Raw genomic sequence first — 49,894 nt, 5'->3', positions numbered from 1 at the left:
TCCAAGAGCGGACAGGATGTCCGCGCTCCAGCATAAACCTCGTTTGCCCTTTCCAGTCGCACCTCGTCGCCTGCCCTGCTAGAAGACCCCCGACATTCACCATGGACCGCCGGCATGCCCCATCCCGCCTATGAAGCCTTCGACGCGCTCGCCTCGCGCTCGGGCTATCAGCTGGTCGACCCGCCGATCCTGCAGCCGGCGGGCCTGTTCCTCGATCTGCTCGGCGAGGACATGCGCCGCCGCGCCTTCCTGACCACCGATGCCGAGGGGCAGGAATTTTGCCTGAGGCCTGACTTCACCATTCCGGTGTCGCTGCATCATCTCAAAGCCGTGAAGGCCGGTGGGGTGGGTGCCTATGCCTATCGCGGCCCGGTCTTCCGCTTCCGCACCGACGGCCCGAGCGAGTTCCTGCAGGCCGGCTTCGAGAATTTCGGCCGCGGCGACAAGCCGGCCGCCGATGCCGAAATGCTGGCCATCGCCCTGGAAGCCGCCCGCGATCTCGGCCTCGTGAAGCCCGTCATCCGCATGGGCGATGCCGGCATCGTCACCGCCATGCTCGACGCGCTCGACCTGCCGCCGGTCTGGCGGCGGCGCCTGGCCAGCGACCTCAGGCGTTCCAAGGATCTCGACGAGGATCTGGCTCGCCTCGGCAGCGCCGCCCCCAAGAACGGTGCCGCAGCCTATGCCGGCTTCCTGGCGGCCCTGGAAGGCTCGGACCCGGGCGCAGCCCGTGCCGCCGTCGCCGATCTGCTGTCGATCGCCGGCATCCAACCGATCGGCGGGCGCAGCGTCGACGAGATCGCCGACCGCTTCCTGGAGCAGGCGGCGCTCTCTTCCGGCCTCGGCGTCGATGCCGACAAGGTGGCGATCACCCGGCGGATCTTTGCGGTCAGCGGCGATCCCGACAGTGCCAGCGCCGAACTGCGCGCCATTGCCGGCGAAGCCAGGCTCGACCTCAACGCGGCCCTCGATGCCTTCGACGAACGCACCGGCTTCTTCGCCGCCCGCGACATCGAAGTGACCGCCATCAAATTCGCCACCGGCTTCGGCCGCCGCCTCGATTATTACACCGGCTTCGTCTTCGAGCTCACCGATCCGGCCGAACCGGAAGCCGCCGCCCGCGTCGGCGGCGGACGCTACGACCAGCTGATGGCGCAGCTCGGCGCTGCCGAGGCCGTACCGGCGGTTGGCTGCTCGATCTGGCTCGACCGGTTTGGCGGAGACGCATGATGAACAACCCTGCCCTTTCCCCGCTGCTTCTGGGCATTCCGTCCAAGGGCCGGCTGCAGGAAAACTGCACGTCCTTCTTCGAACGCGCCGGCATCCGCTTCGTGCAGGAGCGCGGTGCGCGCGACTATCGCGGCTCCGTGCCCGGCATGAACGATGTCGAGGTGCTGTTCCTCTCCGCCTCCGAGATCGCCGGCCAGCTCGCCTCGGGCGCCATCCATTTCGGCGTCACCGGCGAGGATTTGGTGCGCGAGAACATTGCGCGCGCCGACGAACGCGTCACCCTGCTGCAGCCGCTCGGCTTCGGCCAGGCCAATGTCGTGGTCGCGGTGCCGCAGGCCTGGATCGACGTGCGCTCCATGGCCGACATCGAGGACGTCGCCGCAAGCTTTCGCCAGCGCCATGGCCGTCGCCTCAAGGTCGCGACCAAATATATCAACCTCACCCGCGCCTTCTTCTCGGCGCATGGCGTGGCCGACTATCTGATCGTCGAGAGCCTGGGCGCCACCGAAGGTGCACCGGCCTCCGGAGCGGCTGATCTCATCGTCGACATCACCACCACCGGCTCCACCCTCACCGCCAATGCGCTGAAGGTGATCGAGGACGGCATCATGCTGAAAAGCCAGGCCAATCTGGTGGCTTCGCTCGGAGCCGACTGGAACGAGCGGGCCCGCGCCGGCGCGGCCGCCATGCTCGGTCGCCTTGCCGCCAAGGCCAAGGGCAGCGCCCAGCGTGAGATCCGCTGCATCCTGCGCGGCGTCAACCAGCAGCATCTGCGGGATGCCGGCGAGCTCTTCGGTGCCGGCGCCCCCTTCGGTCTGCCGGCCCCGGGCCAGCCCCTCACCTTCCTGGTGCCGGCCGGCCAGCTGTTCGACTTTGCGGCCTGGCTTACGGCGCAAGGCGCCGCCTCGATCGCGGTGACCAATCTCGATTTCGTTTTCGAGCCGCAGAGCGCGCTTTACGCGGAGCTGGAGAAGAAACTGGGTTGATCCCTGGGACCGCCGGCTTCCAGCCGGCTCTTGGAACCAGGAGAGGAAGATGCCGGCTAGAAGCCGGCGATCCCAGGATGCTACGCCTCGAACAGCTCCGGCAGGAGCGCTCTGGCGATAGGGCGCAATCGCTCCGCCTCGCTCTCGGCAATCCAGCGATAGGGCCGCCTCAGGCGTGGGCCGACGGGGCCCCAGTTCCCGATGGCGGCCAGGAGCTTGTCCAATGCAGCGTTGGAATAGCCGTGATCGCGCCGGAACGGCACGATGTGCTCGTCCATGAAGCGGCAGAGCCGACACTCCAGATCGAGGGCGGCCTCGATGTCAGCGGCCATGCTGTCGGTCCAGGCCTGCGCGCCGCGGGGGCTGAGGCAGGCCACGTTGGAGAAGGCGCCAGCCGCCACGCCCGCCTTGATGCCGGTGGCGAGATGATGGCCGGGGACGAAGAGCGCGACGCCGGCCAGATGCCGGCGTGCGGCCGCATACCAGGCGTCATCCCCATCGGCGAGCTTGATCGCCTTGACGACCGGTACCGCTGCGATGAACCGGCCGAGTATCTCTGGCGACAGGACGCGCTTGGCATGCGGTGGATTGTAGAGCACCAGCGGCAGGCCCCGCGCCGCCTCCGCCATCATCGCCAGGAAATCGATGGCCTCCTCGTCCGTCACCGGCCACCAGTCCGGCAGGATGATTTGGATCGCCGCCGGCTGCAGCCCAGTTGCCCGCCGCACCCGCTCCAGCGACTGGCGGGGATCGCCCTGGCAGGCACCGATCACGAAGGGCATGCTGGCCGTCCGGCATTTTTTCGCCAGCAGCGCCTGGACCGCCTCATATTCAGCTTCGGTCTGGTTGTGGAACTCGCCGGCCGTGCCGTTGGAGTAGATGCCATCGACACCCGCAGCGATCAGGAGGTCGATCTCCTCGCCGAGATGGCCGAAATCGATCGCGTCGTCGGTGGCGATCGGCAGCAGCAGCGTGGCCCAATTGCCGCGAAGGGTCATAGGCTGATGTCCTGCCGGATGCAGGCCTTGAAGTGGCCTGGCTCGACTTCCTCGAGCTTGGGGATTTCGCGGGCGCAGGCCTCGATAGCGTGCGGGCAGCGTGTACGGAAGACGCAGCCCGAGGGGGGATTGGCAACGGAGGGAATGTCACCCTTCAGGATCTGGCGCTGGCGCGGCCGATCCGGGTCCGGCTCGGGGATCGCCGACAGCAGCGCCCTTGTATAGGGGTGCCTGGGTGCCTCGTAGAGCCGGTCGCAGGGGGCGATCTCCATGATGCGGCCGAGATAGAGCACGATGACGCGGTCGGCGATGAACTCCACCACGGCCAGGTCGTGCGAGATGAACAGCATGGTCAGGCCGAGACGGGCCTGCAGATCGCGCAGGAGATTGACGATCTGGGCCTGGATCGAGACGTCGAGCGCGGAGACCGGCTCGTCGGCGACGATCAGGTCCGGCTTGAGGATCAGCGCCCTGGCAATGCCGATGCGCTGGCGCTGGCCGCCGGAGAATTCGTGGGCATAGCGATCGAGGGCATCGGGCGGCAGCTCGACGGCTTCGAGGGCGGCGCGGGCCCTGTCGAGGCGTTCGCGGCGCGTGCCGATCGCCTGGATGTTCAGCCCTTCCGTCAGGATCTCGCCGATAGTCATGCGCGGTGACAGGCTGGCGAAGGGGTCCTGGAAGATATATTGCATGCGCCGGCGCTGGCGGCGCAGGTCCCCGGCCGACAGGCGCGCGATGTCGCTGCCCTCGAACAGGATCTCGCCGGCGCTCGGCTCGATCAGCCGCAGGATCGAGCGCCCTATCGTGGTCTTGCCGGAGCCGGATTCGCCGACCAACCCGACGACCTCGCCGCGTTTCACCTCGAAGGAAATGTCGTCGAGCACCCGGACGGGCGCGGCACGGCCGAAACCGCTGCCATACTGCTTGGCAAGCCCGCGTACCTGAAGCAGCGGCGAGCCGGAAAGGGACGTTTCCATCTCACAACTCCTGCGAACGGATGCAGCGGCTGGCATGATCCGGTCCGACTTCCGCCAGTGCGGGCATGGCCTCGCGGCAGGCCGGCAGGGCCAGGGAGCAACGGGGAGCGAAGGCACAGCCCTGCGGCATGGCGGCAAGGCTGGGGACGGCGCCCGGAATGGCGGCCAGCCGTCCGCCGGCCTTCTTCAGCCGGGTCGCCTCGCCCAGTCGCGGCACCGAAGCGAGCAGGCCCTTGGTGTAGGGATGCCGCGGGCGCCGGAAGACCTCGCGGACGGGCCCCTGCTCGACGATGCGGCCGGCATACATCACCGCGACACGATGGGCGATCTCGGCGACGACACCGAGATTATGGGTGACGAACAACACCCCCATGCCGTTCTCCGCCTGCAGGCGCTGCAGGAGGTCGAGGATCTGGGCCTGGATGGTGACGTCGAGCGCCGTGGTCGGCTCGTCGGCGAACAGCAGCACGGGATCGCAGGCGAGCGCCATGGCGATGGTGGCCCGCTGGCGCATGCCGCCGGAGAGCTCGTGCGGATATTGGCGGGCCCGGCCGGCGGGATCGGGAATGCCCACCTTGTCGAGCAGCCCGACGGCCGCGGCCATGGCCGCCTTGCGCGGCTGGCCCTTGTGCACGCGGATGGGCTCGGCGATCTGGTCGCCGATGCTATAGACTGGATTGAGGCTGGTCATCGGCTCCTGGAAGATCATGCTGATCTCGTTGCCGCGGATGTGCCGGCGCTCCTCGGCATCGAGCGTCGTGAGATCGCGCACGGCGCCGCTCCGGCCGCGAAACCGCATCCTGCCCCCCGACACCCGCGCGATCCTGCCCGGCAGCAATCCCATGATCGACTGGCCGGTCACCGACTTGCCGGAGCCGGACTCGCCCACCAGCGCCAGTGTTTCGCCGACACTGATGGCGAGGTCGAGATCCGACACGGCCGGCACCTCGCGCCCGCTGACGCGGAACACCGTGTTCAGGCCTTCGATGGCGAGGATGGGCTGCGCGGCCATCGTCATGCTCAGCCCAGCAGCCCGGTCTGGCGCAGGATCGTCTCGATCGTGGCCGCCTCGGCTTCGTTCAGAGCCCGCTGCGGACGTGCCATCTCATTGGTTTCGATGATGCCGAGCCGGCGCATCGCCGTCTTGAAGGCGCCGACGCCAGCCGAGCCGGCGCTGACGCGGGGGGCCGCGACCCAGACCATCTCGAACAGGCGGCAGAGGCGTTCCTGCTCGTGGCGCGCGCCCGCCCAGTCCCCCTTGCGGCAGAGGTCGTAGAGCCGGACATAGCCGGCGGGATCGACATTGGCGAGGCCGGGCACGATGCCGTGGGCCCCCATCAGCAGGGCACTGTCGCAGACGATTTCCGAGCCCGTCATCATCATGATCTCGGGCCGGTCGGCGAGATCCATCAGGGCATAGCGGAAATTGCCGTCGTCGCCGCTGGAATCCTTCAGGCCGACGATGCTACCCTCGCGGGCCAGCGTCACCACAGTGTGGCGGTCGAGCTTGAAATGCACGCAGACCGGGATGTCATAGGCGACCACAGGCACGTCGATGGCCTGGCGCAGGTAACGGAAATGGTCGATCACCTCCGGCGCGCTGGTGCGGGCATAGAAGGGCGCGGTGGCGACCACCGCACTCACCCCGATCGACTGCGCGGTGCGGGCATGGGCGATGACGCGATCGGTGGTGGGATCGACGACGCCGGCCAGCACCGGCACCCGGCCATTGACCCTGTCGACGGCGAATTCCAGCGCCTTCCGGCGCGTGGCCTCGTCGTGGAAGACGACCTCGCTGGTCGATCCCAGCACGAAGAGGGCATGCACGCCGCCGGCGATCAGATGTTCGATCACCCGGGCGAAGGAAGGATAATCCACTTGGAGATCGGCGGTCAGGGGTGTGACGACCGGCGGCACGACGCCATGAAACAAAGGGGATGGGAACAAGGGGGATGCGGAGGACATGGCGGACCTTTTCTAGCAATCAGTTGAGTTCGGAACGGGGATCGAAGGCATCGCGCAGGCCGTCGCCGACGAAATTGATGGCGAGCACGGTGAGAACGAGGGCGCCACCGGCAAACAGCCATTGCCAGGGATATTGCTCGAGCACGACGGTGCTGCGGGCGGCGTTCAGCATGTTGCCCCAGCTCGCTTCCGGCGGTGGGATGCCGAGGCCGAGGAAGGACAGGCCCGCTTCGAGCAGGATGGCGGCGGCAAATTGCAGCGCGGCATAGACGACGAGGATGTCGATGGTGTTCGGCAGGCCATGACGCCAGAGCAGATGGCCGAGCGAGGCCCCCATGCCGCGTGCGGCGATGACGAAATCGCGCTCGCGCAGTTCCATCAACCGCGCCCGCACCATACGCGCCAGCACCGGCCAGGACAGCAGCGAGATCACGGCGATGGTGGAGAGGATGCCCGCGCCGGTGATCGAGGCGATCACCAGGAGCAGGATCACCGGCGGAAGCGTCATGGCGAGATCGACCAGCCGCATGATCACCGCATCGGCGAGGCGCCCCGCCATGGCGGCGAGCGCCCCGACGACATAGCCGATGACCAGCGAGATCACCACCGAGCTGCCTGCCACCAGCAGGGAGATACGCCCGCCGCGCAGGACGCGCGCGAGAATATCGCGCCCGACACCATCCGTGCCGAACCAGTGGGCGGCGTTCGGGCCCTTGTTGATGGCCAGGAGATCGATGTCGTTGGGCTTGTAGCGCAGCAGCCAGGGATGGAAGACCACCAAAGCCAGCATGACCACCAGGATCGCCAAGCCCACAAGCGTGACATTGTTGGCGGCAAAGCGCCTCATCGCCCGTGCGAGCGGGCCGTTGCCGCGGGACTGGAGCTGTGTCGAAACCGCCATCTCAGGCAACCTTGATGCGCGGATCGACGGCCGCATAGGCGACGTCGGTGAGGATGTTGACGAGGATGACGCAGGCGCCCACCACCAGGGTCGCCCCCATGATCACCGGATAGTCGCGGGTCGACACCGCATTGACCAGCAGCAGCCCCATGCCGGGCCAGTTGAACACGCTTTCCAGGAAGATCGCGCCGCCGACGGCGATGCCGATGGTCGAGCCGATCAGCGTGACCACCGGCAAGAGGGCGTTGCGCAGCGCATGCTTGACGATGACCCAGAATTCCTTGACCCCCTTGGCGCGGGCGGTGCGCACATAGTCCTGGTTGAGCACCTCCAGCAGCGAAGCGCGCATATAGCGCATGATCAGCGCGGCATGGCCGATCGAGAGCAGCAAAGCCGGCAGGATGAGATGGCGCAGCAGGTCCCCCATCGAGAAGGGCGCGCCCGGGGTGAGCATGCCGCCCGATGGTGCCCAGCGCAGCAGCACCGAGAAGACGTAGAGACCGACCAGGGCCGTCAGGAAGGCGGGACTGGAGATGCCGAAGAAGGCGGCGATCGACAGGCCCACATCCGTCGGCGAGTTACGCCTGACGGCCCCGAGAATGCCCGTGGCGATGCCGATGACGATGGCGATCGCCAGCCCCGCCCCCATCAGCAAGAGCGTCGGCCCGATACGCTCGCCGATCAGGCCGAGCACGGTGTCACCATTGCGCTGCAGCGAGAAGCCGAGGTCCCCCCTGGCCGCGCTGGCGAGCCAGGCGGCATATTGCACGGGCAAGGGCTGGTCGAGGCCGAGCCGGCTGCGCACCGCCGCCATGTCCTCCTGCGACATCGCGACATTCGGATTGATATAGGCATCGATCGGGTCGCCAGGCGCCAGGCGCAGCAGTATGAAGACCAGCAGGCTCAAGGCGACAAGCATGGCCGCCCCGACCAGCAGGCGATTGAGGTAGTAGCGCAGCATGGCGTTCCTCGTGGTGGGCGCGATCAGACAGGCGCGGCTAACCTTCTCCCCTCGCGGGAGAAGGTGGCATTGCGAAGCAATGACGGATGAGGGGTGCAAGCAGATGCCTTGCTAAGTCGCGTTTCTCCCCCCCATCCGCCCCTTCGGGGCACCTTCTCCCGCAAGGGGAGAAGGTTTGTCGCGCCTCCCTATTCCACCGCCCATTTCTCCGGATGCGCCGCATAGGGCCCACCACCAGGCGCCGGCAGCCAGACGAAGTTCTTCAGCTTGCTGGACGCCACGCCATAGCGATTGGCGACCCAGAGCGTCGCCCAGGGCAAATCGGCATTCATCGCCTTGCACACCGCCTGGTAGCGCTCGGCCTGCTTGGCATCATCGGCTTCGTTCAAGGCCGCATCGAAGGCCCCGCTCACCGAAGGCATCCTGATGCGCAGGAAATTGGCGCCCTGCGGCGGGATCTGCTTCTCGTTGAGGCCCATGTTGAGGCCGCCGGGATCCGGGCCGTTGCGCAGGCCGGCATAGACGAGCGGGAACTGGTTCCAGTCCGGCTTCTGAGCGTAGATGGTGCCGTTATAGGTCGGCGTATCGACGGCGCGCGGCACCACGTTGATGCCGACCTGGGACAGCATGGCCTGCATGGCGGCGAGCACATTGGTGGCCTGCGGCGTGTTGTAATAGGTCAGCAGGGTGATCGGCTTGTCGCCGTTGATCTTGTCCCAGCCGGCCTCGGCCAGCAATTGCTTGGCCTTTTCGGGATCATAGGCATAGGGATCGAGGCCGGCGGGCTGCAGCCGGTCGGCGACATAGCCGCAATTGGCGACCTTGGCAGCCCCACCATAGAGACTCTGAACGATCGCGTCGCGATTGATGGCGTGCATCACGGCTTGGCGCACCTTGAGGTCCTTCCACAAAGGCGCTTCCTGGTTGAAGCCGAGATAATTGACCACGAAGGAATTGCCGTCGATGACGCGATAGGCCTCGTTGCCCTTGAAGGAGGCAGCGTCATCGGCCTCCACATAGCTGAAGCTGATCTCCCCAGCGCGCAGGGCTGCCACGGCCGCGGCCGTATTGGCGAAGTAGCGGTTGATGATGCGGCCCGTCACCGGCTTGCCGCCGCGATACTCGTCATTGGCGGCGAGCTCGACATATTGGTCGGTGACATAGCGCGAGAACTTGTAGGGGCCGGTGCCGATTGGCGTCTTCGACCACCAGGGGTTCTTGGCAAGCGTCTCGGCCGCAATATCCTTCAGCGCGTGCTGAGGCAGCATCATCAACTGGGTCAGCGTGTCGAGCAGGCCGGCATTCGGGGCCGACAGCTTCAGGACCACCGTATGGGCGTCGGGGGTCTCGATCGCCTGGATCGCGCTGAGGCGGGCGGCGAAGACCGAACCTGTCGCGCCGTTCTTGGCCGTCTCGATGGTGAATTTCACGTCGGCCGAGGTGAAGGGCTGGCCGTCATGCCATTTGGTATCGGCCAGGGTGAAGCTGTAGGAGAGCCGGTCGGCGCCAACCTCGAACTTGGCGGCAAGCGCCCCTTCGATCTTCTCCAGTCTGCCGTCATAAATGACCAGAGGCTCGAAATAGAGATTGAGCCAGGTGAAGCCGCCGGTAGCCGCCAGCGGGTTGAAATTGCCCTGGAACCCGCCCGGGCCGACATCAAAAGCCCCCGTTATCGCCGTGCCATCCGCGGCCCGGGCTGGCTTGGCAGCGGGCATTGCCATGATCGTCGCGGCCAAAAGCGCGAGCGCGATCTTCCTCAGTGCCATGATTTCTCCCCTCGTCTCTTCTTGTCTGGTCGTGCCGCAGGCCTCTCAGTCGGGCGTCGGCGCTGTCTTCCTGGTCGCAAGCAGGCGGGCGATGCCGTCATAATGCTGGTCGAGCCGGCTGCGAGCGGCCTCGACGTCCCGCGCCGCCACGGCGGCATAGATGTCGTAATGGTCCTGCCAGGTGGCCAGCGGATCGATATTGGCCAGGTTGACGAAATCCGATGCCTTGTAGAAGGCGAGCCAGAACACATCGATCAGGCTGGTCAGCATGCGATTGTCCTGGCAGCGGAACAGCAGATTGTGGAAACGCTGGTCCTCGGCGGCAAAGCTCTGGTTGCGCTCGGCGGCCTGCCGCATCTGCTCGACCGTCTGGCGCAATTCCTCGATGTCGTCCTCGCCGATCAGCGCGACCGTCTTGGCGATCAAGCCGACCTCGAGCACGCGGCGGATCTCCAGCACCTCCTCGACCTCGCGCAGGGCCCCGCCCAGGCCATAAGCGAGATTGTCGAGCAATGGCGCGAAGGAGAAGGCCTTGACGAAGACGCCGATGCCACGGCGCGTCTCCAGGATACCGACCGACTCCAGCGCCTTGATCGCCTCGCGCACCGAATTGCGGCTGACACCCAATTGCTGGGCGAGGAACCCTTCCGGCGGCAGCGCCGAGCCGGGCCCGAGCTGGTTGTCGGCAATGTAGCTCTTCAGGCTCTCCTGCACGGAAACATGCAGGAGCGGCGGCCGGTCGAGCGGCTTGATCGACTTCACCTTGCCTGCCCCTGCCGCATCCACAGCCACCAGCCCTCGTTGTCCGTGGCTTGATAGTGATTGACTTGTAGGATATCTGTCAAGTCAATCTTTGGAGGACGGAGGAAATGGCCATGCGCGTCGCCCTGGCCGGTGTTGGACATTGGCATGCGGCCATGCATCGGGAGGCCGCCCAGGAAGCCGGCGCGACCATTGCCGGGGTATGGGACGAGGACGCCGACGTCGCGGCGCGCTTTGCCCGGGCGAACGGTCTCGAATCCCACACCTCTTTCGATGGTCTTGCCGCAACTCGGCCGGACCTGGTGGTGCTGATGGGCAGGCCGGCGGGCCTGGTCGAGCGCGCAATCTCACTTGTCGACGCGGGACTTGCCGTGATGCTGGAAAAGCCGGCCGCGCTGAAGGCATCCGAACTCGAACCGCTCAGGGAGCGTGGCCGGCGGGGCGCCTTCATCGCCGTGCCGCTTCCCAATCGTTGCAGCCCGATCTGGCCGCGCATCGCCGAACTGACCGCTACCGGCCGGCTCGGCGAGCTCTCTCACGCCCAGTTCCGCATCGTGAACGGGCCGCCGGAGCGCTACCGGATCGACGGCGTGCCCTGGCTGCTGGCACCGCAGACCAGCGGCGGCGGCGCCCTGCGCAATCTCGGCATCCATGGCGTCGACGCCGCGCTCGCCCTGGCAGGCGATGACGGCCTGGAACTGGTCTCCAGCTCCCTCGGCCATCTCCATGGCGAGGCCGTCGAAGACTACGCCGTCCTCACCCTGCGCAGCGACCGGGGACTGATCGTCACGGTGGAGGCCGGCTATACCTATGCCTCGATGGCACCGGGCGGCGACTTCGAATGGCGCGTCTCCAGCGCGAACGCCTATCTCGTCGACCACGGGGACCATTGCCGCATCACGACGCTCGACGATGCGGCCACGCGCGAGGAACCGCCCTTGCTGCCCGGTGAGCGCTACAAGGCCTTCATGGCGGATACGCTGGCCCGGCTGGCACGCGGCGACGCTCCTCTCGTCGGGATCGAAGACTATTGGCGGGCCATGACGCTGATCGACGAAGCCTATGAGAGGGCAGCGGCATGATCGGTATCGGCATCATCGGGGCCGGCCATTTCGGCGCGGTTCACGCCAGGGCGATTGCCGCGACGCAGGGCTTGCGTGTCGCGGCCATATGCCGGGAAGACGCCGCAGCCGCCCGGGTGTTCGCCCACGAACATGGCGGCCATGCCCACACCGATTGGCGCGCCGTGCTCGACGACTCCGCGGTCGACGCCGTCGTCATCGCCACCCCCCATCATCTCCATGCTGAAATGGCAGTGGCGGCGGCCCAGGCCGGCAAGCATGTCCTGCTGGAAAAACCGATGGCGCCGACGCTGGCCGAATGCGATGCGATCAACGCCGCTGTGGCCAAGGCCAGCGTCAAGCTGATGGTCGGCCATGTCATGCATTTCGCCCGCCCCTGCCTCGTCGCCCGGGAGATCCTCGACGGCGGCACGCTCGGCGGGCCAGTGCTCGGCTCGAGCTGGATGATCAAATTGTGGATGGAAGCCAATCGGCGCCCCTGGCATCTTTCCCACGCTTCCGGCGGCGGCATGCTGATGACGGCCGGCATCCACGCCCTCGACCGCCTCGTCTGGCTGATGGGCAGCGAGGTCGCCGCGGTGAGCGCTCTCTCCGGCACCTGGTTCCACCAGCAGGAAGCCGATGACAGTGCCTTGATGCTGCTGCGCTTTGCGGATGGGCGCATCGGCCAGGTTGCCAGCGTCGGCTATCGCGACGGCGCCGTGAGCTTTGCCATGGACCTCGTCTGCGAGGACGGCACCCTGCGCATCGATTTCGAAAACGGCGTTTCGATCGGGCGCGGCGGCAGCTGGACGCCGATCGCCCATTCCGCCGATCCGGATTGGATGCAGCGCGCGGTCGAGGCCGAATGGCGGGCCATGGCAGCCGCCATCGAGGCAAGCGCGCCGGTTCCCGTCGGTGGAGCCTATGCACGTCACCTGATCGCCTGCCTCGACGCCGCCGGCCGAGCCAATGCCGAAAGGCGGGAGATCACGCTGGCCCGACCAGGCTGAAAAATGCGATAAAGAGCCGACTATTCATCAGACAGGCTATACGGCCTGTATGTTTTTACCCCGGTTATTGAGCAAGAGTGTTGGTTCTATGTAAGATGCCTTACCTTTGCTTTCCAAAGAGATTGTCATGTCAGAAATTGCAAAGCCCGTCTGGTTCATCACCGGCTGCTCCACCGGCTTTGGCCGCGAGCTGGCGCGCCATACGCTTTCGCTGGGCTATCCGACCGTCGTCACCGCCCGCAATCCCGCCCAGCTCGAAGACTTCGTCATGGAGTTCGGCGATACGGCGCTGGTGCTCAAGCTCGACGTGACGAAGCAGGCCGATATCGACGCCGCCATCGCCGTCGCGCTGGACCGGTTCGGCCGCATCGATGTCCTCGTGAACAATGCCGGCATCGGCTATTTCGGCTCGCTCGAAGAGAGCGACCTGGCCGAAGTCCACAAGATGTTCGACATCAATGTCTGGGGCCTGACGGCGATGACGCGCGCGGTGCTGCCAGCGATGCGCCAGCAGCGTTCGGGCACCATCGTCAACATCTCCTCGATCGGCGGCCTGCGCGCCCCGCCCTCCGTCAGCTTCTACACCGCCACCAAATTCGCGGTCGAAGCCCTGTCGGAATCGCTGTCCCAGGAAGTCGCGCCCCTGGGCCTCAAGGTGCTGATCGTCGAGCCAGGCCCGTTCCGGACCGATTGGGCGGGCCGCTCGGCCAATGAGGCACCGCAGACCATTGCGGCCTATCGCGAAACGGCGGGCGTCCGGCAGGGCCAGATCCGGGGCAATAGCGGCAAGCAACCCGGCGATCCGGTCCGAGCCGCCCAGGCGATCGTCAAGGCCGTCGAAGCCGAGAATCCGCCCCTGCGGCTGTTGCTCGGCAAGGCGGCGCTCGAAGGCGCCCGCATCAAGCTCGCCCAGCTCGCACAGGACTTCGACGCCTGGGCGGCAGTGACCGAGGGTGCCGACTATCCTGAAGGGCAATAGGCGAAACGGTAGCGCAACGTTTCGCCGCCAGCCTTGAATGGCGAAGACGCGTCGAAGCCGGACGCCGGACGCGTCTTCTCGACGATCTAGCGGTAGCGCGCCACGCATTGCATCAGCGCACTCAGGGCCGACGACGTACCATTCAGGGTAACCGAGAAGGACTTGTTGCCGCGGGGCTGGAAATAGAGAACCCGCCCGGCCCGGATCTCCTGGAAGAGCTGTGTCGAATCGGCCAGCGGAATCAGCAGCCGGGTCGGCGCCGTTGCCTTGGCGCCGCTGGCACGCGAACGGTAATTATCGACCCAATAGGTCACATCGCCTCGCGAATCCCTGACCCAGTTCCAGTTGAGATTCTCGATGACCATGCCCCAGGCCGCTTCCCGCGTCAGCAGGAAATGCACCGCCGCTCCCCTCGAATATTTGCCGCTGGAAGCACAATATTCAAAGCGGCCATTGCTGGCATTGGCTTCGATCACCCATTGCCCCATGTCGTAGCGGCCGATGACCTCGCTTCTCGCGCTTCCAGCCGCGAGCAGAGCAATACTCGCCGCCGCCAAAGCGATACAACCTCTATGCTGCATGCCAGCCCCTTCCCCATTCACGATTCAATCGAAATCATTGGAGGTCATTCGGGCATGCTGACATGCCGCGCAAATTGTCCTCGGCCCCTCGCAATGAAATACATAACACGGCATTTATAACTGCCGGATGGCTTAATATAGATGCGACATCAACTTGTGTTCCCTACGGAACTTTTTGCAAGCCGGCGGCGCTTTTCAAAGGATGCCCTCCTCCCGGAGGCAGGCCGCGATCCAACGGGGCCGGTTCTATTTCTCAGCCGACTCTGGTCCAAACACGACGAATCCTGCTATTGCGCCTGTCATGACTGAACGTCCCAAGCTCGTGCTCGCTTCCGCCAGCCCGCGCCGCCATGCCCTGCTCGAGCAGGCAGGCTGCGAACCGGATGCGTTGCTGCCCACCGATATCGATGAAACGCCCAGGCGCGGCGAGGCGGCGCGCATGCTGGTGCAGCGCCTCGCCAGGGGTAAGCTCGAGACGGCCCTAACCACCCTTGCAAGCCGGCCCGATCTCGCCGGCGCCTACACGGTGTCGGCCGATACGGTGGTGGCCTGCACCGGGCGCATCCTGCCCAAGGCCGACACGCGCGAGGATGCCGAAGCCTGCCTCAGCCTGCTGTCGGGCCGCAGCCATATCGTGATGACGGGCGTCGCCGTCGCCGACCCGCAGGGCACCATCCGGACCCGGCTGGTGGAAACGCGGGTGCGCTTCAAGCATCTGTCGCGTGACGAACTCAATGCCTATCTCGACTCCAATGAATGGCACGGCAAGGCGGGCGGCTATGCCATCCAGGGCCTGGCCGGCGTGTTCGTGCTGCGCCTCGTCGGGTCCTATACCAATGTCGTCGGCCTGCCGCTCTATGAGACGGTGAGCCTTCTCGAAGGTGCGGGCTTTCCGGTCCGCGGCACCTGGAGGGACGAATTGTGAGCAAACCGACCCCGACCCCTCTCGTCAAACGCAAATGCCCGATCTGCGGCAAGCCCAGCGTCGAGGCCAGCAAGCCCTTCTGCTCCAAGCGCTGCGCCGACATCGATCTGTCGCGCTGGCTCAAGGGCGTCTACGCCATTCCCGGCGAGGAAGCCGACCAGATCGATCCTGATAACCGGGATGATTATCCGAAGACAGAGCGTGACTGATGAGCGAACCGCAGCGTTATACGAGTAGCAGCCTCGAAGCCTTTCTCGAATCCGCCCTCCTGGCCGGCGGAGCCGATGTCCCCTCGGCACAAGCCGCCACCCGCGCCATGATGCATGCCTCGCGCCTGGGCGTGGACAGCCATGGCGTGAGGCTGCTGCCCTACTATCTCTCGGTGCTGGCCAGCGGCGAGATCAACGGGCATCCCCAGCTCGAAGTATCGCGCGGCGAAGGCGCCACGGCTGTTCTGGATGCGGATGGCGCCATCGGACACCTGGCCTGCTACCGGGCCATGGAAGTGGCCGTCGACATCGCCAGGACGCAGGGCATCGGCGCCGTCACCATCCGGCGCTCCTCCCATATGGGCGCCGCCGGCGCCTATCCGATGTGGGCCGCCGAGCAGGGCTTCATCGGCCTGCTTACCGCCAATTCGGATGCGGCCGTCCGGCTGTTTGACGGGCGCGACGCCTTCCACGGCACCAGCCCGATCGCCATCGGCGCCCCGGTCCCCGGCCAGCGCCCCTGGCTGATGGACATGGCGACCAGCGCCATTCCGCAAAACCGCGTGCTGCTCTACCGTTCGCTCGGCCTCACCCTGCCGCAGGGCGTGGCCGTGGACGAGAAGGGCGTCAACACCACCGATCCGGAGGCCGCCCGCGTGCTCTCGCCGGTGGGCGGCGAGCAGGGCTTCAAGGGTGCGGCGCTCGCCGGGCTGGTGGAGATCCTGTCCGCCCCCCTCACCGGCATGGCGCTTTCGACCGAGTTGGTGCCGATGTATGGCCAGCCCTCGACCGGCGCCCCGCGCGACATGGGCGGCTTTGCCCTGGCTATCAACCCCTCGGCCTTCATCGCCCCCGAGATCTACGGGGCGATCATGACCCGCTATCTCGCCAATATCCGCGCCGCCGTGCCGGCCGAAGGCGCTGGCAGCAAGCCGATGGCGCCGGGCGATCGCGAATGGGCGGTGGAGGAAGAGCGGGCGCGCAAGGGCGTGCCGGTCGATCCCGTCAGCGAAGAGGCTTTCGTCGAACTCGGCAGCAAATATGGGCTGACTTTGCCGCAGAAGGCGTGAGGCGGAGCGCGGACATCCTGTCCGCTCTTGGAAATGCCCCGTTCTCAGGAAAGCAAGAGCGGACAGTATGTCCGCGCTCCAAGGAAACTCTTGACTCTTGTACCGATCGGTCCATGATGGAGCGATCGGTACAAAGAGGATGTCGCCATGCCCGAACAACGCCCACCGCTGCCTCCCTTCACCCGCGAGGCCGCGATCCAGAAGATCCGCGCCGCCGAGGATGGCTGGAACAGCTGCAATCCCGAGCGCGTCTCGCTCGCCTATACGCCGGACAGCCGCTGGCGCAACCGCTCCGAGTTCCTCAAGGGACGCCCCGAGATCGTCGCCTTCCTCACGCGCAAATGGCAGCGCGAGCAGGATTATCGCCTGATCAAGGAATTGTGGGCCTATGGCGACAACCGCATCGGCGTGCGCTTTGCCTATGAATGGCACGACGCCGACGGCAACTGGTTCCGCTCCTATGGCAACGAGAACTGGGAGTTCGACGAAAACGGCCTGATGGCGGTGCGCCATGCCTCGATCAACGACGTGCCGATCGCCGAGAGCGAGCGCAAGTTCCACTGGGATCGCAGCGCTCCGCGCCCCGCCGATCATCCCGGCTTGAGCGATCTCGGCCTCTAAAGCAAAATGCGGTCGGTTGGACCAATTCTTCGGTTGAGCTTACTGAAGAGCGAGCATTTTGCGATTTGTGGCAATTCGGTCTGAAAGTGAAACGCCCCGAATGAAGACAATTCGCGAGCGTGCCGACATCATACCGGCCCTCACCGAGGTCTTCCGCAGCCACGGCTATGAGGGCGCCAGTCTCGCCCTCATCGGCCAGCGGACGGGCCTGGGCAAGGGCAGCCTCTACAACTTCTTTCCGGGCGGGAAGGAGGAGATGGCGGCTGCCGTGCTCGAGCATATCGACGGCTGGTTCCGCAGCCATGTCTTCGAACCGCTACGCGCCGCGACGGATCCGGCTGCCGCGATCTCTGCGATGTTCGAGGCGACGGATCGCTATTTTCACTCGGGAGGACGGGTCTGCATCGTCGGCATATTCGCCCTGTCGGATGTGCGCGACCGTTTTGCCGACGCCATCAACGCCTATTTCGCCGAATGGCGCAACGCCCTGGCGGAGGCACTCCGGCGCCTCGGCAAGGAGCCTGATCTCGCGGACGCACTTGCCGAAGACATCGTCGCCGGCATCCAGGGAGCGCTGGTCACCGCGCGCGCCCTCGGCGATCCCGCCCTGTTCGGCCGCCGGCTGGCGCGGCTGAAAACCCTCATCCCGCTGGACTGAGTTCATCAGGCGTTGGACAGCGGCAGTACCGTGGTGTCCTTGAACATCTCCATCGAGATGTAGGAGGAGATGTCGTTGAACTGCAGCTTGGCCACCAGCTTCTTGTAGACCAAGTCCAGGCTTTCGACATCCGGCAGCACGATCTTGAGCAGATAGTCGATATCGCCGGTGAGCCGATGCATCTCGACGATCTCGGGCGTGTCGGCGACCAGCGCGCGGAAGCGCTCCAGCCACTCCAGCGAGTGGTTGGCCGTACGGACCATGACATAGACCGTGGTGGGCAGGCCGACCTTCTTGCGGTCGAGGAGTGCGGCGCGCCTGGCGATATAGCCCTCCTCCTCCAGGCGCTTGATGCGCCGCCAGCAGGCCGAGGGCGACAGATGGGTCTTCTCGGCGAGATCGGCGAGCGGATGATCCGCCTGCAGTTGCAGCAGTGCCAGGATCTGCTTGTCGCGCTGATCTAGCTTCATATCTCCTCGCGCATTCAGATTGTGCATCCAAATTCATATACGCAAAATTTTTGCGCATGCAGTCAATAATCGCAATCTATTTGTTCAAAAACAACTAAAACCGCCCAAAGAATGCAATCCATTTTCGCGGAATTCAAGGCATCATCCCGTCATGACAATCAAGCCCTGGATGGGAGACGGACATGCGGAAAATCGGCCTGATCGGCGGCATGAGCTTCGAGAGCTCGGCGATCTATTACAAGCTGATCAACGAAGCAGTGCGCGCTCGGCGCGGCGATCTTCATTCGGCCGAGGTCATGCTGCATTCGCTGAACTTCCAGGATATCGTCGACATGCAGAAGGCTGGCCGTTGGGATGCGGCGGCCGAAAGGCTGGCCGGCGTGGCCCGTGACCTCGAAGCCGCCGGAGCCGGCTGCGTGCTGATCTGCACCAACACCATGCATCTGGTCGCCCAGCCGGTGCAGACAGCGATCGCCTGTCCGCTGATCGACATCATCGACGAAACCGCCAAGGCCCTGGCTGCAGCCGGCCGCAGCCGCCCGCTCCTGCTCGCCACCCGCTACACCATGGAACAGGGCTTCTACGCCGAGCGCATGCGCGGGCATGGCATCGAGGTGATGGTGCCCGATGCCGAAGGCCGGGCCGTCGTGCATGACGTCATCTTCTCCGAACTCTGCGCCGGGCTGGTGAAGGACAGCTCGCGCCAAAAGCTCGAGGCGTTGATCGAGCAGGCCAAGGCCGAAGGTGCCGACAGCGTCATCCTCGGCTGCACCGAGATCTGCCTGATCCTCTCCCCCGGCAGCCTCAGCCTGCCCGGCTTCGACTCCACCACGATCCATGCGGCCGCCGCCGTCGATTTTTCGCTTGCCTCCGGGCCGGACGCTGCCCAACTGGCAGCATGATCGATCAGCGAGCAGGAGACAGGTCATGAGCCAGGCGGCAGATCCCGGCCGGGAGGAGAGCGCGAAGGCGGTGATGGAGGGCGAGATCGGCATTCTCGCGCGCCGGCGGATCGAGGCCGGCATCATCGCGCCGATCTATGAGGAAATGCGTGAGCGCCTCGGCGAGGAGCTGGCGCAGTCGATCCTCGATTCCGCCATCCGCAAGGCCGCCATCGAGGCAGGACGCAGCTTTGCCGCCAAGACGCCGGGTGGCACCGATTTGCGCAGTTTCCAGGACCTGCAGGCGCTGTGGACCCAGGACGACGCGCTGGTGATCGAAGTGGTCAAGGCCACCGACACCGAGTTCGACTACAACGTCCATCGCTGCCGCTACGCCGAGACCTACAAGGAGATGGGGCTCGGCAAGATCGGGCACTTGCTGTCCTGCAACCGCGACGGGGTGTTCTGCACCGGCTACGATCCGCGTATCACGCTCGAGCGCACGCAGACGATCATGGACGGCTCCAGCCACTGCAATTTCCGCTACAAGCTGCAAGAAGCCGCCAAGGCGGAATGATGGACCAGCCTCTCGCCAGCCGGACGAACCCGACGCCCCTCATCGATGCGGTGCAGCTCAATGCCGATATCGAGGCCACCGCCCGCTTCGGCGGCACCGGCAATGGCGGCGTCTCCCGCCTCACGCTCACGCCGGAAGACAAGGCCGTCCGGGACTGGTTTGTTGCCCGCTGCATCGAGCTCGGCTGCCGCGTGGACGTCGACCCGATCGGCAACCTGTTCGCGTCCTATCCAGGGCGCAATGCCGCCCTGCCCGTCATCATGACCGGCAGCCACCTCGACACCCAGCCGGGCGGCGGGCGCTATGACGGCGTCCTCGGCGTGCTGGCAGGCCTCGCCGCCCTTCGCGCCCTGAGGAGTTCGGGCATCGTCACCGAACACCCACTGACCGTGGTGAACTGGACCAATGAGGAAGGCTCGCGCTTTTCCCCGGCCATGTTCGGCTCGGGCGTGCATGCCGGTGCCATCGCGCTCGACGAAGCGCTCGCAGTCCGCGACCGGGCCGGGATCAGCGTCGGCGAGGCGCTCGACGCCATCGGCTATCGCGGCAGCCAAGCCTGCAGGCAAACGCCGGCTGCCTATGTCGAGCTCCACATCGAACAGGGACCCGTACTGGAAGCGGAGGGCACCGCGATAGGGGCTGTCACCGGCGTACAAGGCCTGCGCTGGTTCGACGTGGTGATCGAAGGCACCGAATCCCATGCCGGCTCGACGCCGATGGCGAACCGGCGCGATGCGTTGACCGCCGCCGCCCGGCTCATCCTCGCTGTCGAGGCAATCGGCCGTGCCCATGCCCCCGGCGTGCTGACGGTCGGCCATGCCGGCATCTTCCCGAATTCCCGCAATGTCGTTCCGGGCCGGGTCAACCTGCAGATCGACATGCGCCATCCCAGCCAAACCGGGCTGGACGCCATGGAAACGGCGCTGCGGCAGGCCGTCGCCGGCCAGGCCGACAGCCGCATCGAGCGGATCTGGGCCAAGCAGCCGGTGGCCTTCGATCCTGCCTGCATCGAGGCTGTCCGCCAGGCGGCCGCCGATTGCAGGCTGTCCTGTCGCGACATTGCGTCCGGCGCCGGTCATGACGCCGCCCATCTGGCGGCCCTCGCCCCGACGGCGATGATCTTCATCCCGTCCCGCGACGGGCTCTCCCACAATGAACGGGAATATTCCTCGCCCCGGCAATGCGCCGATGGCGCCGAGGTGCTGCTGCGAACCCTTCTCGAGCTCGACCGACGACTGGCCTGAAGACCACCCTTTCAGGGTGTTTCGAACAAACCCGGAAAGGTTTGTATATTAGTCCATAAATACACAGGATAATGCCGCCCCTCACCTTACCTCTCCCCCGTAAGAACGGGGCGAGGAGGCGCAAGCGTTGCGACTCGTTCTCGTCGCATTCGTCTCGCCCAATCATCGTGCGAGACCAAAGGTTCACCGAACATGACTGGACATCTAAGTCCCCTCGCCCCGTTCTTACGGGGGAGAGGTAAGGTGAGGGGCAGCGCGACCTCGACGATCAGACCTGACTCGACTGTGTCAAACACCTTGAAAGGGGTGCGCCTGAAGACCAGCCCCCTGGCCGCGGAACCCGGCAAGATTTGCCGGGGGTTTCGCGCCGTCCTGCTATGGTCTGGGCACCAGTACGCCAAGATCGACCGCCTTGGCCATGGCCTGATAGCCGGCATCGTTGGGATGCAGATGGTCGCCGCAATCATAGGCGGGATTGATATTATTGGGTTTGCTCGGATCCTCGAGCACCTTGTCGAAATCGATCAGCCCGTCCGCCAGCTTGTTGGTGCGGATCCAGGCATTGACCTCCTGGCGGATCTTCTCCTTCTCGGGCGTGTAATAGCCGGAGGTCGGCAGCCCCTTGAAGGTGTCGACGAAGGGCGTGAGGGTTACGCCGACAAAACGGATGCCATGGGCGTGGGCCCGGTCGATGATCTGCTTGTAGCCGGCGATCACGTCCTCGGCCGTCGGCTCGGGATCGGCCGGCGTGATGGCGTCCTTGCCCGGCCAGCCGATATCGTTGATCCCCATCATCATCACCACGGTCGAAACCCGGGGATGGCTGAGCACCGACATGTCGAAGCGACTGAGCGCATTGGTGCCCATGCCGTTGGAGAGCACGCGATTGCCCGAATAGGCCTCGTTGACCACGGCCACATCGGCATGACCCTCGGCCTGCAGGCGCTCCGCGATATGATCGGGCCAGCGATTGTTCTTGTCCGGCGTGGAGCAGGCCCCGTCGGTGATGGAATCGCCGAAGAACACGATCGCCTTCGACTCCGGCTTGGCCGTGGTCAGGATGCGGCTGAGCAGCAGGCGCGATTTGTTGGTGCTGGTGGCGGTGAAGTCTGCCTCCTTGGTCTTGTCACCCGGCCCCGACACATAGCCGGTCTGCACGCCGTCCCAATGGACCGAGGTGATGCCGGCACGCTTGGGCAAATAGAAGCTCACAGCTAGGCTCGACAGGGCCTTGACCGACAGGTCCACCGGGTCGCTGACCAGCGGTGCGCCGGGAGGGATCACGGCCGACGGCTTGCCACCGAAGGTCAAGGGCTTCACCGAGCCTTCGTCGATGGCGCTGCCTCCCTTGGACAGGGCCACGCTGGCCGAACCGATCGTCACCGGGCGCGTGCCGAACTCGTTGGAGATGACCACACGCACCTGCTCGCCGCCGACGCTGATGCGGGCGATCTGGCGCACGGTCTGATCGCCCAGGACTTCGGGCACGTCGAAGGGCGCCGGCAATTCCTCCGCCCAGCGTGGGGCGGGCGTGGCTGCCCAGGTGGTGATCCAGGGCTCGGAGCCTTGCGCATGGGCCGGGACCGCAGCCAAGGTCAGCGCCCCCGCGACAAATGAAGTCCTGACTGCCCATCCGATCAATCGCGCAGGCAAAATCCGATGCATACTCGATCGAGTCCCATAATAATCCAAATAGGAAACCATGGCGCTTTCCATCCCGCTTTGACAATATTGTAAAGTGACGTTGTCTCGATTGCGTATAGAGAAGAAGCATCCGACATCGCAGCGCGGAAGACTTCCGAAGCACCGGGAGACTGTGATTTTTTCCTGGATCTTGCAAGCCGGATACCGAGCGGCATGCTCGTGATCGCCCGATCGGCAAAAGCGTCTTTGAGAATTGGCTCGACGGTAACGGCAAAACCGCGTCGGAATCGGGAACCAGTCAAATACGCCCCCCCGCCTGAACGCGCCTTGCAAGGGTTTAGAGCCGGTCTCTCAGCGCATAATAGCTCATGCCGGCGACCAAAGTCGGCCAGCGCAGCAGGCGCCCGCCCGGGAAGGGCGGCGTCGGCAGGGCGGCGAGGCGATCGAACTCGCCCAGGGTCGCGGCGGTGACATCCGCCAGGATCTTGCCGAAATAGGGCGCAAGCATCACGCCCTGCCCGGAATAACCCGAGGCCGTCAGCACGTTGGGCGCCAGCCGCCGCACGAAGGGCAGGCGCGTGGTGGTGATGCCGAGCGTGCCACCCCAGGCATAGTCGATGCGCTTGTTTTCGAGCTGCGGGAAGACCTTGAGCATGCGCTTGCGCACGAAGGCCTTCATGTCCGACGGAAAGCCCGAGCGATAGTTCTCGCCGCCGCCGAAGAGCAGGCGCCGGTCCGCCGACAGGCGATAGTAGTTCACCACGAAGCGGCTGTCGGCGACGGCATAGTCGTTGGCGATCAAGGCCCTGGCTTCATTGTCCGAGAAAGGCTCGGTCGCCAGGATGAAATTGTTGATCGGCATCACCCGCGCCTCGGTATGGGCGTCTAGCCCCGAGAGATAGCCATCGCCGGCGAGGATCAGCCAGTCGGCGGAAACACTGCCTTGCGCCGTGCGGATTACCGCCTTGCTGTCCTCCGCCCGATAGCTGACGGCTCGCGAGCGCTCGAAAATCCGTACCCCGGCATCAAGGGCCGCCGCCCCCAGCCCTAACGCCAGGTTCAGGGGGTGCAGGTGGCCGCCATCATGATCGACGAAGCCGCCATAATAGCCGCTGGCGCCGAGGACGGCATCCAGTTCGGCCTTGCCGATCGCCTCGACCTTGTCGTAGCCATAGACGGTCCTCAGCTTCTCCGCGTAGGCATGCGACATCGCCACATAGTTCGGCTTGTGGTCGGCGATCAGGATGCCCTGCTTGTAGTCGCAGGCGATCCGGTGCCTGGAGATCAGGCCCTTGAGATGGGCCTTGGCGTCCTCGGCCATGCGCCATAACGCCTTGGCGCCGTCCAGGCCGACCAGTTTCTCCAGATAGTCCTGGTCACGGCGCTGGCCCGAATGAACCTGGCCGCCATTGCGCCCCGAGGCCCCCGAGCCGATCTCGGCCGCCTCGAGCATGATGACCGACAGCCCTTTTTCGGCGAAGGCGAGCGCAGCACCGAGCCCGGTATAGCCGGCCCCGACGATGCAGACATCGGCGCGTTCCTCGCCCAGAAGCCGAGGCTGGGCCGGCAGGCGGTTTGCGGTGGCGGTGTAATAGGAATTGGCCGGATGGCCGGTGTTGTCGGTCATGATCTCTCAGGGGGCGGGGTCTTCAGACCCGCCTTTCCAGCAGCCTTTGGCGATTTCCGGCGAAGAGGCGGGTCCGAAGACCCGCCGCCATGCTAGACGTTCAGGAGCAGATGCTCGCGTTCCCAGGGGCTGATCACCTTCATGAAGGTCTCGTATTCTTGGCGCTTGATCGCGGCATAGGCGGTGACGAAGGACGAGCCCATCACCTGCCGGATCTCCTCGCTCTCATCCATCTCCGCAACCGCCTCGAGCAGGCTTTGCGGCAGTTCGAAATCGCGGTTCTTGGCATCCGATTCGATCGGTGACGTCGCCTCCAGTTCCTCGGTCATGCCGAGATAGCCGGCGGCCAGGCTCGCGGCGATGGCGAGATAGGGATTGGCATCCGAGGAAGGCACCCGGTTCTCGACGCGCCGTGCGTCGGGGCCCGAGGGCGGCACGCGCAGGCCCGCCGTGCGGTTGTCATAGCCCCACTGCACGTTGATCGGCGCCATGGAATCGCGCGTCAGCCGGCGATAGGAGTTCACATAGGGTGCCAGCATGCACATGATCGCCGGCAGATATTTCTGCTGGCCGGCCAGGAAGGAGAAGAACAGCGGGGTCGGGCCGCCGGTCTCCGGATCGGAGAAGATGTTCTGGCCGCTCTCGGCATCGACGATCGACTGGTGGATATGCAGCGCCGAGCCGGGCTCCCCCGACATGGGCTTGGCCATGAAGGTGGCGTAGATCTTGTGCTGGAGCGAGGCCTCGCGGATGGTGCGCTTGAACAGGAAGACCTGGTCGGCCAGCTCCAGCGGGTCGCCGTGGCGCAGATTGATCTCCATCTGGGCCACGCCGTCCTCGTGGATCAGCGTGTCGATCTCCAGGCCCTGATGTTCGGAATATTTGTAGATGTCCTCGAACAGGGCGTCGAATTCGTTGACGGCCGAAATCGAATAGCCCTGCCGGCCGAGTTCCGGGCGGCCCGAACGGCCGATCGGCGGTTTGAGCGGATAATCGGGATCGGTGTTGGGCTCGACCAGATAGAACTCGATCTCGGGCGCCACCACCGGCTGCCAGCCCTTCTTGCGATAAAGCTCGCGGACACGGCGCAACACCTGGCGCGGCGCCTGCTCGACGGGACGGCCGTCACGCGTCATCGCGTCGTGGATGACCTGGGCGGTCGGATCCATCGCCCAGGGCACGGCGGTCAGGGTCGACCAATCCGGCTGCATGAACATGTCGGTATCGGCTTCCACGGCATCGACCAGCCCGTCATAGGCCGGATATTCGCCGGTGATGCACTGATAGAAGATCGAAAGCGGCAGGTTCATCACCGGCGAGGCCAGGAATTTCGACACCGGCATGATCTTGCCGCGGGCCACCCCGCCCTGGTCGGGAACCAGGCATTCGATCTCCTCGATGTCCCGGGCGCGGAACCAATCCTTCGCGCTCTCCACACCGGAGATGCCACGCGCGGATTCGATATCCGGCACGCCAGAATGCTCGGGCTTGTCTGACTTCTTCTTTTTGCTCATCGTCGCACACATGCGGCTTCCACCCCGCAGGAAGTGCGGAGCGGCGACCCGAAACACGCGCCGGCGACCTGTTTGACGGCCCACCAGGCAGATTTCTCTCGATCGAGCCAGCGGCCCGATCGAGGGAAATCTGCAAGATATCAAATATTTGCAGAGTTTCCCGGCAAGGCCCATCCGAGGGCCTTACCGGGAAACTCTGCCTAGGAAGCCATCACGCGACTAACCTCCGGTTCGGGCCCTTGGTTTAGGAGGGCGGAGGCGCACGCGCCGCGCATCGGGGAAGACGCGCAAAAGAGGCATCGGTGGACCGACGCTGGCGCCACACTGCCTTTAGCGGCATGTAAAAGTCAATCGGAACGGTCAAAAAATGTGATCACAAAAAATGTGATCACATTTTTGCTCGGAATCGCATTTCCCCTGTAGACCGCCGCCGACTTCCCGGTTTAGGCTGCAATCAATCACCACAAACAGATGGGATACCATGTCTGATACAGGCGGGGGCGGCGCCACGGCGCCCGTGAAGTCGCAGAAGGCGATCGGGGGCGTTCGCCGCAAATTCCAGCCCTGGGCCGATCCAAAGGAAGTCCCCCTTATCCGCTTCGAGAACGTCACCAAACGCTTCGGCGATTTCGTGGCAGTGAACGAGGTTTCGCTCGACATCCACCCCCGCGAATTCTTCTCCCTGCTCGGTCCATCGGGCTGTGGCAAGACCACCTTGATGCGCATGCTGGCCGGCTTCGAGCAGCCGACGAGCGGGCGCATCACGCTGGCGGGAAAGGATCTCGCCGGCGTGCCGCCCTATGAGCGGCCCGTGAACATGATGTTCCAGTCCTATGCCCTGTTCCCGCATATGAGCGTGGCTGACAACATCGCCTTCGGCCTGAAGATGGACAAGATGCCCAAGGCCGAGATCGAGACCCGCGTCGGGCAGATGCTGAAACTGGTCAAGCTGGAGAAATTCGCCACCCGCAAGCCGCACCAGCTCTCGGGCGGCCAGCGGCAGCGCGTCGCCCTCGCCCGTGCCGTCGCCAAGCAGCCCAAAGTGCTGCTGCTCGACGAGCCGCTCGGCGCCCTCGACAAGAAACTGCGCGAGGAAACCCAGTTCGAGCTGATGGACATCCAAGTCGAGCTCGGCATCACCTTCGTCATCGTCACGCACGACCAGGAAGAAGCGATGACGATGTCCGACCGCATCGCCGTGATGGACCATGGCAAGCTGGTACAGGTGGCTCCGCCCGGTGAGATCTACGAGCAGCCCAATTCCCGCTATGTCGCCGACTTCATCGGCAATATCAACATCCTCGAGGGCAAGGTTTCCTCGCAGAACGGCAGTTCCCTCACCATAACCTCCCACGCCAGCCAGAGCTTCAGCGTGGACAGTGCGGAGGCCTGCTCGGTGGGCCAGAACGTCTTCCTCGCCATTCGTCCCGAAAAGATGCGGATCTCGCTCGATCCGCCCGCGACGCCCGGCAATTCGCTGGCAGGCGAGGTCTTCGACATCGGCTATCTCGGCGACTGGACCAACTACCTGGTCGACATTGCCGGCACCGGCCAGCGCATCCGGGTGTCGCAAGCCAATATGAGCCGCTTCGTCGAGCGCCCGATCACCTGGGAAGACAAGGTCCATGTCAGCTTTGCGCCGGATGCCGGCGTCGTCCTGACCAAATAGGAGGGCGACATGGCTGACAAGACCCGCAAGGGCTTCTTCTCCGGGCGCACCGGAGTGATCGCCATCCCCTATCTATGGCTGACGATCTTCTTCGCCCTGCCCTTCCTGATGGTGCTGAAAATCTCGCTCAGCCAGACTGCGCTGGGACAGCCGCCCTATACGCCGACCTTCGATTTCGATTGGACCTGGCAGAGCATTGCCAGCTTCGTTTCCGAGCTGAACCTCGACAATTACTGGACGATGTTCAACATCTGGGGCGAGGATGGCGATACGCTCTATCTGAAGGCTTACCTGTCCAGCGTGGCGATCGCCTTCGTCTCGACGATCCTTCTGCTGATCATCGGCTATCCCATCGCCTATGGCATGGCGCGCGCCCCCAAGAGCATCCGCCCGACCCTGCTGATGCTGGTGATCCTGCCGTTCTGGACCTCGTTCCTGATCCGCGTCTATGCCTGGATCGGCATTCTCAAGCCGGAAGGACTGCTCAACCTGGTGCTGATCAAGCTCGGCATCATCTCCGAGCCCCTGCAGATCCTCAACACCAATTGGGCAATCTTCATCGGCATCGTCTATTCCTATCTGCCCTTCATGATCCTGCCGCTCTATTCGACCCTGGAGAAGATGGATCACACCCTGCTGGAAGCGGCTGCCGATCTCGGCTGCAAGCCGATCAAGGCCTTCTGGCTGGTGACCTTCCCGCTCTCCCTGCCCGGCGTGATCGCCGGCTGTATGCTCTGCTTCATCCCGGCCGTGGGCGAGTTCGTCATCCCGGACCTGCTCGGCGGCTCATCCACGCTGATGATCGGCAAGCAGATGTGGGACCTGTTCTTCTCGAACCGCGACTGGCCGGCGGCCTCTGCCGTTGCCGTGATCCTTCTGATCATCCTGGTCGTGCCGATCACCTATTATCAGCACAGCCAGGCCAAGGCGCTGGAGACCGACCGATGAAACAAGGCTCTTCCTGGTTCAACATGACCTCGGTCGCCCTCGGCCTCGCCTTCCTCTATCTGCCGATCGTGATCCTGGTGATCTACTCCTTCAACGACTCCAAGCTGGTGACGGTCTGGGGCGGCTGGTCGACACGCTGGTATGCCGAACTTTTCCACGACGAAGCCTTCATGAACGCTGCCAAGATCACCCTGATCGTGGCCGCGGTCTCGGCCACCATCGCCACCATACTCGGCACGCTCGCCGCCGTGGTCCTGGTGCGCATGGGGCGCTTCCGTGGCCGCATGACCTTCTCGGCCATGGTCTATGCGCCGCTGGTGATGCCCGAGATCATCATCGGCCTGTCGCTCCTCTTGTTCTTCATCTCGATGGGCGTCGACCGCGGCTTCTGGACCATCACCCTCGCCCATGTCACGCTCACCATGTGCTTCGTCACCGTGGTGGTGCAATCGCGCCTGCTCAGCTTCGACCGTTCCATCGAGGAGGCGGCCCTGGATCTGGGCTGCCATCCCTTCAAGGCCTTCTTCCTGATCACACTGCCGATCATTGCGCCGGCGGTGATCTCGGGCTGGATGCTGGCCTTCACCCTATCGCTGGACGATCTCGTGCTCGCCAGCTTCACCTCGGGTCCGGGCTGGAACACGCTGCCGATGCGCATCTATTCCTCCGTCCGCCTCGGCGTGACGCCGGAAATCAACGCCGCCTGCACGCTGATGCTGGCCGTGGTCGCCCTCGGCGTGGTGGCCGCCGCCATCTATACCAGCCGGGCCGAAAGGGAGCGTGAGCGCGCGGAAAGGCTGGCCGCGGCCGGCTGACCCCGTCCAACCCATTATCCGAGAGGTTCAGGCCCTCGCCCCATCCACGGGGCGGGGGCCTTCTCGTTTGCCCCTTCCGGGCATGTGGCCCATCCCTAGAGCAAAGCGCGTTCAAGCGTGAACGCTTATGTGCTCCAACTCCTTGTTCCCAAGCCAATCCAAAGGATTGGCTAAGGCGTCTTTGCGATTCTTGGTGATTCCACCAAATCGCAAAACGCTCTGGCTCGATCCGCGTCGGCACCTGTCAATTAACGACTCCAATCAAACATTTTCTAACACAATCGCTCTTGCGATGTTATATTTTGTTGAATAGCATGGCACTCAATCAGCGGAATCGACACGCCTTTCCGTAGGCGCATTCGAGTCCGGACCAGAAAAAAGCGATCATATCCGTCATTTTCTCAGTGGTTATTGCCTTTTCTGTCAGAATTGGCGCAGTCCAGCCGAGAGATGACGGGTTTGATCGCCATGGGGAAACTGAACATTGGCGTTGGAAACAGTTATTGATCATGTTTGATTCTGTTCTTTTCCGCATCACGACGCTTGCCCCTCTCGCAACGCGCTAGGAAGCACCATGGCGTCCATCGAACTCGACCACGTCTCCAAGCTCTACGCCAATGGCGCCTATGGCGTACGCGATGTCGACCTGACGATTCCGGACGGCGAGTTCGTCATTTTTCTCGGCCCGTCCGGCTGCGGCAAGTCGACCACCTTGCGCATGATCGCCGGGCTCGAAGGTATTTCCTCCGGCGATTTGCGTATCGGCGGCAAGAGCATGACCCATGTCGCTCCGCGCGACCGCAACATCGCCGTGGTGTTCCAGAGCTACGCCCTCTATCCGCATATGAGCGTGCGCCAGAACATGGCCTTCGGCCTGAAGATGCGCGGCGTCGACGCCACCACCATCGATGCCAAGATCGCCGACGCCGCCCAGTTGCTCGGCCTGCAGAACCTGCTCGGCCGCAAGCCGGCCGCGCTTTCGGGCGGTCAGCGCCAACGCGTCGCCCTGGGACGGGCCATCGTGCGCGAGCCCGCCGCCTTCCTGCTCGACGAACCGCTCTCCAACCTCGATGCCCAGCTACGGGCCGAGATGCGGCTCGAACTGATCAAGCTCCATCGCCGCCTCGGCCGTACCATCGTGCATGTCACCCATGACCAGGTCGAGGCGATGACGATGGGCGACCGCATCTGCATCATGCGCGAGGGCCGGCTGGTCCAGGCCGGACGCCCGCTCGAGGTCTACGCCAATCCAGCCAACACCTTCGTCGCCCGCTTCCTGGCGACCCCGCCCATGAACCTCATTCCGGCCAGGCTGGAGAGCGCGTCGGCGGAAGGCCTTGTGGTGGTGACCGACGTCGGCGCGAGACTGAGCGTGCCGGCGCGCCACAACGGCGCCTATGGCGGCCAGGCCGGCCGCCAGGTGATCCTCGGCATCCGGGCAGAGGACTTCTACGAAACTCGGCAGCATCCCGACTGGCAGAAAATCACGATCCGCGTGGTCGCCATCGAAGCCCTCGGCGCCGAGAACATCCTGATCGGCCAGATCGCCGGAGAAGGTGGGACCGGGGACAAGCCACTGGAGATCGCGGCCCGGCTCGGGCGCAACTTCACCGCCCCGATCGGCTCAACGGTGGAGCTCTATGTCGACGCCCTGCCGATGCATCTGTTCGATCCCGAAACCGAGCAGGTGATCGCCAGGCCGGCGCTGACGGGAGGGGCATGACGACGATGCGCAGCGACAGTGAGACCATTCCCTTCCGCCGGCGCTTCGGCCTGCATTTCGGCCTCTGCCTCGTCTGCGCCCTCATCCTGCTGCCACCGCTCTGGGTACTCAGGACCAGCTTCCTGCCCGAGCAGCTCTCCTACAGCAACGAACTGATGCCGGCCTTCACCACCGAGAATTATGCGGCGCTGATCTCCAGCCGCTTCGGCGGCTCCTATCTCAACAGCCTCGTCGTGGCACTCGGTTCGGTGCTGGTCGCCCTGCCCTTCGCGGCGACCACCGGCTATGCCTTCGCCCGCTTCCGCACTGGCGGGCGCTGGGCGCGCTTCATCGTGCTGGCCACCCAGATGCTACCGCCGGTAGCACTGGTACTGCCGACCTTCACGCTCTTCCGCAGCCTGGAACTCTCCAATTCGCTGACCGGGCTGATCATCGTCTATGCTGCCCTCAACCTGCCCTTCCTGACCTGGATCCTGATGGGCTTCTTCGAGGGCGTGCCTGTTGATCTCGAATGGGCCGCCATGACCGATGGTGCCACCGCCTGGGGCGCGTTCTGGCGCATCGTGCTGCCGGTGTCGCTGCCCGGCATCGCCGCCGCCGGCGTGCTCGGCTTCATCCTGGCCTGGAACGAATTCCTGTTCGCCCTGGTGCTGAGCGGCCCGACCACGGCAACCATACCGGTGGCGCTCGCCGCGCTGCAGACCTCCAACGGCGTGCAGATCGCCAAGGTCTCGGCCGGCGTCATCCTCGCCATCCTGCCTCTGGTGATCGCCTCGCGCTTCATCCAGCGCTTCATCGTCCAGGGCCTGACTTTCGGTAGCGTCAAATAGACCGGCAACACGGAGAGCGGCGGCCAAATCTCAAATAAGGATGGCCGCACATTACAGAGAGAGGGATAGAGCCATGATCTGGAACGAGAACCGCCTGAAGACGACCCTGCTGGCGGCTGCCGGCGCGGCGATGCTGCTGGGGGCATCGCTGTCGTCGGCCGCCGCCGAGACCGTCACCCTGCGCGCCTTGATGGAAGACGTGCCGGAGACCAAGATCATCGAGGCGCTGCTGCCGGAATTCGAGCAGAAGACCGGCATCAAGGTCGAGTTCGAGAAGATCGGCTATCCCGATATGCACGACAAGCTGGTGGCCCAGCTCACCGGGCCGCAAAGCTACTACAACCTGCTCGAAGTCGACTTCCTCTGGGCCGGCGAATTCCCGGCTGCGAACTGGCTGGTGGACCTCAAGCCCCTGGTCGAGAAGAGCAAATACGACCTCGGAGCCTTCATCCCCTCCACCATCGAGTTGCTCGGCGGCAGCCAGGACAAGCTCAACCTGGTACCCATGTACAATTATTCGATGGGCCTGCTCTATCGAAAGGATCTTCTCGCCGACGAGAAGCTGAAGGCGGCCTATAAGAGCGCCACCGGCAAGGAGCTCGCCTTGCCGACCTCGCTGGAAGACTACGTCGCGATCTCCAAATTCATGAAGGCCAACGCCAAGGTCGCCGGCGCGGCGATGCAGGGCCAGCGCGGCGATCCCAACAGCATGGAATTTTCCAACTACCTGTTCTCGGCGGGCGGGGCCTATCGCGATACCGCCGGAAAGGCCAGCCTGAACACGCCGGAAGCCAAGAAGGCGCTCGACCTCTATGTCGACAACATCCAGAACGGCGCGCAGCAAGGCGCGACCTCGGCCACGCTCGACGACACCATGCGGCTGATGTGCTCGGGCGCGGCCTTCTCGATGGTGACCTATTGGTGGATGCTGCCGCAGATGGACGATGCCGCCAAATGCCCGACGGTTGCCGGCAAGGTCGGCCTTGCGGTGATGCCCGGCGGCCATGGCGAGAGCGGGGGCTGGGGCTGGGGCATTCCTAAGAACACCACGCCGGAAGAGCAGGAAGCGGCCTGGACCTTCATCCAGTGGGTGCAGAGCAAGGAGGTCTCGGTGAAGCGGGCCCTGCAGGGCCACGCCCCTGTGCGCTCCGACGTCTACAAGGATGCCGACGTGCTGAAGAAATACCCCTTCTACCAGACGGCCGAGTCCGTGGTGGCAAGCGGCAAGTCCTTCCCGATCTTCACCTATTCGGCCCAGTACGAAGACGTGCTCGGCACGCAGCTCTCGCTTGCGGCCGGCGGCCAGGCGACATCCGAAGCGGCGCTGAAGGCAGCCTCCGACGGCTTGCAACAACTGCTCGACAAGTGACCCTGCCCCGGCGCGGCCTTCGAGCCGCGCCGGTTCTGCCCAATTGACCGAACGGTGCGACAGATGAGCATGATGGGATTGGCTGGACGCAGCCGGGAATGGCGGATCGGATGGGCGTTTGCCCTGCCCGGCCTCTTGCTGCTCGCCATCGTGATGGGTTTTCCGCTGGTCTATGCCTGCATCCTGTCGATCTCGTCGATGACGCTGATCAAGCCCAGCCTGATGCCGCTGGTCGGCTTCAAGAACTTCGCGTCGATGCTGGCCGATCCGCTGTTCTGGAATGCGCTCTGGCTCACGGTTCGCTATTCGGCCATCACCGTGATCGGCGAGTTCGTGATCGGGCTCGGCATCGCCCTGATGCTCAACCGCACCGTGCACATGAAGCCGGTCTATTTCGCCATCCTCACCATTCCGATGGCGATGTCGCCGATCTCGGTCGCCCTGATCTGGCGCATGCTGCTGCAGCCCAATCTCGGCATCGCCAACCATCTGATGGAAAGCTTCGGTCTGCCCCGGCTCGACTGGCTGGGCACACCGGGCATGGCACTGTGGACGATGGCGGCCATCGACATCTGGCAGCAGATGTCCTTCGTAGTGCTGATCCTGGCCGCTGGCCTTGCCGCCCTGCCGCGCGACCCCTACGAGGCCGCCGAGGTCGACGGCGCGAGGGCCTGGCAGCAGTTCTTCTACATCACCCTGCCGATGCTGCGGCCGGTAGCGGCCATCACCGTCATCATCCAGCTGATCAACGAATTCCGCACCTATGACCTGCCCTATGTGCTCACCAAGGGGGGGCCGGGCAACGCCACGGAGGTGCTTAGTTTCTTCGCCTATCGCCGGGCCTTTCTCGGCCTGTCGCTCAACGAGGGAGCGGCAGCGGCCTTCGTGCTCCTGGTGATCGTGCTCGCCCTCACGGTGATCTTCTTTGCCGTGCTGGAGCGCTCGCAGGCCAGCGAGGGCGGGCGCTGACCCTGTTCCTACTGTGCCGCCGAGGCCGGCGGCGTCTTGCCAGTTTCCTGTGTGACGTCACGGCCCGGCCGGATAAAGCTGCGCAGCAGCGGAGCAGCGGCACCCGAACGGCGGATCAGGGCCTCGGTATCGGGCTCGACCACCGGCACCTCCCAGCCCCCATAGACGCGGAAGGGCAGGCGGAAGGGATTGGCGGCATCGGCGTCGCTCCAATTGGCCACCCCCGCCATGTCGAGGCTGCGCAGGGCGATATTGGCATCCCCCGTCAGCGAAACCGAAAGGGAGCCGTTCTCCATGCGGCAATCGGCGGTCTTGGCCATGCCATCTGCGATCTTGAAGCTGGCCTTGGCGAGGTCGAAGGTGGTACGGCCGCCATAGGAGGATTCAAAGCGGGCCGAGAGCGGCCGCCGCTCGATCTTCTGCATCAGGCTGGCAAGGTCGATGCCGACCAGGGAACCGCCGGCGACGCTGATGTCTGCCCTCCCCTGCAACGAGCGCGACAGCTCGGCGATGGAGGCGCCGGTACCGTTCACAGCCATCGTGCCCGTGCCGGTTCCTTCCAGGCGCCGGAAACCGAATAGATCGCCGAGCGCGCTGCCCATATCGACGCCTTCGAAGCTGGCCGCCGCGGCGAGTTCGGTCATCTTGTCGGAAGGCTTGAGCGCGATATTGCCCTTGAGCGTGCCGCCATAGGCGACAGCCTCGCCGAGGGCGAGCTCGAGCTGGCCGTTGCGGGTTGACACCGTTGCCGCGGCACGGCCGAGACGGACCTTGTCGATGGTGGTCTCGCCGGCCGAAATACGCAGATCGAGGTCGCTGACCAGCAGGCTGTTGATGCTGATATGATCGGCACGCCATTTGCGCGGCCGGCCATCGGCGAGCTGAAGTTCATTGGAATAGGCGCTGAGGTCGAGCGTATCGGCGGCAAGCGTGCCGCTGACCTTGGGACGCTCCTTGCCGAATTCGACGGTGAGCGAGCCTTCGGCCTCGTTGCCGTCGAGCGAGAGCTGCACCTCGTTGAGGGAAATGGCACTGTGATCGAGCGTCAGGGGCGACTGCAGGTCATAAGCGGCGAGACTGCGCCCGGCCGGCAGGCCGAATCCGAACCAGCGCAGCGTATCGCGCAGCGAAGTGCCGCTGGCCGAGACCTTGCCGTCCAGCCGCCCCGCCCCATCCAGCGTACCGCTGGTAGCAAGGTTGAGCGTATCCCCCTTGATACGCGCCCGCATATCCGACTTGCCGCCTGCGATCAGGCTGGCGGGATCGGCGAGTGCGACGGCAATCTCGGCCTCGCGGTTGCGCCAATTGATCACGCCGGCCGCCGACATTGCGTCGCTGCGACCAGCCCAGGCGAACGTGACGTCGTCGACCGAAACGGAGGTGGCCCGGCCGAGCGCGCTGTCGTCATAGCGGATGGTGCCATCGACAAGGCGGATGGTCTTGACCGGCATCGGCTTGTCGAAGCGCCCGGCGGCGGCCTCGGCCAGCACGCCCTCCTTGAAGTCCCACGAGCGTATACCGTTCTTGCCCGCGGTGAGGCCGATGCTGGCGCGCTTGAGCATCAGGCCCGATATCTCGATGCGCCCGATCACCAGAGACGCCAGGCGTAGCGTCCCCTGCATCTTGTCGGCCACCAGCAGCGGCGGCAGGCCTTCGGCGGCGGGAATGGTGACCTTCTCGATCATCAGCGTCGGCAACGGTGCCCAGGCCAGATGCACCTGCCCCTCGATGACGGGCGTCCGGCCGGTCAGGGCAACGATCTCGCGGGTAAAGGTATCGCGTAGCACGCTTTCCGGCGTCAGCCATGGCACGGTGAGCACCAGTGCAATGAGCGCAGCAGCGATAGCGGCCAGGGATAGCCCAATACGCTTCATGCCGTTTCCGCGCCTCGCTCGATCAAAAGGTGGTTAGTGACCTCTGCCATGCGCCCGGGCGACGGAGCTGAATCACAAACTCGATCCATTATAAATGGCAGTCCATCATGGTAAAAGCGAGGCTTGGTTGTGGCAAAGCCGCCATGCGGGAAAAGCGGCGGTCGCCGGCCATGACGGGTACGATACAATCGCGTGCCTCCAGTCCCCTATCATGGACCATCATGGTTAAGAAAGCCGGAAGAGGCCGGCGCGCCGACCTTCCGTGAAACCGCTCGGTTCTATCCTGCGGGCACCCCGATCAGATAGACCATATGAAACGGCTCCTGTCCCGGCTCCCCGAGCGACACTCGTTCGCGCCTCCAGGGCAGCGCAGAAGCAGCCAGATTGGCCTCGAAGGCTTCCGACTGGGTGGCCGACCACAGGCCGGCGACACCTCCCGGTGCGAGGGCGCTGATAATGCGGGCAATTCCCTCGCCCGAATAGAGCCAGTGGTTCGGCGCGTGCACGACATAATCGGGGCCATTGTCGGTATCGAGCAGGATGGCGTCGAAGCCGCCGGGCTCGGCGGCGATGATCTCGGCGACGCTGCCGGTGCGGACCTCAACGCGGGGGTCGGCCAGCGGATGACCGGCGAGCGGAGCGAGCACACCCCGGTTCCAGGCGACGATCTCGGGCAGGAGTTCGCTGACCAGGATGCGCGCCTGCGGGCCAGCGGCGTCGAGCGTCGCCCTCAGCGTATAGCCCATGCCGAGGCCGCCGATCAGGATACGCGGGGCTTGCGCATCCAGATGGCGGCAGACGGTTCTCGCCAGCACGATCTCCGAGCGGGGATCATGGTTCGACATCAATTCCCAACCGTTGAAGCGGATGTCGAAGAGACCGCCGCGCCGGCGCAAGGCGATCCGGTCGCCCTCCGCCGTCACCAAGCTGTCGAGTTCCGTCCAGATCTCCATCACCCCCGCTCCCTCACGCACGCGACGGTCTTATAGCAGGACGGCGGCAAAGGCTTCAGCCTTTCCAAGGACCGCGATCGTCCGGATGACCGACCGCTTTCGAACCGAAGCCCGGATCCCGGCTGAGACGGGTTGGTGCATTACCCTCTTCCTTAGAGCGCGAAATCGTCATACTGCAGTTGCGAAGAGCGATGCGGCAATGCCGGAAACTCTGCAAAGGAAAGCGCCGAAGCAAAGGGAAACAGCCGAGGACATGGCCAAGGAAACCACTGCCCAGGAAGCCACTGCCAAGGGAAGCACTGCCAAGGGAAGCACTGCCAAGGGAACCACCGGCAAGACCGCCAAGGACCGCAAGACAGTCACGCCCGTGTCCGACGAGGCGCTGGCGGATGCCACCGAAGCCGCTGCCGAGCCGGCCGACGACAAGCCGTTATGGGTACCCTCGCCCGAGCGTGTCGCGGGAACGCAGGTCGCAGCCTTCATCGCGGCTGCGAACGCCCGCCACGGCCTCGCCCTCAAGACCTATGCCGACCTGCACCGCTGGTCGGTCGAAAGCGCTGCCGACTTCTGGAACCTGATCTGGGACGACAGCGGCATCAAGGGCGAGAAAGGCGAGCGTCTCGCCAGCGATCTCGACAACATGCTCCAGGCCCGTTTCTTTCCGGACGCCAGGCTGAACTTCGCCGAGAACCTGCTGCCGCGCAGCGACGACGAGCCCGCCTTGATCTTCCAGGGCGAGGACAAGGCCAGCCTCACCTTGAGCTGGCGCGAACTCACCGACCTCGTCTCGCGGCTGCAGCAGGCGATGCGCGCCGAAGGCGTGCAGGTGGGCGATCGCGTCGCCGCGATGATGCCCAACCGGCCGGAGACGGTGGCGATCATGCTGGCCGCCGCCTCGATCGGCGCGATCTTCTCGTCCTGCTCGCCCGATTTCGGCGAGCGCGGCGTCCTGGACCGCTTCGGCCAGATCGCGCCCAAGCTGTTCTTCGCCATCGACGGCTACTGGTATGCCGGCAAGCGCATCGACAACGGCCCCAAGGTGATCGCCATCGCCGCCGAGCTCGGCTGCAAGACGGTGATCGTGCCCTATCTCGGCGAGGCCGAGGCGGTGGCCGCCAAGATCCCGGAAGGCACCACGCTGGCGATCCTCACCGCGCCCTACCGGGCCAAGCCGGTGACGTTCGAGGCGCTGCCCTTCAACCAGCCTTTGTTCATCCTCTATTCCTCCGGCACTACCGGCGTTCCCAAATGCATCGTGCACGGGGCCGGCGGCACGCTCCTGCAACTGGTCAAGGAACACCGCCTGCAATGCGACCTGCGGCCGGGCGAGCGCAGCTTCTACTTCACCACCTGCGGCTGGATGATGTGGAACTGGCTGATCGCGGGCCTGGCCAATGGCGAGACGCTGCTGCTCTATGACGGTTCGCCCTTCCATCCCGAAGCCGGCGTGCTGTTCGATTTCGTCACGCGCGAAAAGGGCGTGATGTTCGGCACCTCGGCCAAATATATCGATGCGGCCCACAAGGCCGGGCTGACGCCGCGCGAGAGCCATGACCTGTCCTCGCTGCGGCTGATGACCTCGACCGGCTCGCCCCTGTCGCCGGAAGGCTTCCGCTGGGTCTATGAGGACGTGAAGGCCGATCTCCATCTCGCCTCCATCTCGGGCGGCACCGATATCGTCTCCTGCTTCGTGCTGGGCGATCCCACCTCGCCGGTCTGGTCGGGCGAGATCCAGGCGGCGGGCCTCGGCATGGCAGTCGACGTCTGGAACGACGATGGCCAGAGCGTGCGCGAAGAAAAGGGCGAGCTGGTGTGCACCCGCCCCTTCCCCTCCATGCCGGTGAAGTTCTGGAACGATGAAGGGGGCCACAAATACCGGGCCGCCTATTTCGAACGCTTCGACAATGTCTGGCACCATGGCGATTTTGCCGAATGGACCCGCCATGGCGGGCTGATCATCCATGGCCGCTCCGATGCCACGCTCAATCCGGGCGGGGTACGCATCGGCACCGCCGAACTCTACGCCCAGGTCGAGAAGATTCCGGACGTGCTGGAATCGCTCGCCATCGGCCAGGATTGGGAAGGTGACGTGCGCATCGTGCTGTTCGTACGCCTGCGCGAAGGCGTGACCCTGGACGACGCCCTCGTCGACCGCATCAAGCGCCAGATCCGCACCGGCGCCTCGCCGCGCCACGTGCCGGCCAAGATCATCGCCGTTGCCGACATTCCCCGCACCAAGTCCGGCAAGATCACCGAGCTTGCCGTGCGCGACATCGTCGCCGGCCGCAGCGTCAAGAACCAGGAGGCCCTGGCCAATCCCGAGGCGCTGGCCCTCTACAAGAACCTGCCGGCACTGAAGGATTGAGCAAGAGGCCCGCCGCTTCCCGGGCCGATCGCATCGGCGGCTCCAAAATCGCGACAATGTTGTTTCTTGCCGGGTCCAGCCCGGCAATGACAAGATGATCATCGCGCCGGTAGCCATCCCCGGCGCGCCTTGACAGGACACATCAGGAAACAGCGACGGTGCAGGTTTTGCGCATAGGCAGGGACATCACGAGGGCCGCCATCACGGCCCTTGCCGTCTATGCGCTGCTCGTCAACACCCTGCTGATGGGCGTGCTGATGGCGCCGCAATTGCGTGCCGATACGCTCGACCGCAACCTCGCCGCACTCGAAATCGTCTGTGCCGGCAACGGCATGGGCATCACCGATGCGGGATCGGGCCCACCCGCAGACCATCGTGGTCATGAGGCCGAGTGCTGCATCCTCTGCCCCGGCTTCGGCGGTCCGGCCTCACCCGCCGGCATCGACCTGCCGCGGCGCCTGCCCGTGGTGGCTGCCCTGGCCCCCTGGGCGGCGGACACCCGCATCCCGCCATCCCTCCATCGCGTGGCCGCCCAGCCGCGCGGACCGCCCATGGCATGACCTGAGAACGACTCCCCTTTTGTTTTCCGCCTGACGCCGCCCGCAGCTTCCTGTTGCGAGCAGGCGGACGGCAACTCAGGACACAGCCATGACCATCTCCCACGGCGCGGACGCCCTCGCCGTCGCTCCGCCCACGCGCCTGTCGCTGCAGCGCGCGATCTGGCGCTGGCATTTCTATGCCGGCCTCCTTTGCGTCCCCTTCATGATCCTGCTGGCCGTCACCGGCTCGCTCTATCTGTTCAAGGACGAGATCAACCACACGCTCTTTGCCTATCGAACCGTCGTCGCCAATCCCGGCACGCCGGCCTTCTCGCCGGAAGAGCTGGTCGACAGGGCCCTCGACGGCCGGCCCGAGGCCGCCGCAACCGCCTATGCCGAACCTGCCGACGCCACATCCTCGGCCAAGGTCACCTACAAGGACGACAGCGGCAAACATTACGTCTACCTCGACCCCTATAGCGGCGCGGTGCTCGACACCGTGCGCGCCGATCGCGAGCCGATGTGGCTGATCAAGAAGATCCACAGCCTGGAGCTGTTTGGCACCTTGACCAACCGGTTGATCGAGGCCGTCGGCGGCTTCGCCCTCATCCTGGTGATCACCGGGATCTATTTGTGGTGGCCCCGCGGCCAGAGCGGCGGCGTGGTGACTGTCCGCGGCACGCCGGCACGCCGGGTATGGTGGCGTGACCTCCATGCCGTCACCGGCGCCTTCGCCGGGCTGGTGATCTTCTTCCTGGCGGTGAGCGGCCTGCCCTGGGCCGGCTTCTGGGGCAAGCAGCTCAATGGCTTCGCGACGCAGGCGGGCCTGGGCTATCCCACCCAGCTCTGGGACGAGACGCCGAGTTCCACCGTGCCGCTGCAGGACGTCGTCGGCAAGGCCGGCTGGACGGTGGAGAATTCGCCGGTGCCCCAGTCGGCCCAGCCCTACACCCATGCGATCGGGCTCGACCGCGCGGTTGCCGTCGCCCACGGTCTCGGCATCGCGCCCGGCTTCGAAATGGCGCTGCCGGCCGAGCAAGACGGCGTCTACACCGCGGCAATCTTTCCGGATGAACTCGCCAAGGAACGCACCATCCATATCGACCAATATTCGGGCAAACCGATCGTCGATCTCAAATTCGCGGATTTCGGCGGCGTCGCCAAGGCGATCGAATTCGGCATCAACGTGCATCAGGGCCAGCAATGGGGCCTCGCCAACCAGCTGGTGATGCTGGCGACCTGCCTGGCCATCATCCTCGCCAGCGTCTCCGGCGTGATGATGTGGTGGAAGCGCCGCCCGAGCGGCAGGCTCGGCGTGCCGCCCTATCCCGGCGATCCACGCGTCTATCGCGGCCTGTGGATCGTCGCCATCGCCGTCGGGCTCGCTTTCCCGATCACCGGCCTTGCCATCGTCGCGATGGTGGCACTGGATCTCCTGGTCATCCGCACCGTGCCGCCTCTGCGCCGCGCCTTTGCCTGACGGCGAGCACCCTGGATTCGAGGCGGCCCCCGCCTCGGCCAATCCGCCATTTCCTTTCCTTCCGCCGATCCGGGCGGAGCAATCCATGAAGGTTCCAATCATGTCCATCACCCGCAAGGTCTCGTCCCTCACATTCGCCCTGGCCCTCGGCCTCGGAGCGACCGGCGCGGCCCTCGCCCATGCCCATCTGAAATCCTCGGCCCCGGCCGGCGACAGCGCGGTCGCGGCGCCTGCAACGCTGGAGCTGCATTTCAGCGAAGGCGTCGATCTCAAATTCTCGGGCGTCAGCCTGACAGACCCCGACCAGAAGGCTATCGCGACCGGCGATACCGCCCATGCCGGCAATGACGAGGCCAGCCTCTCCGTGCCGGTCACGGCCAAGCTCGCACCTGGCAAATATACGGTGCAGTGGCATGTCCTCTCCAAGGACGGCCACAAGGTCAAGGGCAGCTATTCCTTCGATGTGAAACCCTGATGGATCTCGAAACCGCCCTCCAGGCCTGTCGCTTCCTGCACTATGCCGCAGCGATGGTCCTGTTCGGCGCCAGCGCCTTTCTCGCCGTGCTGGCGCCGAAGGAGCTGGCTGGCCGGCTCGAGGCGCGGTTGCGACTTTTGCTGATGGTGGCGGCAAGCCTCGCCGCCACGACCACCCTGGCCTGGCTCATGCTGAAGACCGGCGAGATCGGTGATGGCTGGGCCGACACGCTCGATCCGTCCCTGCTGGCCTCGGTGCTGACCGACAGCAGCTTCGGCCGGGCCTGGCAATGGCGACTGGCCTTTGCGGTATGCCTGCCGGCGGCGTTCCTTCTCGGCGAGCACCGCCTGACGGCCATCGCCTGCTGTTCAGGCCTGCTGCTCGCCAGCCTGGCCCTGACCGGCCATGCCGCCATGCTGAGCGGCTGGTCCGGCCTGCTGCAGAGGGGCAATCACATGCTCCATTTGCTGGCCGCAGGCGCCTGGCTCGGCGCCCTCATCCCGCTTCTGCCCTGCCTGGCCATGCTCGGAAATGTGCCCCCTTCTGCCAGCGCCGGCCAGGCCTTGCGTCGCTTTTCGACCGCCGGCCATGTCGCCGTCTCGCTCGTGGTCGTCACCGGCATCGCCAACACGGCCTTCGTGCTCGGGCACCCGCCGGCGGATTGGTCTTCGCCTTACCAGGCCCTGCTCGCAGCCAAGATCGGCCTCGTCGGCGTCATGACCGCCCTCGCCCTGACCAACCGCTACTTCCTCGTCCCCCGCATCCGCCTGGCACGGACGAGGTCGCTGCGGCTGCTGGGCCGTCTCACCGTCACAGAATTGCTGCTCGGAGCCGGCGTGCTCGTCCTCGTCAGCCTGTTCGGCATGATCCAGCCGACTTGACAGGCAGGCCATATCACGGTTTGCCTCGCCGGAGAGGTGCTCTCCGAAGCAGGGGCGATCAAAGGTGGGATGGCATGACGGGCAGAAGCACAGATGGCAGGGTGTTCGGCTTGGCGGGCCGCCTCGTCGGTGCGCTGCTGCTGGTCCTGCTGGCGAATTCCGCCTTCGCCCATCGCCAGGCCTCGGACGGCGACGGTACGGGAGCGGGCATTCCGATCCCCAACCTCACCCATGGCCAGATGGCGGTGATCGCCGCCAACATGCCCGACATCCTTGCCCTCGCCGACCGCCAGACCGGGCTCGACGAGACCGCGCGCCGGCTGCGCGCCTTCGTCGACTGGCAATATTTCTTCTGCTTCCGCGGCCTGGTGCCGGGTAGCCTGAAGGACGAGGAGAGCCCCTTCAACGAGTGCAGCCATGCCTATCTCGCCGGCACGCAGGCCCTGCTGCTCGAGCTCCGGCAGACCCGCGGAGATCGCGCGGAGGTGCGTGCCCTGGTCGACAAGGTCGGGCTCGACATGGTCAGGAACAATGCCTCGCTGGTGCTTTGCCGCTTCAGCGGCGAGGCGTTCAACACCGCCGACGTGGTCTCGCCACGCTGGAGCGAGGTGCCGGGACATCCGCCAAGCCTGGCGACCTTCGGCGGCCTTGCCTTTCTGATCGGCGGTGCCGTCTGGCTTGGCCTGCGGCGACGCACCGCGCCCGTTTCGGGTCCCCTGCCAGCCGGATGAGGGTTTGCGGGCGACAATAGGGCTTGCACGAAGCGGTGATTGCCTGTCGGATGGTCTGACCATTCGATTTTCGACGGCTTTCATCCCGCCATGCGTATTCTCGTCCTCCAGCATCTCGCTTCCGAGCATCCCGGTATTTTCCGTTCCTTCTTCGCCCGCGACGGTGTCGAATGGGACGCGGTCGAACTCGACGAGGGCGGTACCATCCCCGCACTCGACCCCTATGACGCGCTCTGGGTCATGGGCGGCGCCATGGATGTGTGGGACGTCGACCAGTTTCCCTGGCTGGTGGAGGAAAAGCGCATCATCCGCCATTGGGTGCGCCAGCTCGACAAGCCCTATCTCGGCATCTGCCTCGGCCATCAGCTCCTGGCCGATGCGCTCGGTGGCACCTGCGGGCCGCAGATCCCACCGGAAGTCGGCGTCTTCGATGTCGATGTGACGCAAGCCGGCCAGACTGATCCGCTGTTCGAAGGGCTCGCCCCGCGCTTTCGGGCCCTGCAATGGCATTCGGTACGCGTGGCCCAGCCACCGGAGGGCGCCGAAGTGCTGGCCTCTTCACCGCGCTGCCCGGTTCAGGCCATCCGTGTCGCGCCGCGTGCCTGGGGCATGCAATATCATGTCGAGGCCGAGAACGCCGCCGTGCAGCAATGGGGCTGTGTGCCCGAATACAGGACCGCCCTGGAGCGCACCAATGGCGAAGGCGCCATGGAGCGCCTGCAGGCCGACATCGCGGCTCATGCCGAAGGCTTCGAGGCCAACGCCGCCATTGTCTATCGAAATTTCATGCGGCTCGCGCGATAATGGCGGCAAAAATTCAATAGGACATGCATGATTACTACCTTGAGGCCGTAAAAATGGCCCCTATAGCGTTTTGTGATTTGAAGGAGGCACTTCGAATCGCAAAGACGCGTTGGAACAAGGAGTTAGAGCAAATAAGCGTTCACGCTTGAACGCGCTTTGCTCTGGTGAGGCTGAATGCATCGGCGCGGTGCCGGATTCGGCGCTGCAGGAGGAAACCGACCATGCCTGAAGGCACCCCATCGACCACCGGCATTCCGATGCCGCCGCCCGATCCCGCCATCATGGCGCGGCGGCAGGCGATCGTCGACGGGCTGGCCGGGCTGGTGCCTGCGGCGAACCTGATCGTCAGCGAGGACGAGCGCCGCGCCTATGAGACCGATGCGTTCACCGCCTATCGCGCAGTGCCGCTTGCCGTGGTGCTGCCCGAGACCACCGAGGAAGTGGCGGCGATCCTGAAATTCCTCAACCAGGAGGGCGTTCCCGTCATCCCGCGCGGTGCCGGTACCTCGCTCGCCGGCGGCGCCTTGCCCCAGGCAGACGCCGTGGTCGTCGGCCTCTCCAAGATGAGCAAGGTGCTGGAACTGCGTTTCGAGGACCGGCTGGCACGCGTGCAGGCGGGCATCACCAATCTCGGCATCTCCGGCGCCGTGGCGCATGAGAGCTTCTTCTATGCGCCCGATCCCTCCAGCCAGCTCGCCTGCACGATTGCCGGCAACATCGCCATGAATTCGGGCGGCGCGCATTGCCTGAAATACGGCGTCACCACCAACAACATTCTCGGCGTCAGGCTGGTGACCATGGCGGGGGAGATCCTCGACATCGGCGGCGACGCCATGGATGCCGACGGCTATGACCTGCTCGGCATCGTCATTGGCTCGGAAGGTCAGTTCGGCATCGTCACCGAGGCGGTGGTGCGCATCCTGCCGATGGCCGAGGGCGCCCGCCCGATGCTGGTGGGCTTCGCCACCCCCGAGGAGGCCGGGCGCTGCGTGGCCGCCATCATCGCCTCCGGCATCATTCCCGTCGCCATCGAATATATGGACAAGCTCGCCATCGAAATCACCGAGGGCTTTGCCCATGCCGGCTATCCGCTCGACGCCGGCGCCATGCTGATCATCGAGGTCGAAGGCTCGGACGCCGAGATCGACCACCTGCTCGGCCTGATCTCCACCATGGCGCGCCAGCACGGCGCCACCACCATCAAGATCTCCAAATCGGAGGCCGAGAGCGCGGCGATCTGGAAGGGTCGCAAATCGGCTTTCGGCGCCACCGGCCGCATCGCCGACTATATCTGCATGGACGGCACCATTCCGACCGGCCAGTTGCCGATGGTGCTCAAGCGCATCGACGAGATCACCGAAAGCCACGGTCTGCGCGTCGCCAACGTCTTCCATGCCGGCGACGGCAATCTGCACCCCCTGGTGCTCTACAACGTCAACGATGCCGACCAGCGCGAGAAGGCCGAGGCCTGCGGCTTCGACATCCTGCGGCTCTGCGTGGAGGCCGGCGGCTGCCTGACCGGCGAGCACGGCGTCGGCATCGAGAAGCGCGACCTGATGCGCGAGCAGTTCGACCAGATCGATCTCGACCAGCAGCGCGACCTCAAGCTCGCCTTCGATCCGAAATGGCTGCTCAACCCAGCCAAGGTCTTCCCGCTCGACATGCGGCCTGGAGGCTGGGCGGCATGACGGTGTTCTCCCCTACCAGCGAAGCGGAAATGGCCGGCATCGTTACCGAAGCCTTTCGGAACAAGATCCCGCTCGCCGTGACCGGCGGCGGCTCGAAGGCCGGCATCGGCAGGCCCGTGGATGCCTCCGCCATCCTGGAAACGCGGGGCCTTACCGGCATCACGCTCTATGAACCGGCCGAGATGGTGATCGGCGCCCGGGCCGGCACCTCGCTGGCGGAGCTTACAGCGACACTCGACGCCCGCGGCCAGATGCTGCCCTTCGAGCCGGGCGACTGGCGGCGGCTACTCGATACCGCCCCGAATGAGCCCACGGTCGGAGGCCTGGTCGCCGCCAATCTCTCCGGGCCGCGCCGGATCGTCACCGGTGCCTGCCGCGACAGCCTGATCGGCGTGCGCTTCGTCAACGGCAAGGGCGAGACCGTCAAGAATGGCGGTCGGGTGATGAAGAACGTCACCGGCTACGACCTGACCAAGTTGATGGCGGGCTCCTGGGGCACGCTCGGCATCCTCACCGAAGCGATCTTCAAGGTGCTGCCCAAGCCCGAGGCCAGCACCAGCCTGGTCTGGCAGGGCCTCGACGATGGCCAAGCCATCGCTCTGATGTCCTCGGGCCTCGGCAGCCCCTTCGAGGTTTCGGCAGCCGCGCATGTACCGGCCGATCTCGCCTCCGGTACGGCTCTTACGGTGCTGCGTCTCGAAAATTTCGAAAGCTCGATCGCCTATCGGCAGGAACGGCTCGGCAGCCTGCTCAAGCGCTTCGGCGACCATGCCGTGCTCGAGCAGCAGGATTGCCGCAGCTTCTGGTTCGACATCGCCGACGTCGCGCCGCTGGCCCAGCAGGACGGCATGATCTGGCGTCTTTCGGTGGCTCCCTCCAAGGCTGCCGCCCTAGGCGCCTCGCTGCGCTGGCTCGGCGAGATCAAGCTGTTCTACGATTGGGGCGGCGGCCTGATCTGGTTGCTGGCGCCCGAGACGGCGGAATTCGCCAAGGCGATCGTCTCGGCCACCAAGACCGAGGGCGGCCATGCCATGCTGATCAAGGCCAGCGCCGATTTCCGGGCCGGTTCCTTCCATTTCGGCGCCCAGGAGGGGCCGCTCGCCGCCCTGAGCGCCAGGGTGAAGCAGGCCTTCGACCCTGCCAACATCCTCAATACCGGGCGGCTGGGATGAGTAGCAAAAACACAATCTGTATCGCGTCATTGCAAGCGCAGCGAAGCAATCCAGCAGCCCCGGATATGGTGCTTGCAGGCCCGTGGATTGCTTCGCTGCGCTCGCAATGACGGCATAACTGGACCGGATCAACGCATGCAGACGAATTTCTCCCCGGCCCAGCTCGCCGACCCGCATACGAAGGAATCGGAGCAGATCCTGCGCACCTGCGTGCATTGCGGCTTCTGCACGGCAACCTGCCCGACCTATGTACTGCTCGGCGACGAGCTCGATTCCCCGCGCGGGCGCATCTACCTGATCAAGGACATGCTGGAAGGCGGCAAGCCGGCCACCGCCGAGGTGGTCAAGCATGTCGACCGCTGCCTGTCCTGCCTGTCCTGCATGACGACCTGCCCCTCGGGCGTCAACTACATGCATCTGGTCGACCATGCGCGAGCCCATATCGACAAGACCTATCGCCGCCCGGCCAGCGAAGCCCTGCTGCGCACGCTGATGGCCAAGGTCTTGCCCAACCGCCGGGCCTTTCGCTGGAGCATGGCGCTGGCGCGGCTCGGCCGTCCCTTCGCGGGCCTCGCAGCCAGGCTGCCGCAGGGCAAGCGTCTCGCTGCCATGCTGGCCCTGGCCCCGGCCTCGCTGCCCTCCGCATCCTCCGCCACGCACCCCGGCAGTTTCGTGCCGAAGACAGCCAGGAAAGGCCGCGTCGCGCTCCTCACCGGCTGCGCCCAGGCCGAACTCGCCCCCGGCATCAACGAGGCCGCGATCCGCCTGCTCAATCGCCATGGCATCGAGGTGGTGCTGCCCAAGGGCGAAGGCTGCTGCGGCGCTCTCGTCCACCACATGGGCAAGGAGAAGGACGCCCTCGCCTATGCCAAGGCGAATATCGACGCCTGGACCGCCGAGATGGCCAAAGGTCTCGACGCCATCCTGATCACCACGTCGGGCTGCGGCACCACCATCAAGGATTACGGTTTCATGCTGCGCGGCGATCCCGCCTATGCGCAGAAGGCCGCCGCCGTCTCGGCCATCGCCAAGGACATCAGCGAATATCTGGAGACCCTGCCGGCCCTGCCGGTGACGGTCGAGACCGGGCAGAACGTAACCTATCACGCGGCCTGTTCGCTGCAGCACGGCCAGCAGATCAAGACAGCGCCCAAGACATTGCTCAAGCAGGCCGGCTTCGTGGTGAAGGAGGCGGCGGAAGCCCATCTGTGCTGCGGCTCGGCCGGCACCTATAACATGCTGCAGCCCGAGATTTCCGAGCGCCTGCGCGAGCGCAAGCTCGGCAACATCGCTGCCACCAGGCCGCAGATCATTGCCGCCGGCAATATCGGCTGCATGACGCAACTGGCGCAGGGGACCACGACGCCGATCGTGCATACCGTGGAACTCCTGGATTGGGCGACAGGAGGGCCAAAACCGAGAGGATTGTGACCCCTGGGATCGCAGGCGTCTCGCCTGCTCTTCCTTTCCGACACGCTCAGAGCTTCCAAGAGCAGGCGAGACGCCTGCGGTCCCAGGAGATCAACGGAGATGCCGATTCTGAAACCCGGTGGCCTCCTCTTGGCCCTATTCCTCACGTTGCCGAACCCGGCCCTTGCCCAGGACGAGCGGGCGCCCAACGAAAAGCCGGTGAAAGTCATCGCCGACGGGCGTATCGCCGTGCCCGGTGGCGGCGAACTGCCGCTCTACGTTTCGGCCGACTGGTCCAAGCCGTTGCCGCAGGTCGATCGCGCCGTCCTGGTGCTGCATGGCCGGCTGCGGGACGCCGACGTCTATTTCCGCTCGGCTCTCAAGGCTCAGGCCGCTGCGGGCGCCGCCGGGCAAACCACCTTGATGGTCGCGCCGCAATTCCTCGCCAAGGTGGACGTCGAGGCCTTCGGCCTGCCGCCTGAAGTGCTGCGCTGGACCCTGACGAGCTGGCAGGGGGGCGAGAATGCCCTCGGTCCCAAGCCGGTGAGTTCCTTTGCCGCCCTCGACGCCATTCTCGCCCGCCTTGCCGATCGCCGCCTGTTCCCGCATTTGCGAGAGGTGGTGGTGGCCGGCCATTCCGGCGGTGGGCAGGTGGTGCAGCGCTATGCCATTGCCGGCAAGGGCGAAAGCACGCTGGCTGCCGCAGGCATCCGTGTGCGCTATGTCGTCGCCAATCCCTCATCCTATGCCTATTTCTCTCCCAAGCGGCCGGCGCCTGATGTTGCCGCCGCCTGCCGGGGCTTCGACGACTGGAAATACGGCATGCAGGCCCGCCCGTCCTATCTCGCCTCCCCCTCGCCGGATGAGCTGGAGAAGACCTATACCGCCCGGCGCGTCATCTACCTGCTTGGCACCGCCGACACCGATCCCAACCACCCCGCACTCGACAAGACCTGCATGGCCGAAGCCCAAGGCCCCTATCGCCTGGCTCGTGGCGAGGCCTATGTCTCGGCGATGCGCCAACGTGACGGCGGCACGCCCCGCCACAGCCTGTGGCTGGTCGAGGGCGTGGGCCATAACGGCGACAAGATGCTGACTTCGTCCTGCGGGCTCGCTGCCCTGTTCGACCAGCCGGGCTGCCCCACGGCGAAGGCCTCGCCCTGACGACAGGCATGTTTCGGCTATCGCCGAAGCATCCTGGCCTCCATGCTGCTAAATCAGGGTATCTCAAGCGCATCGCGCTCTCGGAGCTGCCCCATGGATGGATCCAGCCTCACATCTCCGCTCAGCTCTCGAAGGCGGATTCTCAACCCGATGCAGCCTCTGCCTCGGCAACGACCCAGGCGAGCAAGCCCGGGAACTTCGCCTCGATATCCGCCCGGCGCAGATAGGTCTTGCGGCAATTGCCATAGTCGATCATGCCGATCAGGCCCGCCTCACGCAGCATGCGGAAATGATAGGTACGCGTGGCCTTGGTCACCGGCAGGCCGAAGGACGAGCAGCCGATCTCCGTGCCGTCAGGCGCGAGCACGAGGGTCGCCACCACGCGCCGCCGATGCGGATCGGCAAGTGCTGCCAA

47 protein-coding genes (1 of these 47 cut by a window edge) are annotated in these 49,894 nt (G+C 65.1%); 31 read left to right on the top strand and 16 right to left on the bottom strand.

The features are described 5' to 3' along the window. Positions 1–114 precede the first annotated feature (114 nt). A complete protein-coding gene (locus ACTJKX_RS00500; protein WP_440724025.1) occupies positions 115–1,230 on the top strand; it encodes an ATP phosphoribosyltransferase regulatory subunit in 1,116 nt (371 codons plus the stop codon). After that, positions 1,230–2,216 carry an ATP phosphoribosyltransferase gene (hisG, locus tag ACTJKX_RS00495; RefSeq protein WP_440724491.1) on the top strand — a complete coding sequence of 329 codons (987 nt, stop codon included), beginning with the start codon at positions 1,230–1,232 and terminating at the stop codon, positions 2,214–2,216. Before ACTJKX_RS00500 ends, hisG begins: the two co-directional genes overlap by 1 nt. Positions 2,217–2,296: 80 nt before the next feature. On the opposite strand, the gene ACTJKX_RS00490 is transcribed toward hisG, so the two are convergent. The 8 genes from ACTJKX_RS00490 to ACTJKX_RS00455 form a co-directional block, all read right to left on the bottom strand. Further along, positions 2,297–3,214, bottom strand: a complete 918-nt coding sequence (locus ACTJKX_RS00490) for a dihydrodipicolinate synthase family protein (RefSeq protein WP_440724024.1) — start codon at positions 3,212–3,214, stop codon at positions 2,297–2,299. Further along, positions 3,211–4,191 carry an ABC transporter ATP-binding protein gene (locus tag ACTJKX_RS00485; protein ID WP_440724023.1) on the bottom strand — a complete coding sequence of 327 codons (981 nt, stop codon included), beginning with the start codon at positions 4,189–4,191 and terminating at the stop codon, positions 3,211–3,213. Before ACTJKX_RS00485 ends, ACTJKX_RS00490 begins: the two co-directional genes overlap by 4 nt. 1 nt (position 4,192) lies before the next feature. Beyond that, positions 4,193–5,209 (bottom strand): ABC transporter ATP-binding protein, encoded by a 1,017-nt coding sequence (locus ACTJKX_RS00480; protein WP_394310512.1) that lies wholly within the window; start codon positions 5,207–5,209, stop codon positions 4,193–4,195. 2 nt (positions 5,210–5,211) lie between these two features. Further along, the gene (locus ACTJKX_RS00475) at positions 5,212–6,156 is read right to left on the bottom strand and encodes a dihydrodipicolinate synthase family protein (RefSeq protein ID WP_440724022.1); all 945 of its coding nucleotides are present in this window, start codon (positions 6,154–6,156) and stop codon (positions 5,212–5,214) included. A gap of 19 nt (positions 6,157–6,175) precedes the next feature. Continuing rightward, complete coding sequence (locus ACTJKX_RS00470) at positions 6,176–7,057, bottom strand: ABC transporter permease (RefSeq protein WP_440724021.1); 882 nt, start codon at positions 7,055–7,057, stop codon at positions 6,176–6,178. Between the two features lies 1 nt (position 7,058). Next, a complete protein-coding gene (locus ACTJKX_RS00465) occupies positions 7,059–8,018 on the bottom strand; it encodes an ABC transporter permease (protein ID WP_440724020.1) in 960 nt (319 codons plus the stop codon). A gap of 188 nt (positions 8,019–8,206) precedes the next feature. Further along, positions 8,207–9,784, bottom strand: coding sequence for an ABC transporter substrate-binding protein (locus ACTJKX_RS00460; protein ID WP_440724019.1), 1,578 nt, complete (start codon positions 9,782–9,784; stop codon positions 8,207–8,209). A 45-nt stretch (positions 9,785–9,829) separates the two neighbouring features. Continuing rightward, complete coding sequence (locus ACTJKX_RS00455) at positions 9,830–10,570, bottom strand: FadR/GntR family transcriptional regulator (protein WP_440724490.1); 741 nt, start codon at positions 10,568–10,570, stop codon at positions 9,830–9,832. 89 nt (positions 10,571–10,659) lie between these two features. On the opposite strand from ACTJKX_RS00455, the gene ACTJKX_RS00450 reads away from it, so the two are divergent. From ACTJKX_RS00450 to ACTJKX_RS00440, 3 genes are all read left to right on the top strand, one after another. Next, entirely contained in the window at positions 10,660–11,628 is a 969-nt protein-coding gene (locus ACTJKX_RS00450; RefSeq protein WP_440724018.1) for a Gfo/Idh/MocA family protein, read from the top strand. Next, positions 11,625–12,620, top strand: a complete 996-nt coding sequence (locus tag ACTJKX_RS00445) for a Gfo/Idh/MocA family protein (RefSeq protein WP_394310518.1) — start codon at positions 11,625–11,627, stop codon at positions 12,618–12,620. The genes ACTJKX_RS00450 and ACTJKX_RS00445 overlap by 4 nt, the downstream gene beginning before the upstream one ends. 127 nt (positions 12,621–12,747) lie before the next feature. Beyond that, on the top strand, positions 12,748–13,599 hold the full coding sequence (locus tag ACTJKX_RS00440) for an oxidoreductase (RefSeq protein WP_440724017.1): 852 nt from the start codon (positions 12,748–12,750) through the stop codon (positions 13,597–13,599). Positions 13,600–13,685: 86 nt separating this feature from the next. Here the strand turns inward: ACTJKX_RS00440 and ACTJKX_RS00435 are convergent, their stop codons facing one another. Beyond that, positions 13,686–14,180 (bottom strand): hypothetical protein, encoded by a 495-nt coding sequence (locus ACTJKX_RS00435; protein ID WP_440724016.1) that lies wholly within the window; start codon positions 14,178–14,180, stop codon positions 13,686–13,688. 301 nt (positions 14,181–14,481) lie between these two features. Here ACTJKX_RS00435 and ACTJKX_RS00430 point away from each other — a divergent pair, with 301 nt between their 5' ends. The 5 genes from ACTJKX_RS00430 to ACTJKX_RS00410 all read left to right on the top strand — a co-directional run bounded on the left by ACTJKX_RS00430 (position 14,482) and on the right by ACTJKX_RS00410 (position 17,663). Then, positions 14,482–15,105: a Maf family nucleotide pyrophosphatase gene (locus ACTJKX_RS00430; protein WP_440724015.1), complete on the top strand. Its 624-nt coding sequence runs from the start codon at positions 14,482–14,484 to the stop codon at positions 15,103–15,105. Beyond that, complete coding sequence (gene yacG / locus ACTJKX_RS00425) at positions 15,102–15,314, top strand: DNA gyrase inhibitor YacG (protein ID WP_440724014.1); 213 nt, start codon at positions 15,102–15,104, stop codon at positions 15,312–15,314. The genes ACTJKX_RS00430 and yacG overlap by 4 nt, the downstream gene beginning before the upstream one ends. Then, positions 15,314–16,384, top strand: coding sequence for an Ldh family oxidoreductase (locus ACTJKX_RS00420; RefSeq protein ID WP_440724013.1), 1,071 nt, complete (start codon positions 15,314–15,316; stop codon positions 16,382–16,384). The genes yacG and ACTJKX_RS00420 overlap by 1 nt, the downstream gene beginning before the upstream one ends. Before the next feature lie 147 nt (positions 16,385–16,531). Next, the gene (locus ACTJKX_RS00415; protein ID WP_394310523.1) at positions 16,532–17,005 is read left to right on the top strand and encodes a nuclear transport factor 2 family protein; all 474 of its coding nucleotides are present in this window, start codon (positions 16,532–16,534) and stop codon (positions 17,003–17,005) included. A gap of 100 nt (positions 17,006–17,105) precedes the next feature. Beyond that, positions 17,106–17,663, top strand: coding sequence for a TetR/AcrR family transcriptional regulator (locus ACTJKX_RS00410; protein WP_440724012.1), 558 nt, complete (start codon positions 17,106–17,108; stop codon positions 17,661–17,663). Between the two features lie 5 nt (positions 17,664–17,668). Here ACTJKX_RS00410 and ACTJKX_RS00405 read toward each other — a convergent pair whose 3' ends face one another. Then, positions 17,669–18,133: an Lrp/AsnC family transcriptional regulator gene (locus tag ACTJKX_RS00405; protein WP_311944747.1), complete on the bottom strand. Its 465-nt coding sequence runs from the start codon at positions 18,131–18,133 to the stop codon at positions 17,669–17,671. A gap of 182 nt (positions 18,134–18,315) precedes the next feature. Between ACTJKX_RS00405 and ACTJKX_RS00400 the strand changes: the two genes are divergently transcribed. Genes ACTJKX_RS00400 through ACTJKX_RS00390 form a run of 3 tightly spaced genes read left to right on the top strand, consistent with a single transcriptional unit; the run spans position 18,316 to position 20,835 of the window. After that, positions 18,316–19,035, top strand: a complete 720-nt coding sequence (locus ACTJKX_RS00400; protein ID WP_440724011.1) for an aspartate/glutamate racemase family protein — start codon at positions 18,316–18,318, stop codon at positions 19,033–19,035. A gap of 25 nt (positions 19,036–19,060) precedes the next feature. After that, a complete protein-coding gene (locus ACTJKX_RS00395) occupies positions 19,061–19,591 on the top strand; it encodes an L-2-amino-thiazoline-4-carboxylic acid hydrolase (RefSeq protein WP_440724010.1) in 531 nt (176 codons plus the stop codon). Further along, positions 19,588–20,835: a Zn-dependent hydrolase gene (locus tag ACTJKX_RS00390; RefSeq protein ID WP_440724009.1), complete on the top strand. Its 1,248-nt coding sequence runs from the start codon at positions 19,588–19,590 to the stop codon at positions 20,833–20,835. Before ACTJKX_RS00395 ends, ACTJKX_RS00390 begins: the two co-directional genes overlap by 4 nt. A gap of 375 nt (positions 20,836–21,210) precedes the next feature. Here the strand turns inward: ACTJKX_RS00390 and ACTJKX_RS00385 are convergent, their stop codons facing one another. The 3 genes from ACTJKX_RS00385 to ACTJKX_RS00375 form a co-directional block, all read right to left on the bottom strand. Continuing rightward, complete coding sequence (locus tag ACTJKX_RS00385) at positions 21,211–22,428, bottom strand: SGNH/GDSL hydrolase family protein (protein ID WP_440724008.1); 1,218 nt, start codon at positions 22,426–22,428, stop codon at positions 21,211–21,213. A 388-nt stretch (positions 22,429–22,816) separates the two neighbouring features. Next, complete coding sequence (locus tag ACTJKX_RS00380) at positions 22,817–24,106, bottom strand: NAD(P)/FAD-dependent oxidoreductase (protein ID WP_440724007.1); 1,290 nt, start codon at positions 24,104–24,106, stop codon at positions 22,817–22,819. A 92-nt stretch (positions 24,107–24,198) separates the two neighbouring features. Continuing rightward, positions 24,199–25,632 (bottom strand): glutamine synthetase family protein, encoded by a 1,434-nt coding sequence (locus ACTJKX_RS00375; protein WP_311944755.1) that lies wholly within the window; start codon positions 25,630–25,632, stop codon positions 24,199–24,201. Positions 25,633–26,101: 469 nt separating this feature from the next. Here ACTJKX_RS00375 and ACTJKX_RS00370 point away from each other — a divergent pair, with 469 nt between their 5' ends. The 7 genes from ACTJKX_RS00370 (at position 26,102) to ACTJKX_RS00340 (ending at position 33,943) form a co-directional block, all read left to right on the top strand. Continuing rightward, entirely contained in the window at positions 26,102–27,289 is a 1,188-nt protein-coding gene (locus ACTJKX_RS00370) for an ABC transporter ATP-binding protein (RefSeq protein WP_367624277.1), read from the top strand. 9 nt (positions 27,290–27,298) lie between these two features. Continuing rightward, complete coding sequence (locus ACTJKX_RS00365; protein WP_311942457.1) at positions 27,299–28,237, top strand: ABC transporter permease subunit; 939 nt, start codon at positions 27,299–27,301, stop codon at positions 28,235–28,237. Then, positions 28,234–29,052 (top strand): ABC transporter permease subunit, encoded by an 819-nt coding sequence (locus ACTJKX_RS00360; protein ID WP_440724006.1) that lies wholly within the window; start codon positions 28,234–28,236, stop codon positions 29,050–29,052. Before ACTJKX_RS00365 ends, ACTJKX_RS00360 begins: the two co-directional genes overlap by 4 nt. A 574-nt stretch (positions 29,053–29,626) precedes the next feature. After that, positions 29,627–30,775 carry an ABC transporter ATP-binding protein gene (locus ACTJKX_RS00355; RefSeq protein WP_440724005.1) on the top strand — a complete coding sequence of 383 codons (1,149 nt, stop codon included), beginning with the start codon at positions 29,627–29,629 and terminating at the stop codon, positions 30,773–30,775. Beyond that, complete coding sequence (locus ACTJKX_RS00350) at positions 30,772–31,605, top strand: carbohydrate ABC transporter permease (RefSeq protein ID WP_367624278.1); 834 nt, start codon at positions 30,772–30,774, stop codon at positions 31,603–31,605. The genes ACTJKX_RS00355 and ACTJKX_RS00350 overlap by 4 nt, the downstream gene beginning before the upstream one ends. A 73-nt stretch (positions 31,606–31,678) precedes the next feature. After that, complete coding sequence (locus ACTJKX_RS00345; protein WP_394310539.1) at positions 31,679–32,974, top strand: extracellular solute-binding protein; 1,296 nt, start codon at positions 31,679–31,681, stop codon at positions 32,972–32,974. A gap of 63 nt (positions 32,975–33,037) precedes the next feature. Continuing rightward, a complete protein-coding gene (locus ACTJKX_RS00340) occupies positions 33,038–33,943 on the top strand; it encodes a carbohydrate ABC transporter permease (RefSeq protein WP_440724004.1) in 906 nt (301 codons plus the stop codon). A gap of 8 nt (positions 33,944–33,951) precedes the next feature. Here the strand turns inward: ACTJKX_RS00340 and ACTJKX_RS00335 are convergent, their stop codons facing one another. After that, positions 33,952–35,817 (bottom strand): AsmA family protein, encoded by a 1,866-nt coding sequence (locus ACTJKX_RS00335; RefSeq protein WP_440724003.1) that lies wholly within the window; start codon positions 35,815–35,817, stop codon positions 33,952–33,954. Positions 35,818–36,095: 278 nt separating this feature from the next. Further along, positions 36,096–36,770 (bottom strand): hypothetical protein, encoded by a 675-nt coding sequence (locus ACTJKX_RS00330; protein ID WP_394310542.1) that lies wholly within the window; start codon positions 36,768–36,770, stop codon positions 36,096–36,098. A 253-nt stretch (positions 36,771–37,023) separates the two neighbouring features. Here ACTJKX_RS00330 and ACTJKX_RS00325 point away from each other — a divergent pair, with 253 nt between their 5' ends. The 11 genes from ACTJKX_RS00325 to ACTJKX_RS00275 all read left to right on the top strand — a co-directional run bounded on the left by ACTJKX_RS00325 (position 37,024) and on the right by ACTJKX_RS00275 (position 49,479). Beyond that, positions 37,024–39,135, top strand: coding sequence for an acetoacetate--CoA ligase (locus ACTJKX_RS00325; RefSeq protein ID WP_440724002.1), 2,112 nt, complete (start codon positions 37,024–37,026; stop codon positions 39,133–39,135). A gap of 158 nt (positions 39,136–39,293) precedes the next feature. Further along, on the top strand, positions 39,294–39,695 hold the full coding sequence (locus ACTJKX_RS00320) for a DUF2946 family protein (protein WP_440724001.1): 402 nt from the start codon (positions 39,294–39,296) through the stop codon (positions 39,693–39,695). Between the two features lie 88 nt (positions 39,696–39,783). Next, on the top strand, positions 39,784–41,154 hold the full coding sequence (locus ACTJKX_RS00315; protein ID WP_440724000.1) for a PepSY-associated TM helix domain-containing protein: 1,371 nt from the start codon (positions 39,784–39,786) through the stop codon (positions 41,152–41,154). Between the two features lie 85 nt (positions 41,155–41,239). After that, entirely contained in the window at positions 41,240–41,629 is a 390-nt protein-coding gene (gene copC / locus ACTJKX_RS00310) for a copper homeostasis periplasmic binding protein CopC (protein ID WP_440723999.1), read from the top strand. Next, positions 41,629–42,510, top strand: coding sequence for a copper homeostasis membrane protein CopD (gene copD / locus ACTJKX_RS00305; protein ID WP_394310550.1), 882 nt, complete (start codon positions 41,629–41,631; stop codon positions 42,508–42,510). Before copC ends, copD begins: the two co-directional genes overlap by 1 nt. A gap of 74 nt (positions 42,511–42,584) precedes the next feature. Next, positions 42,585–43,241, top strand: coding sequence for a hypothetical protein (locus ACTJKX_RS00300; protein ID WP_440723998.1), 657 nt, complete (start codon positions 42,585–42,587; stop codon positions 43,239–43,241). Positions 43,242–43,331: 90 nt separating this feature from the next. Continuing rightward, entirely contained in the window at positions 43,332–44,045 is a 714-nt protein-coding gene (locus ACTJKX_RS00295) for a type 1 glutamine amidotransferase (RefSeq protein ID WP_440723997.1), read from the top strand. 221 nt (positions 44,046–44,266) lie between these two features. Beyond that, a complete protein-coding gene (locus tag ACTJKX_RS00290; RefSeq protein WP_440723996.1) occupies positions 44,267–45,733 on the top strand; it encodes an FAD-linked oxidase C-terminal domain-containing protein in 1,467 nt (488 codons plus the stop codon). Beyond that, complete coding sequence (gene glcE, locus ACTJKX_RS00285) at positions 45,730–46,905, top strand: glycolate oxidase subunit GlcE (RefSeq protein WP_440723995.1); 1,176 nt, start codon at positions 45,730–45,732, stop codon at positions 46,903–46,905. The genes ACTJKX_RS00290 and glcE overlap by 4 nt, the downstream gene beginning before the upstream one ends. Before the next feature lie 135 nt (positions 46,906–47,040). Then, on the top strand, positions 47,041–48,336 hold the full coding sequence (gene glcF, locus ACTJKX_RS00280) for a glycolate oxidase subunit GlcF (RefSeq protein WP_440723994.1): 1,296 nt from the start codon (positions 47,041–47,043) through the stop codon (positions 48,334–48,336). A gap of 99 nt (positions 48,337–48,435) precedes the next feature. Next, positions 48,436–49,479, top strand: coding sequence for an alpha/beta hydrolase (locus ACTJKX_RS00275; RefSeq protein WP_440723993.1), 1,044 nt, complete (start codon positions 48,436–48,438; stop codon positions 49,477–49,479). A 142-nt stretch (positions 49,480–49,621) separates the two neighbouring features. On the opposite strand, the gene ACTJKX_RS00270 is transcribed toward ACTJKX_RS00275, so the two are convergent. Then, positions 49,622–49,894: the 3' portion of an ArsR/SmtB family transcription factor gene (locus ACTJKX_RS00270; protein WP_440723992.1), read on the bottom strand. 72 nt of this gene lie beyond the right edge of the window; 273 of the gene's 345 nt are visible here — the last part of the coding sequence; the start codon falls outside the window, past its right edge — the gene reads right to left on this strand; it ends in the stop codon at positions 49,622–49,624.

This window comes from Labrys sp. 22185 (assembly GCF_052045555.1).
In the GTDB taxonomy this organism is placed as follows: Bacteria; Pseudomonadota; Alphaproteobacteria; order Rhizobiales; family Labraceae; genus Labrys; species Labrys neptuniae.
The sequence above is the reverse complement of the archived record's forward strand: the minus strand, read 5'-3'. Positions and strand labels throughout refer to the sequence as shown.

Coding starts and splice junctions, on each gene's coding strand:
- ACTJKX_RS00490 (WP_440724024.1), bottom strand. CDS start 3,214: ATGACCCTTCGCGGCAATTGGGCCACGCTGCTGCTGCCGATCGCCACC.
- ACTJKX_RS00480 (WP_394310512.1), bottom strand. CDS start 5,209: ATGACGATGGCCGCGCAGCCCATCCTCGCCATCGAAGGCCTGAACACG.
- copD (WP_394310550.1), top strand. CDS start 41,629: ATGGATCTCGAAACCGCCCTCCAGGCCTGTCGCTTCCTGCACTATGCC.
- hisG (WP_440724491.1), top strand. CDS start 1,230: ATGAACAACCCTGCCCTTTCCCCGCTGCTTCTGGGCATTCCGTCCAAG.
- glcE (WP_440723995.1), top strand. CDS start 45,730: ATGACGGTGTTCTCCCCTACCAGCGAAGCGGAAATGGCCGGCATCGTT.
- ACTJKX_RS00325 (WP_440724002.1), top strand. CDS start 37,024: ATGGCCAAGGAAACCACTGCCCAGGAAGCCACTGCCAAGGGAAGCACT.
- ACTJKX_RS00380 (WP_440724007.1), bottom strand. CDS start 24,106: ATGACCGACAACACCGGCCATCCGGCCAATTCCTATTACACCGCCACC.
- ACTJKX_RS00295 (WP_440723997.1), top strand. CDS start 43,332: ATGCGTATTCTCGTCCTCCAGCATCTCGCTTCCGAGCATCCCGGTATT.
- ACTJKX_RS00365 (WP_311942457.1), top strand. CDS start 27,299: ATGGCTGACAAGACCCGCAAGGGCTTCTTCTCCGGGCGCACCGGAGTG.
- ACTJKX_RS00485 (WP_440724023.1), bottom strand. CDS start 4,191: ATGGAAACGTCCCTTTCCGGCTCGCCGCTGCTTCAGGTACGCGGGCTT.
- ACTJKX_RS00355 (WP_440724005.1), top strand. CDS start 29,627: ATGGCGTCCATCGAACTCGACCACGTCTCCAAGCTCTACGCCAATGGC.
- ACTJKX_RS00290 (WP_440723996.1), top strand. CDS start 44,267: ATGCCTGAAGGCACCCCATCGACCACCGGCATTCCGATGCCGCCGCCC.
- ACTJKX_RS00330 (WP_394310542.1), bottom strand. CDS start 36,770: ATGGAGATCTGGACGGAACTCGACAGCTTGGTGACGGCGGAGGGCGAC.
- ACTJKX_RS00340 (WP_440724004.1), top strand. CDS start 33,038: ATGAGCATGATGGGATTGGCTGGACGCAGCCGGGAATGGCGGATCGGA.
- ACTJKX_RS00335 (WP_440724003.1), bottom strand. CDS start 35,817: ATGAAGCGTATTGGGCTATCCCTGGCCGCTATCGCTGCTGCGCTCATT.
- ACTJKX_RS00440 (WP_440724017.1), top strand. CDS start 12,748: ATGTCAGAAATTGCAAAGCCCGTCTGGTTCATCACCGGCTGCTCCACC.
- ACTJKX_RS00465 (WP_440724020.1), bottom strand. CDS start 8,018: ATGCTGCGCTACTACCTCAATCGCCTGCTGGTCGGGGCGGCCATGCTT.
- ACTJKX_RS00350 (WP_367624278.1), top strand. CDS start 30,772: ATGACGACGATGCGCAGCGACAGTGAGACCATTCCCTTCCGCCGGCGC.
- ACTJKX_RS00395 (WP_440724010.1), top strand. CDS start 19,061: ATGAGCCAGGCGGCAGATCCCGGCCGGGAGGAGAGCGCGAAGGCGGTG.
- ACTJKX_RS00445 (WP_394310518.1), top strand. CDS start 11,625: ATGATCGGTATCGGCATCATCGGGGCCGGCCATTTCGGCGCGGTTCAC.
- ACTJKX_RS00410 (WP_440724012.1), top strand. CDS start 17,106: ATGAAGACAATTCGCGAGCGTGCCGACATCATACCGGCCCTCACCGAG.
- ACTJKX_RS00500 (WP_440724025.1), top strand. CDS start 115: ATGCCCCATCCCGCCTATGAAGCCTTCGACGCGCTCGCCTCGCGCTCG.
- ACTJKX_RS00405 (WP_311944747.1), bottom strand. CDS start 18,133: ATGAAGCTAGATCAGCGCGACAAGCAGATCCTGGCACTGCTGCAACTG.
- ACTJKX_RS00375 (WP_311944755.1), bottom strand. CDS start 25,632: ATGTGTGCGACGATGAGCAAAAAGAAGAAGTCAGACAAGCCCGAGCAT.
- ACTJKX_RS00470 (WP_440724021.1), bottom strand. CDS start 7,057: ATGGCGGTTTCGACACAGCTCCAGTCCCGCGGCAACGGCCCGCTCGCA.
- ACTJKX_RS00360 (WP_440724006.1), top strand. CDS start 28,234: ATGAAACAAGGCTCTTCCTGGTTCAACATGACCTCGGTCGCCCTCGGC.
- ACTJKX_RS00420 (WP_440724013.1), top strand. CDS start 15,314: ATGAGCGAACCGCAGCGTTATACGAGTAGCAGCCTCGAAGCCTTTCTC.
- copC (WP_440723999.1), top strand. CDS start 41,240: ATGAAGGTTCCAATCATGTCCATCACCCGCAAGGTCTCGTCCCTCACA.
- ACTJKX_RS00315 (WP_440724000.1), top strand. CDS start 39,784: ATGACCATCTCCCACGGCGCGGACGCCCTCGCCGTCGCTCCGCCCACG.
- ACTJKX_RS00430 (WP_440724015.1), top strand. CDS start 14,482: ATGACTGAACGTCCCAAGCTCGTGCTCGCTTCCGCCAGCCCGCGCCGC.
- ACTJKX_RS00275 (WP_440723993.1), top strand. CDS start 48,436: ATGCCGATTCTGAAACCCGGTGGCCTCCTCTTGGCCCTATTCCTCACG.
- ACTJKX_RS00400 (WP_440724011.1), top strand. CDS start 18,316: ATGCGGAAAATCGGCCTGATCGGCGGCATGAGCTTCGAGAGCTCGGCG.
- ACTJKX_RS00345 (WP_394310539.1), top strand. CDS start 31,679: ATGATCTGGAACGAGAACCGCCTGAAGACGACCCTGCTGGCGGCTGCC.
- ACTJKX_RS00415 (WP_394310523.1), top strand. CDS start 16,532: ATGCCCGAACAACGCCCACCGCTGCCTCCCTTCACCCGCGAGGCCGCG.
- ACTJKX_RS00450 (WP_440724018.1), top strand. CDS start 10,660: ATGCGCGTCGCCCTGGCCGGTGTTGGACATTGGCATGCGGCCATGCAT.
- ACTJKX_RS00300 (WP_440723998.1), top strand. CDS start 42,585: ATGACGGGCAGAAGCACAGATGGCAGGGTGTTCGGCTTGGCGGGCCGC.
- ACTJKX_RS00390 (WP_440724009.1), top strand. CDS start 19,588: ATGATGGACCAGCCTCTCGCCAGCCGGACGAACCCGACGCCCCTCATC.
- glcF (WP_440723994.1), top strand. CDS start 47,041: ATGCAGACGAATTTCTCCCCGGCCCAGCTCGCCGACCCGCATACGAAG.
- ACTJKX_RS00460 (WP_440724019.1), bottom strand. CDS start 9,784: ATGGCACTGAGGAAGATCGCGCTCGCGCTTTTGGCCGCGACGATCATG.
- ACTJKX_RS00475 (WP_440724022.1), bottom strand. CDS start 6,156: ATGTCCTCCGCATCCCCCTTGTTCCCATCCCCTTTGTTTCATGGCGTC.
- ACTJKX_RS00370 (WP_367624277.1), top strand. CDS start 26,102: ATGTCTGATACAGGCGGGGGCGGCGCCACGGCGCCCGTGAAGTCGCAG.
- ACTJKX_RS00435 (WP_440724016.1), bottom strand. CDS start 14,180: ATGCAGCATAGAGGTTGTATCGCTTTGGCGGCGGCGAGTATTGCTCTG.